This is a genomic window from Mycetocola sp. BIGb0189 (genome assembly GCF_024810155.1).
In the GTDB taxonomy this organism is placed as follows: domain Bacteria; phylum Actinomycetota; class Actinomycetes; order Actinomycetales; family Microbacteriaceae; genus Mycetocola; species Mycetocola lacteus.
The window spans coordinates 339,731-385,467 of sequence record NZ_JANUED010000004.1; the positions used below are offsets into that span (position 1 = coordinate 339,731).

The 45,737-nt window shown below is 67.0% G+C and carries 41 protein-coding genes, 2 rRNA genes and 1 pseudogene (1 of these 44 cut by a window edge); 22 read left to right on the forward strand and 22 right to left on the reverse strand.

Translation table 11 applies throughout. The features are described from left to right. On the forward strand, positions 1-111 hold the final stretch of the coding sequence (locus M2390_RS08640; RefSeq protein WP_259178031.1) for an ImmA/IrrE family metallo-endopeptidase. 1,050 nt of this gene lie to the left of the window's left edge; the window shows 111 of its 1,161 coding nt (coding positions 1,051-1,161); its start codon lies off the left edge, out of view; its stop codon occupies positions 109-111. Then, positions 112-594: a DUF4411 family protein gene (locus M2390_RS08645; RefSeq protein ID WP_259178032.1), complete on the forward strand. Its 483-nt coding sequence runs from the start codon at positions 112-114 to the stop codon at positions 592-594. It begins immediately after the preceding gene. Positions 595-640: 46 nt separating this feature from the next. Here M2390_RS08645 and M2390_RS08650 read toward each other — a convergent pair whose 3' ends face one another. Next, a complete protein-coding gene (locus M2390_RS08650; protein WP_259178033.1) occupies positions 641-2,416 on the reverse strand; it encodes a glycoside hydrolase family 9 protein in 1,776 nt (591 codons plus the stop codon). A 167-nt stretch (positions 2,417-2,583) separates the two neighbouring features. On the opposite strand from M2390_RS08650, the gene M2390_RS08655 reads away from it, so the two are divergent. After that, on the forward strand, positions 2,584-3,345 hold the full coding sequence (locus M2390_RS08655; RefSeq protein ID WP_259178034.1) for a GntR family transcriptional regulator: 762 nt from the start codon (positions 2,584-2,586) through the stop codon (positions 3,343-3,345). Between the two features lie 112 nt (positions 3,346-3,457). On the opposite strand, the gene M2390_RS08660 is transcribed toward M2390_RS08655, so the two are convergent. The 3 genes from M2390_RS08660 to M2390_RS08670 all read right to left on the reverse strand — a co-directional run bounded on the left by M2390_RS08660 (position 3,458) and on the right by M2390_RS08670 (position 6,007). Then, positions 3,458-4,345, reverse strand: a complete 888-nt coding sequence (locus M2390_RS08660; RefSeq protein WP_259178035.1) for an N-acetylglucosamine kinase — start codon at positions 4,343-4,345, stop codon at positions 3,458-3,460. Then, the gene (locus M2390_RS08665) at positions 4,342-5,358 is read right to left on the reverse strand and encodes an SIS domain-containing protein (protein ID WP_259178036.1); all 1,017 of its coding nucleotides are present in this window, start codon (positions 5,356-5,358) and stop codon (positions 4,342-4,344) included. The genes M2390_RS08660 and M2390_RS08665 overlap by 4 nt, the downstream gene beginning before the upstream one ends. 232 nt (positions 5,359-5,590) lie before the next feature. Beyond that, positions 5,591-6,007 carry a RidA family protein gene (locus M2390_RS08670; RefSeq protein ID WP_187977017.1) on the reverse strand — a complete coding sequence of 139 codons (417 nt, stop codon included), beginning with the start codon at positions 6,005-6,007 and terminating at the stop codon, positions 5,591-5,593. A gap of 201 nt (positions 6,008-6,208) precedes the next feature. On the opposite strand from M2390_RS08670, the gene M2390_RS08675 reads away from it, so the two are divergent. The 7 genes from M2390_RS08675 (at position 6,209) to M2390_RS08705 (ending at position 14,440) form a co-directional block, all read left to right on the forward strand. Further along, positions 6,209-7,429, forward strand: coding sequence for an alanine racemase (locus tag M2390_RS08675; protein ID WP_259178037.1), 1,221 nt, complete (start codon positions 6,209-6,211; stop codon positions 7,427-7,429). A gap of 8 nt (positions 7,430-7,437) precedes the next feature. Then, positions 7,438-9,099 carry an amidohydrolase family protein gene (locus M2390_RS08680; protein ID WP_259178038.1) on the forward strand — a complete coding sequence of 554 codons (1,662 nt, stop codon included), beginning with the start codon at positions 7,438-7,440 and terminating at the stop codon, positions 9,097-9,099. Positions 9,100-9,275: 176 nt separating this feature from the next. Further along, complete coding sequence (locus M2390_RS08685) at positions 9,276-10,397, forward strand: ABC transporter substrate-binding protein (protein ID WP_259178039.1); 1,122 nt, start codon at positions 9,276-9,278, stop codon at positions 10,395-10,397. 4 nt (positions 10,398-10,401) lie between these two features. After that, positions 10,402-11,340, forward strand: a complete 939-nt coding sequence (locus M2390_RS08690; RefSeq protein ID WP_259178040.1) for an ABC transporter permease subunit — start codon at positions 10,402-10,404, stop codon at positions 11,338-11,340. Further along, entirely contained in the window at positions 11,337-12,200 is an 864-nt protein-coding gene (locus M2390_RS08695; protein WP_259178041.1) for an ABC transporter permease subunit, read from the forward strand. The genes M2390_RS08690 and M2390_RS08695 overlap by 4 nt, the downstream gene beginning before the upstream one ends. After that, positions 12,197-13,408, forward strand: a complete 1,212-nt coding sequence (locus M2390_RS08700; protein ID WP_259178042.1) for an ABC transporter ATP-binding protein — start codon at positions 12,197-12,199, stop codon at positions 13,406-13,408. The genes M2390_RS08695 and M2390_RS08700 overlap by 4 nt, the downstream gene beginning before the upstream one ends. A gap of 618 nt (positions 13,409-14,026) precedes the next feature. Further along, positions 14,027-14,440: a hypothetical protein gene (locus M2390_RS08705; RefSeq protein WP_259178043.1), complete on the forward strand. Its 414-nt coding sequence runs from the start codon at positions 14,027-14,029 to the stop codon at positions 14,438-14,440. Between the two features lie 153 nt (positions 14,441-14,593). On the opposite strand, the gene M2390_RS08710 is transcribed toward M2390_RS08705, so the two are convergent. The 4 genes and pseudogenes from M2390_RS08710 to M2390_RS08725 all read right to left on the reverse strand — a co-directional run bounded on the left by M2390_RS08710 (position 14,594) and on the right by M2390_RS08725 (position 19,801). After that, positions 14,594-15,745, reverse strand: coding sequence for an acyl-CoA dehydrogenase family protein (locus tag M2390_RS08710; protein WP_259178044.1), 1,152 nt, complete (start codon positions 15,743-15,745; stop codon positions 14,594-14,596). Positions 15,746-15,801: 56 nt separating this feature from the next. Continuing rightward, complete coding sequence (locus tag M2390_RS08715; RefSeq protein WP_030149350.1) at positions 15,802-17,178, reverse strand: LLM class flavin-dependent oxidoreductase; 1,377 nt, start codon at positions 17,176-17,178, stop codon at positions 15,802-15,804. Between the two features lie 743 nt (positions 17,179-17,921). Next, positions 17,922-18,749: pseudogene (locus tag M2390_RS08720) on the reverse strand (DNA-methyltransferase); the annotation flags it as partial. Between the two features lie 2 nt (positions 18,750-18,751). Then, positions 18,752-19,801, reverse strand: coding sequence for a biotin/lipoate A/B protein ligase family protein (locus tag M2390_RS08725; RefSeq protein WP_259178045.1), 1,050 nt, complete (start codon positions 19,799-19,801; stop codon positions 18,752-18,754). Positions 19,802-19,867: 66 nt separating this feature from the next. On the opposite strand from M2390_RS08725, the gene M2390_RS08730 reads away from it, so the two are divergent. Genes M2390_RS08730 through M2390_RS08740 form a run of 3 tightly spaced genes read left to right on the forward strand, consistent with a single transcriptional unit; the run spans position 19,868 to position 21,137 of the window. After that, complete coding sequence (locus M2390_RS08730; protein ID WP_187977030.1) at positions 19,868-20,491, forward strand: histidine phosphatase family protein; 624 nt, start codon at positions 19,868-19,870, stop codon at positions 20,489-20,491. Next, positions 20,488-20,811: a hypothetical protein gene (locus M2390_RS08735; RefSeq protein WP_121689562.1), complete on the forward strand. Its 324-nt coding sequence runs from the start codon at positions 20,488-20,490 to the stop codon at positions 20,809-20,811. Before M2390_RS08730 ends, M2390_RS08735 begins: the two co-directional genes overlap by 4 nt. A 20-nt stretch (positions 20,812-20,831) precedes the next feature. Beyond that, positions 20,832-21,137 carry a DUF427 domain-containing protein gene (locus M2390_RS08740; protein ID WP_259178046.1) on the forward strand — a complete coding sequence of 102 codons (306 nt, stop codon included), beginning with the start codon at positions 20,832-20,834 and terminating at the stop codon, positions 21,135-21,137. 11 nt (positions 21,138-21,148) lie between these two features. Here the strand turns inward: M2390_RS08740 and M2390_RS08745 are convergent, their stop codons facing one another. Both M2390_RS08745 and M2390_RS08750 read right to left on the reverse strand, forming a co-directional pair. After that, positions 21,149-21,703: a GNAT family N-acetyltransferase gene (locus tag M2390_RS08745; RefSeq protein WP_259178047.1), complete on the reverse strand. Its 555-nt coding sequence runs from the start codon at positions 21,701-21,703 to the stop codon at positions 21,149-21,151. A gap of 32 nt (positions 21,704-21,735) precedes the next feature. Continuing rightward, the gene (locus tag M2390_RS08750) at positions 21,736-22,614 is read right to left on the reverse strand and encodes an alpha/beta hydrolase (protein ID WP_259178048.1); all 879 of its coding nucleotides are present in this window, start codon (positions 22,612-22,614) and stop codon (positions 21,736-21,738) included. A 78-nt stretch (positions 22,615-22,692) separates the two neighbouring features. Here M2390_RS08750 and M2390_RS08755 point away from each other — a divergent pair, with 78 nt between their 5' ends. The 4 genes from M2390_RS08755 (at position 22,693) to M2390_RS08770 (ending at position 26,333) form a co-directional block, all read left to right on the forward strand. Beyond that, complete coding sequence (locus M2390_RS08755) at positions 22,693-23,118, forward strand: MarR family winged helix-turn-helix transcriptional regulator (protein ID WP_030149344.1); 426 nt, start codon at positions 22,693-22,695, stop codon at positions 23,116-23,118. A gap of 5 nt (positions 23,119-23,123) precedes the next feature. Beyond that, entirely contained in the window at positions 23,124-24,476 is a 1,353-nt protein-coding gene (locus M2390_RS08760; RefSeq protein ID WP_259178076.1) for an MFS transporter, read from the forward strand. Then, positions 24,469-25,356 carry a sigma-70 family RNA polymerase sigma factor gene (locus M2390_RS08765; protein WP_259178049.1) on the forward strand — a complete coding sequence of 296 codons (888 nt, stop codon included), beginning with the start codon at positions 24,469-24,471 and terminating at the stop codon, positions 25,354-25,356. Before M2390_RS08760 ends, M2390_RS08765 begins: the two co-directional genes overlap by 8 nt. Positions 25,357-25,418: 62 nt before the next feature. Then, on the forward strand, positions 25,419-26,333 hold the full coding sequence (locus M2390_RS08770; RefSeq protein WP_259178050.1) for an NADP-dependent oxidoreductase: 915 nt from the start codon (positions 25,419-25,421) through the stop codon (positions 26,331-26,333). 102 nt (positions 26,334-26,435) lie between these two features. On the opposite strand, the gene M2390_RS08775 is transcribed toward M2390_RS08770, so the two are convergent. Continuing rightward, a complete protein-coding gene (locus M2390_RS08775) occupies positions 26,436-27,386 on the reverse strand; it encodes an aldo/keto reductase (protein WP_259178051.1) in 951 nt (316 codons plus the stop codon). Between the two features lie 116 nt (positions 27,387-27,502). Here M2390_RS08775 and M2390_RS08780 point away from each other — a divergent pair, with 116 nt between their 5' ends. Together M2390_RS08780 and M2390_RS08785 are read left to right on the forward strand one after the other, a co-directional pair. Next, complete coding sequence (locus M2390_RS08780; protein ID WP_259178052.1) at positions 27,503-28,429, forward strand: NAD(P)-dependent oxidoreductase; 927 nt, start codon at positions 27,503-27,505, stop codon at positions 28,427-28,429. 117 nt (positions 28,430-28,546) lie between these two features. Continuing rightward, positions 28,547-29,281, forward strand: coding sequence for a FadR/GntR family transcriptional regulator (locus tag M2390_RS08785; RefSeq protein WP_259178053.1), 735 nt, complete (start codon positions 28,547-28,549; stop codon positions 29,279-29,281). Between the two features lie 100 nt (positions 29,282-29,381). Here the strand turns inward: M2390_RS08785 and M2390_RS08790 are convergent, their stop codons facing one another. Next, the gene (locus M2390_RS08790) at positions 29,382-32,696 is read right to left on the reverse strand and encodes a DUF11 domain-containing protein (protein ID WP_259178054.1); all 3,315 of its coding nucleotides are present in this window, start codon (positions 32,694-32,696) and stop codon (positions 29,382-29,384) included. Between the two features lie 251 nt (positions 32,697-32,947). Here M2390_RS08790 and M2390_RS08795 point away from each other — a divergent pair, with 251 nt between their 5' ends. Continuing rightward, on the forward strand, positions 32,948-34,270 hold the full coding sequence (locus M2390_RS08795) for an RNA polymerase sigma factor (RefSeq protein ID WP_259178077.1): 1,323 nt from the start codon (positions 32,948-32,950) through the stop codon (positions 34,268-34,270). A gap of 63 nt (positions 34,271-34,333) precedes the next feature. On the opposite strand, the gene rrf (M2390_RS08800) is transcribed toward M2390_RS08795, so the two are convergent. The 9 genes from rrf (M2390_RS08800) to M2390_RS08840 all read right to left on the reverse strand — a co-directional run bounded on the left by rrf (M2390_RS08800) (position 34,334) and on the right by M2390_RS08840 (position 43,078). Then, positions 34,334-34,450 (reverse strand): 5S ribosomal RNA (gene rrf, locus M2390_RS08800). A gap of 28 nt (positions 34,451-34,478) precedes the next feature. Continuing rightward, the gene (locus M2390_RS08805) at positions 34,479-35,252 is read right to left on the reverse strand and encodes a glucosamine-6-phosphate deaminase (protein ID WP_259178055.1); all 774 of its coding nucleotides are present in this window, start codon (positions 35,250-35,252) and stop codon (positions 34,479-34,481) included. Then, complete coding sequence (locus tag M2390_RS08810; protein WP_259178056.1) at positions 35,245-36,174, reverse strand: ROK family protein; 930 nt, start codon at positions 36,172-36,174, stop codon at positions 35,245-35,247. The genes M2390_RS08805 and M2390_RS08810 overlap by 8 nt, the downstream gene beginning before the upstream one ends. Beyond that, on the reverse strand, positions 36,171-37,691 hold the full coding sequence (locus tag M2390_RS08815) for a glycoside hydrolase family 3 protein (protein WP_259178057.1): 1,521 nt from the start codon (positions 37,689-37,691) through the stop codon (positions 36,171-36,173). Before M2390_RS08815 ends, M2390_RS08810 begins: the two co-directional genes overlap by 4 nt. A gap of 2 nt (positions 37,692-37,693) precedes the next feature. After that, the gene (locus M2390_RS08820; protein WP_370581458.1) at positions 37,694-38,512 is read right to left on the reverse strand and encodes a carbohydrate ABC transporter permease; all 819 of its coding nucleotides are present in this window, start codon (positions 38,510-38,512) and stop codon (positions 37,694-37,696) included. 95 nt (positions 38,513-38,607) lie between these two features. Next, positions 38,608-39,594, reverse strand: a complete 987-nt coding sequence (locus M2390_RS08825; RefSeq protein ID WP_259178058.1) for a carbohydrate ABC transporter permease — start codon at positions 39,592-39,594, stop codon at positions 38,608-38,610. A gap of 177 nt (positions 39,595-39,771) precedes the next feature. After that, the gene (locus M2390_RS08830) at positions 39,772-41,043 is read right to left on the reverse strand and encodes an extracellular solute-binding protein (protein WP_121689577.1); all 1,272 of its coding nucleotides are present in this window, start codon (positions 41,041-41,043) and stop codon (positions 39,772-39,774) included. A 61-nt stretch (positions 41,044-41,104) separates the two neighbouring features. Then, positions 41,105-42,295: an ROK family transcriptional regulator gene (locus M2390_RS08835; RefSeq protein ID WP_259178059.1), complete on the reverse strand. Its 1,191-nt coding sequence runs from the start codon at positions 42,293-42,295 to the stop codon at positions 41,105-41,107. Positions 42,296-42,415: 120 nt separating this feature from the next. Next, a complete protein-coding gene (locus M2390_RS08840; RefSeq protein ID WP_259178060.1) occupies positions 42,416-43,078 on the reverse strand; it encodes a DUF4352 domain-containing protein in 663 nt (220 codons plus the stop codon). A gap of 214 nt (positions 43,079-43,292) precedes the next feature. Here M2390_RS08840 and M2390_RS08845 point away from each other — a divergent pair, with 214 nt between their 5' ends. Together M2390_RS08845 and M2390_RS08850 are read left to right on the forward strand one after the other, a co-directional pair. Further along, positions 43,293-44,642, forward strand: coding sequence for a sensor histidine kinase (locus M2390_RS08845; protein ID WP_259178061.1), 1,350 nt, complete (start codon positions 43,293-43,295; stop codon positions 44,640-44,642). A gap of 101 nt (positions 44,643-44,743) precedes the next feature. Continuing rightward, entirely contained in the window at positions 44,744-45,436 is a 693-nt protein-coding gene (locus M2390_RS08850) for a response regulator transcription factor (RefSeq protein WP_259178062.1), read from the forward strand. A gap of 212 nt (positions 45,437-45,648) precedes the next feature. Here M2390_RS08850 and rrf (M2390_RS08855) read toward each other — a convergent pair. Then, positions 45,649-45,737: ribosomal RNA gene (gene rrf, locus M2390_RS08855) — 5S ribosomal RNA — on the reverse strand; the annotation flags it as partial.

Consider the following 45,737-nt stretch of genomic DNA (forward strand, 5'->3'; position numbering starts at 1 on the left):
GCGCGGGACACCCTGCAGGGCGGGACCCTCTACGGGGATGCGTATCGGCTACTCGGCACGACAAAGGCCGCGACATTTGACGAATTGGCCACACGGCTCGGGGTCGGTTAGATGTATCTCCTCGACACCAATGTTTTTATCGAAGCGAAGAATCGCTACTACGCGTTCGACCTGGCGCCGGGGTTTTGGGACTGGCTGGCGGTAGCAGAAGAGTCCAACCTGATTCTGAGCACCGAAGGTGTGAAGTCCGAGCTCATTCGAGGCGAGGACGAGTTGGCAACGTGGGCTCGGAACTCCTCGACGCTGTTTCGGCCGATCGATGCGCCCGCCATCACCACGATGCGCGAGCTCTCCACCTGGGCCCACTCGGGGAATTACAGCGAGGCCGCGGTCGCCGAGTTTCTCAGCATCGCCGACTACACGCTGGTTGCCTATGCCGCCGCCCATGAACTGGTCCTCGTTACCCATGAGCAGCCCGCCCCCGCCGCGACCAGGAGGATCCCCATCCCCAGCGCCTGCTCCGCCCTGGGCGTTGAGTACTGCACAACATTCACCATGCTTCGAGCCCACGGCGTCCAGCTCGGGTTGAGCTGAGCGGCACAGCACGGCACCTCGGGAGGTTATTCCTCCGCGCCGTGGCTTAGTCCGCCGCCGTGGTGGGCAGGGTGGACAGGGCTAGCAGGTACCAGGCCGAGTGCGGGATCCACTGTTCGGTCCAGCGCCAGGAGTCGTGGCCCGCGGCGGTGCCGGTGCGGAAGTCGATGCCGTTTTCGTCGTCCAGGCCGCTGGTGATGCCGTTGACGATGCCGCCGGGGAGGTTCGGGAAATCGGGGGTGTACTCGGCGTTGTTGCGGCCGCGGCCCTGCAGCATGCACACGTCGAACGGGTTGCGTCCCACCATCCAGTGCACCTGATCCACCGCGAACCGGCGTAGCCGCTCACGCAGGCTCTCGGGCACTCCGGGGAGCTCCGCGACCCGCGCCGCCGCGTGACTCAGCGACCCCAGCGCCGCGTTCTCCCCCTGCCACCAGTAGCCGGTGTCGTTCTCGTGCGGGAAGAAGAAGGCATCACGCGCCTCCCCACCGCGCGGCTGCACCCGCTGGCGCGGATACCCGAACGGGTTGGGGACCGCGTCGGTGCGCGCGATCAGGTCGGACATCGCGGTCACCGCGAGTGCACGGGCGCGTTCGGCGATTTCGTCCTCCTCGAAGACCTCGGCCGCACGCAGCAGCGCGATCGGGAGGAGGCCGGGCTCAACCGGACTGAAGTGCGGACGCCCGTCCTCCCAGGCCTCAAACCAGCCCGGCGAGCCCGCCCGATAGCGGCCCTCGATGTTCGCGAGCCGCTTCCCCGCGGCCTCCGCATACTCGGGTCGCGGATCCGCCGCGTGCAGTTCGGTCGCCGCCAGCAGCGCACAGTAGTCGTCCACGATCGACTCCGAACTCGGCGTCAGCTCCCCCGAGGCGAGGTCCAGGCCAAACAGATACTCATCGTTGTGGGCCTCCAGGTCCAGGAACGCCGTGCGCGCCGCCGACAGGTACGCCGCCTGGTCAAACTCGCCGTGCTCGGTCTCCCGGGACGCCCGGGCCAACGCCGCAATCGCCAGGCCTCCGCCACCCCGGTACGAGGCGATATACCGGTCGGTGCGCACACACTCGGGCAGCGGGGCGTTAATGATCCGCTCGGGCAGGCTCTTGGTCAGCCCGTCAAAGATGCCCGAGTAGAAGCGGCCCCGGGGATCGCGGAATCGGATCAGGAAATCGGCCCCGAACAGCGCCTCATCGCGCAGCCGCGCCCCAAGTACCCGAGAGAACCGCGGGTGGAACCGGGTCAGACCATCGCGTGCCTCCAGGAACGCCCAGGCACACAGTGGGATCTGCTGCGGGCTCATCGTGGGTGAGTAGGTGAGGTGGGAGAGGAACTTGCTGGTGTCACCCGAGGCGTCGAGCCAGCCGCCGCGGGCGTCCACCGTGGGAGCATCCGGTTCCACCCCCCAGAGGGCAGCGGCCGCGTCCTTGCGCTCGATTTCGCCGCTTGAACGCACGGCCTTGAACGCGAACAGCACGTCGGACATGCCCTGCGCGTGGGCGCGCTCGATCCCAATCTCGAACGGTTCGGAGCGCCGAGTCTGATGCCCGCTAGTGGCCTCGATGCGGTACGTACCGGGGACATCCACCTCGGAGAAATCAACGGCCGCATACGCACCGCCCGCCCAGTGGTCTACCTCGGTCGCCGGGGTCACGCGCGCCTCGATGATCCCGCCCGAAGCGTCGCTGGCGGCAGAGTTATCGGCCACGGCATCGGCGTTGACGCTCACCAGCCGGACATGCGGCCGTTCCCCGACGGCAAGCTCGCCAATCACCGCGCGCTTGAACGCGCCGATGTCATATCCCAGGTGGGAGGTGTGGATGCGCACGGTTAGCCCTTCCGCGCCACGGCCTCGTCACCGTTCACGCATAAGTGGTATTTATTGGTATCTATCTTGTACCATAATGGAAGAACCGCGGTGATATTTTCTTCGAGCCCAGTCGTGTACCGTACGGCGTGGGGGCGAGCCCGCCCCGGCGCGTGAAAGGAACAGCAATGGCGAACCCCGGTGAATTCGAGCCGCCGATCCGCGTGGACTATCCGGATCCGCTGTGGATCCAGGCCGTGCGGTTGATCCGCGATCAGATCAACTCCGGCAGCCTGACCGAGGGCATGCGACTCCCTCCGGAGCGCGAGCTGTGCCAGCAGCTCGGCATCAGCCGCGTGACCCTGCGCAAGGCCCTGACCCAGCTCGTGGATGACGGTGTGCTCGCACCCTCGCACGGACGAGGCTGGTATGTGGGCACCGCGAATCAGGATCGCGACTGGTCCAACGACCTGGAATCCTTCTCGGAAACGGCGAAGCGGATGGGCCTGGAGCCCTCCTCCGAGGTGGTCACCGTCGAGGAGCGTCCGGCCTCACTGGACGAGGCCGAATCCCTCGGCGTCGCCCCCGGCACCCCGCTGTTCCACCTGGACCGGGTGCGACTGCTCGCCGATGTCCCGATCGCGCGCGATGAGACCCTGGTGCCCGCCGCGCTGATGCCGGATATCACCGGCGTGGACTTCGAAACGGCCTCACTGTTCTCCATCCTGGCCGATGCCGGGCTGGCGCCCGAGCGCGCCGAATCCACGATTCAGGCGCGCGCCGCCGACGCCTCACTCGCCGAGAGCCTGCGGATGCAGGAGGGCGAGCCGATCCTGGAAATGCACCAGATCGCCTACGCCGCCGATGACCGAAAGGTCTCCATGTCCCGCATTCGCTACGCGGGCGACCGCTACCGCCTGCGCACCGGCTTCGCCCGCGGCGCACACTAGCCGAACGCGAGCGAGCAGCCGCCAGCCGCTGACCATTGGTCACTGCACTGGTCACACGGGGAGGGGCCCGACGCGGATTGCGTCGGGCCCCTCCCCGTTATGTGAGTACCGCTCAGAGCGCGCGGGCCAGCGCCAACGCCCCGGCCACCGGATCATCCTCCAGCAGATGGAATTCCAGTCCCGGATGCGCGGCCGCCACACGCTCCCGCACTCCCTCGGACAGTCGTGGCTGCCCCAGGATGACGCTGCCCGCGGCCACCACGTGCGCGCCGACGGCGCCGCGGCGCACCAGCTGATCCACCAGACGGGCGAGGTGGGCGGCGGCACCGTCGATCACGCCCGCGGCGAGGCCCGAGCCCGCATCCGCCGCCGCAAAGACGACGGGTGCGTGCGGGGACCAGTTCGCCATCGTGGGCTCGTCGTTGACCGCGCGAGCCAGGCGTTCGGCGTCGGCCACCCCAAAGCTCGCCAGCAGCGCGCCGAGTAGACCGTCGTCGGGAAGGCCGTCATCGTGGGCGAGCAGGGCCGCCCGGGTGGCCTCACGGACGATGCCCGATCCGCCGGCCTCGTCGCCGATCACCCAGCCCCAGCCGCCCGCGCTCACCGCGGTGCCATCGGCGAGCGTGCCCACCCCGATGGCACCGGTTCCGGCGATGAGGCCGATCCCCGCGTCCACCCCGGCGGCGGGAATCAGCAGGGCCGCGTCGTTGACGCAGTGCACGCGGGCGAGGCCGCGGGCGCGCAGGGCATGCTCCAGATCCGCGGCCACCTGCGGATTGTCGAGCCCCTGAGCGCCGACACCGAGCCCCGAAACCTCGGCGGCGGACACCCCGATTCCGCTCAGCACGGCGAGGATCAGCTCGGCCGCGGGCACCGCCGGTTCGGCGTCCCACTCCCCCGAGGACACCACCGTGTTGTGCACCTGGACGCCGTACTCATCCACCGCGCGCAGCGCCGTCTTCGTGCCACCGATGTCCAGGCCGATGCGCAGCGCACTCACGCGCCCACCTGCGAGGGGGCCTTGGTGTCGTCGTTTTCGAACACAAACTCCTCGATCGCGATGCCGCGGTTTTCGGCAACCTCGCGCACCAGCTGCTGCATGACCAGGGCCTCGATCACGCCGCGCTGGGTGTCGCTGAGGGTGGGGATCACGATCGTGGTGACCAGGGGCAGCGGATCGCTGCCCTCATCGGTGATCAGGATGACCGGGTGTCCGGCAGCCGAGAGCATCCGCGCCGCCTTACGCTCACGCGCGGCCCCAAACAGCACATGGACGCCGGCACCCGCGGACTCCATCGCGCCGTGCAGGTACTGCCGCGTACTCATCGCGGTGGAGGGGATGCGCGCAACCTCGCGGAAGAGCAGCGCGCCGGCCTCGGCGGATCCGACCGAGGTTGCCGAGCCCACGAAGTCGGCACTGGGGGCGTTCTCAAAGAGCGCCGCGGCGGCGGTGATGACGGGGGCCAGGTCACGTTCGGCGGCGGCGAAGCGGGCTCCCAGGGTGTCCCAGTCGGCGGCGATGTCGCCTCCGTTCCAGGCTTCGGCGAGCATGCCCAGTGCGCTCACGGTGGCGGTGTAGCCGATCGTGGAGGCGTAGCTATCGTCGATGCTGCCGAGGTCGATGGTGTCGGCGGCCAGCGCACTCAGCGGCGAGGGGATCACGTTGACGATGCCGAATCGGCGCTCGGGCACCACGCTCTCCAGCGCGGCCAGGGTTTCGGTGCTGCGTCCACTCTGCGAGATCGCAAAGACCGGGCTCTCACCCACCACGATTGGTATCGGGCTCTCGCCCGGGTCGAGCCGGGCCGCCTCGATGCCGCGCTTACGCAGGTGCCAGACGGCGGCGGCCGCGGCGGCGTAGCTGGCACCGATGCCCATCAGCACGGGACCGCGTCCCAGCAGGTTTCCGGCCTGGGCGAGACGCTCAAAGTGCGCGCGCAGTCGCGGCACCAGCGCCGTGAGCTCCTGGGCCTGGTCCGCGGTGGCGGCGGCGAACGTAATGTAACCGTCCACGGTGCTCCTTTTCTGTGGCGCTTCGCCGCGGGGGCGAAGACTCAAAACGATGACGGAATCCCGCCCTAAGACAATCTAGTACCTAACCATACCTCCTAATACCTCTTGGGTACAGGGTGTTCCGCTGCGACCACAAACAAAACGGGGCCGGATGTCGCGAGTGCAACATCCGGCCCCGAGGTTTGGGGTGCCGATCCCGGTCGGGCTCGGCGGTTCCGTATTCGGCCCCGTGCTAGACGGCGGGTGCGTCGGTCAGTGCGATGGCGTCGATCTCCACCAGCATCTCCTCACGCGGCAGCCCGGTGAACACGGTGGTGCGCGCGGGCAGGACGCCCGAGGTCACGCGAGCCGAAACGAATTCGCCATAGGCATCGTTCATGATCGAGAAGTCCTCGCGCTTGGTGAGGTAGACCCGCAGCATCATGACGTCATCGAAGGTGGCTCCGGCGGCGGCGAGGATCGCCTCGACGTTCTGCAGGGTGCGGGTGGTCTGCGCGGCGACGTCGCCGGGGAACAGGTACTCATTGGTCTCGGGGTGAACCGGACCCTGGCCAGACACCTGCACAAACGGCCCCTTCCGCACGCCCTGCGAGAAGGTGTGCGCCGGTGCGGGCGCGTTGGTGGTGGAGATGGCGATACGTTGTGACATGGGGTCCTTTCGGGACGGCAACCTGTTGACGGTGTCTGGTCCCCGATGCTAGAACGTACCTAGCGGCGGATGCAACCAGTTGGGCATCCGGCACGATGCGGGCGAGGACGCCCCCACGACTAGTCAGGGGTTTTGATGTTGGGCACGACCGACTCGGCAACGAGTCCGAATTTTTCAGGCCCACTCAAGGCTTTTCCCCCGGTGCCTGGCGGGATCACCCCCGGCGATGTGCGGACTCGACGGCCCGCGCTGAGCGACCTCACCACCCCCCTGGTGACCGTGGACGAGTCGGCGATCGCCCACAACATCGACACCATGCGCACCTGGTGTGAGCGTGCCGGGGTGGGCCTCGCGCCGCACGGCAAGACCACCATGAACCGGGTTCTTTGGCAGCGGCAGCTCGACGCCGGTGCCTGGGGCATCACCGTGGCCACCCCCTGGCAGCTGAGCGTTGCGCTGGGTTGGCGGATCCCCCGGATCATGCTGGCGAACGCACTCGTCCAGCCCGCCTATCTGCGCCTGATATCCGCCGCGCTGCGCGATACCGACACCCGGATTGTGGTGTGGGCCGATTCGCTGCGCGCGGTGGAGATCATGGATGCGACGCTGCGCGAAGCAGCCGGGACCGTGCGCCCGCTTGAGGTCCTGGTGGAGCTCGGCCAGCACGGCGGGCGCACCGGTACCCGCACACACGAGGAGGCGATCGTGATCGCCGCCGCGATCAGTGCCTCTCCGGTCCTCGCCCTGGCCGGTGTTGCCGGCTACGAGGGCGCGCTGGCCCATCATGGCGACGAGGCTTCGCTGGCGATTATCCGGGGCTACCTCAACCGGCTCGCGGATCTCGACGATGCCCTGCGCGACTCCTACGATCCGCGGATCGAATCCGCCATCGTGACCGCCGGCGGCAGCGCCTACTTCGATGTGGTGGCCGAGGTCCTGTCCCCGCGTCACGCCCCGGCTAAGGGCCGCGAGGTACTTATGCGTTCCGGGGCATATATTTCTCACGATGACGGTTTCTACCGCGGAATCACGCCGCTCGGACGGTCCGGTGCGGAGAATTTCCGCTCGGCCATTCACGGCTGGTCCACCGTGGTCTCGCGTCCCGAGCCCGGGATCGCCCTGCTCGACGGCGGCAAGCGCGACCTCCCCTTCGACGAGGGTCTGCCCGAGGTTCAGGGGGTGCGCCGATTCGGCCAGGAAACCCTGGATGAGTTGCCCGGCGCGAGCGTCACCGCGATGAATGATCAGCACACCTTCCTCGCCCTCCCCGAGGACAGCACGCTCCGCGTGGGCGACGTCGTCCGCCTGGGCCTGTCCCACCCCTGCACCACCTTCGATAAGTGGAGGGCGCTGATCGTGATCGATGATGTGCGCGCCGAACGCCCACTGGCGACCGACGTGCTGTACACCGAGTTCGGCTAGGCGCGACGATGCAGACCATCCTGCTGCGCCACGGCCGCATCATCGACGGCACCGGGGCTCCGAGCCGGCCCGGCGACGTGCTGATCATCGAGGGCAGGATCGCCGCGCTGGGCGAGTGGATCACGATCCCGCCCGGACCCCACCTGGAAATCGACGTGGCCGGGCAGGCGATCGCGCCCGGGTTTATCGACATGCACGCGCACTCGGATCTCGCGGTCCTGCACGATCACGATCACCTGGCCAAGGTCTCCCAGGGCATCACCACCGAGGTGCTCGGGCAGGACGGGCTCTCCTACGCGCCCACGACCGACGCGACCATGGCGATCCTGCTCCGACAGATCGGCGGCTGGAACGGCGAGCCCGCGGGCATCAATTTCGACTGGCGCAGCGTCGGCGAATACCTGGACCTCATCGACCGCGGGGCGGCGCTCAACGTGGCGTATCTGGTGCCGCAGGGCAATCTCCGGATGGCGGTCATCGGGACCGAGGACCGGCCCGCGAACCCGTCCGATATCGCCGCGATGCGGGACCTGGTGGAGGCCGGGTTACGTCAGGGGGCATTTGGAATGTCCTCGGGACTGACCTATGTCCCCGGGATGTTCGCCGACACGGATGAGCTGGTTGAGCTCTGTCGGGTGGTCGCCGAGCATGGCGGCATCTATGCGCCGCACCAGCGTTCCTACGGCCTGGGCGCGCTTGAGGCCTATGCGGAGATGGTGGAGGTGGCCCGGCGCTCGGGCGTCGCCCTGCACCTGACCCACGCGACGATGAACTTCGGGGTGAACGCCGGGCGCGCACACGAGCTGGTGGCGCTGATCGACGCGGCCGCCGCCGACGGGGTGCGCATCTCGTTTGACACCTACCCCTACCTACCGGGATCCACGACGCTTTCGGCGCTGCTTCCCGGCTGGGCCGCGGCGGGTGGTCCCGATCAGACCCTGGCCCGGCTGCGTGATCCCGAGACGCGGGAGCAGATCCGACACGAGCTAGAGGTCACCGGATCCGATGGCTGTCACGGCGTGGTGACCGACTGGTCCACGATCGAGATCGCCGGCGTGGCCAACCCCGCGCTCACCGGCATCGTCGGCTCGACCATCCAGCGGCTGGCGGAGAGTGTACGCGGGGGAACCCGCTCGCTGGTGTCGCCGGAGATCGCCGCCGAGTGGCCCACCGATGATCCCACCGGAATCTTCTTCGCGCTCCTGCAGCAGGACGAGTTGGCCACCAGCATTCTGCAGCACGTGGGCGATGAGGCCAACGTACGCACGATGATGAACCACCCGCTACACACCGGCGGGAGCGACGGCATCCTGATCGGCGACAAGCCGCACCCGCGCGGCTGGGGTACCTTCCCCCGCTTCCTCGGCCACTATGTCCGCGACGAGGGTGTGCTGAGCCTCGAGGATGCGGTCGCGCACTTCACCTCGCGTCCGGCCGCGGTCCTCGGCCTGAATGACCGCGGTGTCCTGCGTGAGGGCGCGGTGGCCGACCTGGTGGTCTTCGATCCCGACACCATCGCCGACCGGGCCACCTTTGCCGAGCCCCGGCAGCAGGCCGCCGGAATCTCCTGGGTGTTTGTGGCCGGGGTCCCGGTCATCGCCGAGGGCGAGCGCACCGAGGCACTGCCCGGACGAGCGCTGCGCGGCCCGGCTTGGGACGGCATCCGCTAGCCACGAACCGGTGCCATGATCGGCGTAACACGGGCAAGAAATCGCTCGTGTTACGCACCGTGTCATCGCGCTTTGCGGTGTCCCCCAAACGGGCGGGAAGATGACGATGAGAGATTCCCTTCCCTCATTTCCGGCGATCCCCACGCCCCACTCCTTTTCCCCCGGAGGAAACACCCATGTCTCGTTCGATTCGTTTGGTGAGCGCGATTGCGCTGCTCACCGTTGCCGGCCTCGGTCTCGCCGGTTGCTCGGCCAGCGCATCCTCATCCGATAATGCGGCGAGCGCCAAGGCTTCCAAGGCCGAGAGCCTCAAGGACTTCGGCACCCTCGATGAGCTGGCAGCCGCCGCCAAGGCCGAGGGCAAGCTCAACGTCATCGCGCTGCCTCGTGACTGGGCCAACTACGGCAACATCATCGACGCGTTCAGCAAGAAGTACGGCATCAAGGTCAACGAGCTGCAGCCCAACGGGTCCAGCGCCGATGAGATCGCCGCCGCCAAGAACAATAAGGGCCTCGACACCGCCCCCGACGTGTTCAACATCGGTGACACCATCGCCAACAGCAGCGAGAAGTACCTCGCCGTGTACCGCAACCAGGCGTGGGACGAGGTGGACCCGAGCCTCAAGGATGCCGACGGTCACTTCATCGCCGGCGAGGGTGGATTCCTCTCGATCGGGTATGACTCGGCCAAGGTTCCCGAGCCCAAGACCTTCAACGATCTGCTGGGATCCGACTATAAGGGCCTCGCCATCTCCGGCGACCCGACCAAGAACGCTCCTGGTCTTGCGGCCGTCGGCCTGGCCACCCTGCAGGAGGGTGGCACCCTGGACAACTTCCAGCCCGGGATCGACTTCTTTGGCAAGCTCAACAAGGCGGGCAACCTGATCAGCGTGCAGCCGAGCTCGGCGACCGTGGTGTCCGGCGAGACCAAGCTGATCATCTCCTACGACTACTCCAACGTGGCCTACGGCCGTGACCTGCCCACCTGGAAGGTCACCATCCCCGAGGGCACCGGCTACGGCAGCTTCCTCTACCAGGCCATCAACAAGGACGCCCCGCACCCCGCGGCCGCGCGCCTCTGGCAGGAGTTCCTGTACCAGGCTGATCAGCAGAACCAGTGGATCAAGAGCGGCGCCCGCAGCCCGATCGAGGTCGCCCTGGTCAAGGCCGGCACCGTGGACAAGGCGGCCCTTGCGGGTCTGCCCGCCGCCCCGGCCAAGTATGTGATCCCGACCATCGAGCAGTCCAAGAAGGCTGGCGAGCTGGTTGCGACCAACTGGGCACCCGCGGTCGGCTAAGTCCGTGACCTCACTTGTTACCCCGCCGGGTACCGGATCCTCCGGTACCCGGCGTTCGGGCTCCCGGGCGGCGGCGCGGCCCCGCCCTCGCATCGCCCTGGCGGCCGGCCGCGGTGTGGGCCTGCTGCCCTTTACCGTCTATGTGCTGCTGTTCCTGGCGATCCCCACGGTCATCGCCCTGGTCAGCGGCTTCCAGGATGGCGACGGCAACCTCACCCTCGACAACCTCTCGGCCCTGACCGATCCCACCATCCTGCGCACGATCGGCAGCTCGCTGTGGCTGGCCGCGCTGACCTCCCTGCTCGGCGCGATCATCGGTGCCCTGGTGTGCTTCGCGATGATGGGCCTGGACGAAAACCGGCTGCTCTCGCGCATCGTGACCTCCATTTCCAGCGTCCTCGCCCAGTTCGGCGGTGTGATGCTGGCCTTCGCGTTTATCGCGACGATCGGTATCCAGGGTGCGATCACCGTGTTCCTGCGCGGTGAGCTGGGCATCGACATCTACAAGAACGGCGTCTGGCTGTACGAGCTGCCCGGGCTGATCCTGCCCTACCTCTACTTCCAGGTTCCGCTGATGGTGATCGTGTTCCTCCCCGCGATGAAAACCCTGAAGGTGCAGTGGGCCGAGGCGAACCTGACCCTCGGCGGCACCCGGCTGACCTTCTGGACCCGGATCGGTTTCCCGCTGCTGCTGCCCTCGTTTGTCGGAAGCTTCCTGCTGCTGTTCACCAACGGGCTCTCGGCCTATTCAACCGCGGCCGCGCTGATCAACCAGGCCTCCCCGATCGTGCCGCTCCAGATCCGGCTCGCGCTCAGCAGCGAAACCGTGCTGGGCCGGGAGAACGTCGCCGGGGTACTGGCCCTGGCGATGATGGTCATTATGTCCGTGGCAATGGCGCTGTATGCGCTGGTGCAAAAGCGGGCGGCGAGGTGGCGAGTATGAGTGCGAAGGTCCGTAATCCGCTGGCCCCCGCCCGAGCCACCCGGATCATCATTCTGGCCGTGATCGGGGCACTGTTTGCGGTGCCAATCGCCTCGATGGTGGAGTTCACGCTGCGTGATCCCAAGACCGGCGGTCACACGCTGGACAACTGGGCGGGCCTGTTCGCCCCGGACGCCGCGAGCACCTATGAGGTGGTTTGGACGGGGATCGGGAACTCGCTGCTACTCTCTGCCTTCGCGGTTGCGGTGGTGCTGCTGATCCTGGTGCCCACGATGGTCTATGTCGAGGTCGAATTCCCCCGGCTGTCACGGGTATTGGAGTTTATCTGCCTGATCCCGCTCTCGCTGCCGGCGATCGTGCTGGTGGTGGGCTACGTGCCCGTGTACCAGTTCATCGGCCGAATTGTGGGGACGGATGTGTGGTCCCTGGGCTTTGCCTACGGGATCATCGTGCTGCCGTTTGCGCACCGGGCGATCAAGTCGAACCTCGACGCGATCGGCATCCGGGTGCTCAGCGAGGCCGGACGCACCCTCGGGGATTCCTGGTTCGGATTCCTCCGGCGCGTGGCCGTGCCGAACCTGCGCGGCGGGATTTCGGCGGCGGTGCTGATCACCGTGGCCGTGGTCTTTGGTGAGTTCACCCTCGCCTCGCTGCTGAACCGCACCAACCTGCAGACCGCGCTGAACATCATCAACTGGCAGAACCCGTTTGTGTCGGTGGCGATCTCACTGGTTTCGCTGATCGCGGTGTTCCTCCTGCTCCTGGCCGTCAGCGGCCTGGGCCGCGTGGGTGTGCGCCGGGCACGCCGAACCGCCACCCCGAAATCCGTTTCCCCCACTCCCCTGCGAGGCACCCGATGACCACTTCCTCCCCCGTTCTGCCCGGCATCGTGGGCACCCCGGTGTCCTTCGAGGCGGTGTCGCTGAAGTTTGGCAGCACCCTGGCACTGGATGAGTTTTCGCTGGATATCGCGCCCGGTGAGTTTGTCGCGCTGCTCGGACCCTCGGGCTCGGGCAAGACGACGGCGCTGCGGGCGCTGGCGGGCCTGGAGGCCGCGTCCTCGGGTCGCATCCTGGTCGATGACGGGGATATCACCGGCGTCCCCACCAATAAGCGGGACCTGGGCATGGTGTTCCAGTCGTACTCGCTGTTCCCGCACCTGACCGCGCTGGAGAACACCGAGTATGGGCTGCGGAATCGGCGCCAGCCGAAGGCCGCACGGCGCACGGCGGCACAGGCGGGGCTTGATCTGGTGGGCCTCGGCGACCTGGCCGACCGCTACCCGCATGAGCTCAGCGGTGGACAGCAGCAGCGCGTGGCCCTCGCCCGCGCGCTGGTCACGCGGCCGAAGGTGCTGCTACTGGATGAGTCGCTGTCGGCGCTGGATGCGAAGGTGCGTGTGCAGCTGCGCGAGGAGATCCGCCAGCTCCAGCTGCGCCTGGGCATCACCACGATCTTTGTGACCCACGACCAGGAGGAGGCGCTCTCGATCGCCGACCGGGTCGCGGTCATGAAGGACGGCCGGATCGAGCAGGTCGGCACCCCCGAGGACCTCTACCTCCGCCCCGCCAGCGCCTTCGTGGCCGAGTTCGTGGGCGTCACCAACCGCATCCCCGCCGAGAACCTGGGCGACGGCACCGTGCGCGTCCTGGGCAGCGTGCTGCCGGTGGCTGAGGTGCCGGCGGGACAGGTTGCAGAAGTTTCGGCGGGCCATGTGCCGGCGGCGGATACATCCGCGGGCGGGCACGTCGCATACGTGCGCCCGGAGAATCTGCGGCTGGTGGAGGCAAGCCTGGGTGGTGCTGATGTCGGTGCGGGTACCAGTGGTGCCAATGCTGCGGCCCACGTCTCAGGTCCAGTCGCGGCCTCGGCTGCCGGTGCCGGTGCCGGTTCCGGTGTCACCGCAACCGTGGTCGAATCCTCATTCCTCGGCTCCTTCCGGCACACCCTCGTCACCCTCCCGGACGGCTCACTCCTGCGCATCCAGCACGCCGCCACCGAGGCCCTGGCCATCGGCACCGAAGTGCGCGTGCAGGCGGTGGCGGTCACCCGAGTGGTCGCGGCGTAGGAGTCTTCGCGGGCCCGAAATTACCGCTGTCAGCGCGTCTCACTGCTGCGGAAACTTCTCATCCAGTTCCGCGTAGGCCTCCACCTCGGTGAGTTCACCCGTCAAGATTCTCCGTGCACGTCCCAGCGCATCCGCATCGGGGAAATGTCAGCCGATCTGTTGGATTTTTTTGAGCGCGATCATGTCGTTCTCGATTTGTGAATCCGATCGCACCGTCCGTTGCACGTGAGACATGCTGGCTCCGTCCAATAATGCGATGACTCTACGCTTGCGAATTTGAGAAAGCACGGGAGCGATAAACCATAGGCTCAATCGCGCGGGGCTCGACCCGGACATGCCGGACGTGATCCTTGCGCTGGACGGTAGGCAATTCAACTCGATCTGGCCGAGGTCCGCGTAGCGCAGGCGCACCGGGGCCTGCAAGGTGCAGTTGCCGCATTACGGCATGCGTCTTCAGCAAATTGATTGTGATTCAGGATAACGCCCGCGTCGACGTAGTGTTCAGCACACATTGGTCATGCCGGGCTCTGGGTGGTTCATCAGGTCAGCCGCTCCCTGCGTGCTGCCCCGCGGTTCCGTTTCCCCGTAGTCCAGCCATGCCCCAGAAAAGGAGTAAACATGAGTCAGAAACCGAGCCGACACACGGTCACCACGGGCCTCACCCTGCTCTTACCCGTCCTCGGGATCGTGAGTATCGCCATAATCCTTTACCGGCTGAGTGACAATACGGGCACCACCGTTGTGGCCGTGGGGCCATCTATCGTTATCCCGCTCCTCGCCGTTGTCTCGCTGCTCGCCGTGGTCGGTCCCGTCATCCTGACTATCGTGGACAAGCAAGAACGGCTCCTGCTGATTGCCGCAGGGATATTCGCTATGGCCGGTTTAGCAAACGCAGCACTGACCTCGTCACTGTTGGGCGGGACCACCCATTTCCCCTTCTCCGTTGCGGGAATAGTCGTCGGCCTGCTCCTCTGCTTTAATCGCTTACTCCTCGCAGCCGAGCGAGGGCGCTTCCGGCCCGCAACTAACTGATCTTGATGCGCGTGCTGCTCAGAAACTAAAAACCCACCCGGCTGGCACCGGGTGGGTTCGAATGTTGTTCTCAACGCTAGGCCACTGCGCCGCAGCCCGCAACGAAAAGGCCCCGACCCGGACATGCCGGACGGGGCCCTCGCGCGGGGAGACCTAGCGGTTCAGCTCGATCTGGCCGAGGTCCGCATAGCGCAGGCGCACCGGGTCGTGCAGGGTGTGGGTGCGGGCGTTGCGCCAGAAGCGGTCGGCGCGGAGCGAGCGGTCGGCGGTGCGGGCACCGGTCCAGGAGAACAGCTCCGTAGCGACTCGGTTGGAGACGTCGGCGGAGAGCGCCTTGGTCGCCAGTAGGCCCTCGCGCACCTCGGTGAGCAGGGATTCCGGGGCGTCGGGGGTGGCCTCGGCCCGGTCGATCACCGCGGCGGTTTCGCGCAGCAGCGCGGCCACGGCGCGCACGGCGGCCGACTCCTTCCCCACCTGGAAGCGCAGGATCGGATCCTCCACGAGGCTCGCGTACTGCGCCAGCTCGAAGGGCACGCGGTTGCTCGCGCGCACCGAGGCCACGCCGTAGCGCAGCGCTCCCTCGGCAATGCCCACGTCGATCGCCGCGTGCGCCAGGCGTCCCGCCTCGGCCCAGGCGGTCGGCCGGGTCGCCGGGCTCCAGGCGAACACAAAGTCGGCGGGCACGGCCACCTCGCTCAGGCGCAGGGTGCCGCTGCCGCTGCCGCGCTGGCCCATACCGCTCCAGTCGTCGATTATTTCCAGGCCCGGGGCGTCGGTCGGGATGAAGGACATGATGACGCTGCCCTCGCCGTCCACCGCCATCACGGTGATCCAGGCGGCGCCCAGCGAACCGGTCGCGTAGAACTTCTGGCCCGATGCCAGGTAGGAGCCGTCCTCCTGACGGGTGAACACGGTTGAGAAGTCGGCCGCGTGACGGCCCCCGCGCTCGGCCGCGGCGTTGGCGATCCGCTTGCCCGCGCGAATGTCGGCGTAGAGACGCTCGCGCGCCTCATCCGAGCCGAGCATCACCACGGCGTCGGTGAACCCATAGTGCGGCTGGAGGAGCTGGGCAATGCCCGGATCCGCCTGCGCCAGGATCCGGAACACCTCGGTGATCTCGACCTGGCTGGCACCCGGACCGCCGAGCGCCGCGGGAATACGCAGCGCGAGCAGGCCGGAGTTCTCCAGGATCTCGCGGGCCGCGGCGTACTCGCCCGACTCGTCGCCATCCAGCGCGATGTTCGCGAGCGCATCCCGGGTGGCCTCGGCCAGCGCGATGAACTCGGGGTTGATGGTGTGAGACATGACACATCCTTTACTGCGAGGGGCCGCCGCGGCGAACCCGAAAATGGGTGGGGCGACTAGATCGAAACCTGGTGCGCGGGGTGGGTCGCGGGCAGACGCGGCGATCCGAAAACGCGCTCGCGCAGACCCGAGGTACCGTAGCTCTCACGGGCCAGACCGCGCTCACGCAGGCGGGGCAGAATGTGCTCGATGAAGTCGTCGAAGGTCTCCGGCTGCACGATCGGCTGCACGTTGAACCCGTCGATTCGGCCCTCGGTGGCGCGACGCTCGATCTCGTCCACGACCTCCTCGGGGGTACCCACGATGGGCTGCACGTAGGATCCCAGGGTCCCGAAGTGCTGCTTCAGTTGACCGACGGTGCGGGCATTGCCACCCTCCACCGAGAAGCGCTTGGCCTGGGTCTGAACGTGATCGGTGTCGCCCTTTTCGAAGACGGTGTCCTCGTCATAGTGGTCGAGATCCCGGCCACTCACGCCGCACCAGTGCGCCAGCGCGCCCTCACGGGAGAGATAGTTCTGATATTCCTCCAGGCGCGCCTGCGCCTGCTCATGGGTCTTGCCAACCACGACCTGCAGGCCACCCAGGAGACGCACGTCCTCGGGGTTACGACCCGCAGCCACGGCGGCGGCCTCGATGTTTTCGCGGGCCTTCAGCTGCCCGGCCACCTCGTTCGTTCCGAGGAACACCACCTCGGCGTGCTTGCCGGCGAACTGCACACCCCGGCCCGAGGTGCCCGCCTGGAATAGCAGCGGGGTGCGCTGAGCGCTCGGCTCGACCAGGTGCGGACCGGCCACCGACCAGGTACGCCCCACGTGGTTGATCGCATGGATGCGGTCAGCCTCGGCGTACACGCTGCGCTGGATGTCCGCGACAACCGCGTCCTCATCCCAGCTCTTCTCCCACAGCTTGTAGGAGATCTCCAGGAACTCCTCGGCGCGGTCGTAGCGATCATCGTGGCTCCACTGCTCGGTCAGCCCGAAGTTGCGGGCGGCCGAGGGCAGGTAGGAGGTCACGATGTTCCAGCCGACCCGCCCACCGGTCAGATGATCCAGGCTCGACCAGCGCCGCGCGTTAGCAAACGGGTGTTCGTAACTCGTGGAGGCGGTGACCACAAAGCCGAGGTTTTCGGTGACCGCGGCCATCGCCGGGATCAGGGTCAGCGGATCGTGGGCGGGGAACTCCACCGCGTTCTCGATCGCCGGGGCGGAGGACCCGCGGTAGGTGTCGTAGAGGCCGAGCACGTCGGCGAAGAACACCGCATCAAAGCGGGCGTCCTCGTATCGGCGGGCACGGTCCAGCCAGTGCTTGAGGCTGCCAAATCCCAGGCGATCATCGCGGGGGTGGGCCCACATGCCCTGCTGCACATTACCAACGGTGTTGCCTTCAAAGGCGTTCAGAATCAGGGGACGCCGGGGGGCGGGGGGACGACTCATCGGGGGAATCCTTGGTGCTCAGGAGGTGGCGCACCGAGTCGCGCGCCGGCCTGCGGCGCACCGGAAACGTCACCGTTGGGGATGCGATGGCGGTCCAAAATTGGGGGGATCTGCGGACCACCACACGCATCACATTCTGGCCCAGCATCCGCGCCACACCGCAGTTGTGTGACGAAGCATGACGGCCACCCCCGCGCGGGGGCTTGTCAGGGAGCGAACTAGTCGGCGAGCGCGCTCTCCGGCAGGGGAACCACCCGACGCAGACCCGGCCCAGGAACGGGCCGCGGGCGCGGGGCGACCTGGGTTTCCGGAGCCTCGACGGAGACGGATTGGGTGACGGCGATGACGGCCGTCTCGGCGGCGGCACGGTTGGCGGCGGCCGGCTCGGCAATGATCGGTGCCTCCGATTCGACCGGGGTTTCCGGCGCGGTGACCCGAGTACGAGCAGCGCGCGGCTTCGTGACCGTCGCAGCCTTAGCCGCGGTCTTAGTCGAACCCTTTGCCGGAGCCTTGGCTGCGACCGTCGTCGACGCGTCCGAGCCCTTCGCCTCCGGAGCAGCCTTCGCCGCGGTCTTCGACTTTGCCGCCGCCGAGGATGCCTTGACGGTTGTGCTCTTCGCGGCGGTCTTCGCCCGCGGCTTTGCCGGGGCCTTGGGCGTCTTGGGTTTCGCCGCCGCCCGGGTGGCCGGGGTGTCCTCGAGCGGGGGCACCACGGTGTCCTCGGAGTCCGCATCCGGGTCCATCCCGAATCGGCGCCGCATGACCTCGATCGCCTGCGGGTTCTGATCGATCAGCACAAAGTTCCGGCCGAGCTCGCGCGCCGCGGCCCCGGTGGTCCCGCTGCCGGCGAAGAAGTCGAGAATCCAGTCACCCTCGCGGCTGGAGGCCTGGATGATCCGGCGCAGAATCCCCAGCGGCTTCTGAGTGGGATACCCGGTCTTTTCCTTGCCGGTGGGCGACACGATGGTGTGCCACCAGACGTCGGTGGGCAGCTTGCCGCGCGCGGCCTTCTGCGGGGTCACCAGACCCGGTGCCATATAGGGCTCACGGTCCACCGCGGTCGAATCGAAGTGGTACTGGGCGGGATCCTTCACGTAGACCAGGATCGTATCGTGCTTGGTGGGCCACCGACGGGTCGCCTTCGCCCCGTAGTCATAGGCCCAGATCAGCTCGTTGAGGAAGCTGTCGCGTCCAAAGATCGCATCCAGCATGACCTTCGCATAGTGGGCCTCGCGATAGTCCAGGTGCACATACAGCGTGCCCTCGGGCCCGAGCAGTCGCCAGGCCTCCAGCAGTCGCGGTTCGAGGAAGGTCCAGTAGTCGTCAAAGGTGTCATCGTAGGTGCGCAGTTCCCCGCGGATCCGCTGATAGCTCTTGCCCTTAAACCCCACGCTTCCGCTCACCCCGGGCTCGGAGCGCACCGCGGTGGTCACGTGACGCGCCTGGCTGCGCCCGGTGTTAAAGGGCGGATCGATGTAGATAACGGTAAAGGACTCATCGGGCAGTTCGGCGAGCAACTCGAGGTTGTCGCCGTGCCAGATTTCGCTGGACTGCGGGAAATCACGCGCCACGGTTAGGGAACCCGATTCAGCCAGGCGTCGGTGGAGAACTTCTCGCGCACGAGGGTCTCCGCCTGGGCATACTCGTCCGGCGTGATCTCGCCAGGAACCGCACCGGTGAGGGTCACAAAGGTCGCCTTCATGGCCTCGATGATCTCGCTCCGGCTGCGCCCGGTCTGGCTGCGCAGCGGGTCCACGCGCTTGGCGGCGGAGGTGGTGCCCTTATCCGAGAGCTTCTCCCGGCCGATGCGCAGGACGCGCGCCATCTGGTCGCCGTCCATGTCGTAGCTCATGGTCACGTGGTGCAGCACGCCGCCGCTGCCCAGGCGCTTCTGCGCCGCCCCGCCGATCTTGCCGGCCGGGGAGGTGATGTCGTTCAGCGGCTTGTACACGGCCTCGATGCCGAGCTCACGCAGCGCGGTGAGTACCCAGTCATCGAGGTAGGCGTAGCTCTCTGCAAAGGTCATACCCTGCACCAGCTCGGCCGGCACATACAGCGAATAGGTGATGATCGCACCCTTGGCCATCAGCATCGCGCCACCGCCGGAGATCCGGCGCACCACGTCAAACCCCTCGGCCTTCGCGGCGTCGAGGTCCACCTCGTTCTTGAGTGACTGGAACGATCCAATCACCACGGCCGACTCGTCCCACTCCCAGATACGCAGTGTCGGGCCGCGGTGTCCCAGCCCCACCTCGCTGGTCAGCACCTCGTCCAGGGCCAGGTGGGTGCGCGGGGGCACCGCCTGGGAGTGGATGATCTGCCAGTCAAAATCGCGCCAGTCGGCCGCGGAGGTCACCGAGCGGCGGATCGCCGTGGCCACCGAATCCGGGGTGAACCCCAGCAGCTGCGCACCCTCGGGTAGGGCAGCCTGGATCGCCGCGGCAATGGTGGTGGCGTCGCTGCGCGCATCCAGACCGTTCACCGCGGCGTTGATGTCCTCAATGGCCTCATCGGGTTCGAGGAAGAAGTCTCCGGCGAGCCGGAAGTTCACAAACACCCCGTCCACCACGTCGAGGTCAACCACCACGAGCTTGCCACCGGGCACCTTATATTCACCGTGCATGGTCCCAGCCTACCGATTCCATGGCAATCCCTGCCGTGTCGGGCCAAACCGGGGCACAATGTTCTCATGACGACGTTTATCCTGGTTCGACACGGCGAAACGATCTGGCACACCGGACACCGGTATGCGGGCATGAGCGATATCCCCCTCGACGCCGAGGGCCAGCGTGCCGCCGACGCCCTGGCCGAGTGGGCCGTCGGGGCCCAGCTGGATGCGATCGTGGTTTCTCCGTTGATCCGCGCGGTCAACACCGCGCGTCCCTCGGCCATCGCCCTGGGCATGCCGCTGCACATCGATCCCGACCTGGTCGAGGTCGATTTTGGTGTGGGTGAGGGCAAAACCATCTCCGAGCTGCGCCCCGATTACCCCGACGAGGTGGCCGCATTTGAGGCGGCTCCGGCGGATTCCCCGCTGCCCGGCGGCGAGGTGGGACGCCACGCGATCACCCGCTACCTCGGCGTGCTCGACAAGCTGCGTGAGCGCTACCCGGCCGGCCGTGTGCTGGTTGTGGGCCACGGTACCGCAATCCGACTGGCGGTCAGCGAGCTAATCGGCATCGAGCCCAACCGCTACCGCGATCTGATGCCCGAGATGCTCAACTGCGGACGCACCACCCTGGAGATCACCGACCGCGGCGTCGCACTGCAGGGATTCAACGTGCCCAGCTACACCCCGGGGAGCCAGTCGTGAACATTCAGATTCTCGCGATCGAGGGCTGCCCGAGCCTGACCGCGGCCACCGAAAACACCCGCGCGGCACTGGGCGAACTCGGCCGCGATGAGCTGGCGATCGAGCAGATCACCATTCGTGATGCGGCGGATGCCCGCGCGTTTGCCTTTGCCGGATCCCCCACGATCCTCGCCGACGGCGCCGACCTGTTCCCCTCGGATGGTCGCACCGAAGACCTCGCCTGCCGCGTCTACCCCACCGAGTCGGGCATCGCCCCGGCCCCCTCGCGGGCGCAGCTGGTCACCGCACTCCGGGAGCGTTTCGCGCACCCGGTCCACTAATACACACGAAGGAGAACACCATGCAGGCTCTCGTGAACGGTGCCGTCATTGCCGACGCCGCCCCCGAAGACATCGTCCTGATCGAGGGAAACCGCTACTTCCCGCCCGCCTCGATTGCCGCGGGCACGCTCGAGAAGAGCCCCACCCCCTACACCTGCCCGTGGAAGGGTGTGTGCCAGTACTTCGACGTGGTAACCCCCGACGGAACCCGCATCAGCGACGGTGCCTGGAGCTACCCCAACCCCTATGACGGTGCCGAGGAGCGCGTGGGCCACGCCTTCGCCAACTTCGTGGCCTTCGCCCCGGGCGCAACCTTCACGGAATAGCTCCAGCCCGGCTACCAGGCCCCGCCGCGTAGATTGATACTGCCGGCGGGCCACTCAGCGGGCTGCCGCGAGACGGCGCAGATCATGACGTTGGGATTATCGGCCGAGACGAGCCGGGTGGCGTCGCCCCGGGCCAGGTGTGTTTCGCGCACCCGGAATCGGTGCCATCCCGCCGATTCATAAAACGGCACCACCTCGTCCCGGCACCCCAGATAGCCAAACTCGATTCCGTCGGCCGCGCGCATCGCCGTCTGCGCGTGGAGCATCACCCTCCGCCCGAGCCCGGTCCCGCGTGCATCCGCCGACACCAGGACGCCGCCCACTCCGGCGACCACCACCTCGCGCTCCCCGACCGTAATGACGCGACGTTGAAAACCGATGTGCGCCACTGGCACACCATCCATCAGCGCCATCACGTGGGTATCGGCGGGGGCGTACCCATAGGGGTAGTCGGCATCCCACGGGCCAAAATCCGCCCGGTATTCGCGATCAAACAGCGCCTCAAGCCGGTCCAGGTCCCGCGGGGTGAGGTCCGTGTGAGCGCGGATGATGATCTCCACCGACATATCCGTATCCCCTCCGTCACGCTCGGGGCGGGCTAACCCGCCACCGGCACGTGCGAATCCAGCCAGCGGATCAGGTCGGCGATGATCTCCTCGCGGTTGAGCTCGTTATAGATCTCGTGCCGGGCGTCGGGATAGACGTGCAGGGTCACATCGCTCAGCTTGGCGCGGTTGCGGTAGGCGGCATCCAGCTTGGTGAGACCGCGCTCCCCGCCCAGGGAGTCGGCCGAGCCGCCCTGGATCAGCATCGGAATGTCCCGCGGCATCCGGCGCGGCGGCCGCCCGAGCAGCCCGAACGCCTGGAAGAGGTTCCAGGCGGGCTTCTCGGCAATGTCGAAGTTCAGGGGGTCCGCTCGGAACGCCGCCCCGGCTTCGGGATCGCGATTGAGCCATTCCAGCCCGGTGGATTCCGGTCCACGCCAGGGCTTGTTGAGGTCCCCGGAGTTCAGCACTCCGGGCACCGCGAGGCTCGATCCCGAGAGCACCACGGCGTCGTAGATGGTGGTGGTGTTAACCAGTTTCTGAGCCATCAGCGAGCCCCAACTGTGCCCCAGCAGAACCAGCGGAATCCCCGGATACTCGCGGGCGATGGACTCCCCCACGCTGCGCAGCGAGCGGATCGCCCCACGCACCGCCCCGGGTCCCAGATCTGCGAGTCCACCCGCCTCCAGGCCGGTCCGGCCGTGTCCGCGATGGTCGTCGGCCACCACCGTATAGCCGGCGGACACCAGCTCCTCGGCGAGCGCCGCGTACCGGCGCGCATGTTCGCCGACCCCGTGGGCGAGGTGGATGATGGCGCGCGGATCCTTCGCCGCCCAGGTATAGGTGTAGACGACAATACCGTCGGCATCGGTGAGGGTCCCCACACGCGCACCGGTGGGGTCGATTGGGCTGTCCTGCTCCGCGCTGCTCATTCCCTCAGACTAGTGATTCGCTGTGAATGCCTCCACCCTCATTTCTTTAGCAAGACTAATGAGTTATGCTAACGATCTATGACGATTGACCCGAACCTGGATGCGACTCAGATCCGCCAGGGCGTTCTCCACCTCTCCCGCCGACTGCGCGCGGAGAAGGCCGATAACGAACTCAGCGACGGCCAGTTCTCGGTGCTTGCCTGCCTCTACCGGCATGGTGCACACACCCTGGGCGGCCTCGCCGAACACGAACGGGTCTCCCCGCCGTCGATGAATCGCACCGTCAACTGCCTTGAGGGCAGCGGCTATGTGGAGCGCGCGGCGGATCCGACAGATGGCCGACGCGTGCTGATCAGCCTGACCCCCGAGGGTCATGACATGGTCGCGCGCACGGTGGTCCAGCGCGACGCCTGGATCGACACCCGGCTGCGCGACCTCTCCCCCGAGGAACGCGAAACCCTGACCCGCGCCGCCGAGATCATGAGGAGGCTCGCGACCGCGTGAGTGCAATGTTTCGCTCCCTGTCCGGATACAACTATCGACTGTGGTTTATCGGAGCCCTGGTGTCCAATGTGGGCACCTGGATGCAGTCCACCACCCAGAACTGGGTGGTACTGACCGATCTGACCCATAACGATGCCGTGGCGGTGGGCGTGACAATGTCGCTCCAGTTCGGTCCGCAGCTCCTGCTGGTGCCGGTGAGCGGGTGGATTGCCGACCGGTTCGATCGGCGCAAGATCCTACTGTGCACCCAGAGCGCGCTGGCGCTGCTGGGCCTCTCCCTCGGCCTGCTGCTGATCCTCGGCCATCCCCAGCTGTGGCACCTCTACCTCTTCGCCCTGCTGCTGGGCCTGGTCAACGCGATCGACGCCCCCGCACGCCAGACCTTCGTGTCCGACCTGGTGGACGAACACAACATGTCCAACGCGGTGGCCCTGAACGCGGCCTCGTTCAACGCGGCCCGGATGCTCGGTCCGGCCGTGGCCGGTCTGCTGATCGTCGCGGTCGGCTCGGGCTGGGTATTTGTGATCAACGCCTTCACCTTCCTGGCGATGATCGCGGTCCTGAATAAGCTGCGCCTGAACGAGCTGCGCAAGCGGCCCAAGCGCGCCTCCCGCGGCGGACAGCTCGGGGCCGGTTTCCGCTATGTGAAGGGTCGCCCGGACCTCGTGGTGATCTTTGTGATCGTGCTCCTGGTGGGCGCATTCGGCCTCAACTTCCCGATCTTTGCCTCCACGATGGCGGTGGAGTTTGGTGAGGGTGCGGGTGAGTACGGCCTGCTGTCCTCGATCCTGGCGATCGGCTCGCTCACCGGGGCGCTCCTCGCGGCCCGTCGTCCACGCGCTCGAATGCGGGTTGTGATCCTGGCGGCCGGCGGATTCGGGCTCTCGGCGGCGCTGTGTGCGGTGATGCCCAGCTATCCGACGTTTGCCGCGGCGACGATCCTGATGGGATTCTCCTCGGTGAGCATGCTCACCACCGCCAACGGCTACGTCCAGACCACCACCGACGCGGGTATGCGCGGCCGGGTCATGGCGCTCTATATGGCGATCCTGATGGGAGGAACGCCGGTGGGGGCACCGATCATCGGCGCCATCGCCAACGCCTGGGGTCCGCGGCTGGCACTGCTCGTGGCCGGAAGCGTCTCGGTCCTGGCCTCGCTGATCGGGCTCGCCTGGATGGTGTTTGCCCGCAACCTGCGCATCCATCGCCACCCCGATTACACCTGGCGCCTGCAGGTCACCCACCTCAGCAGCCCCGGGGAGCCGGAATGGGTCGAGTTCTCCGATGAGCTGGCCGCCACCTCGCCGATCACCCTGCCCAAGCTCCCCCGCGAACGCAGCGAACGCCGCGATGGGTAAATCGCACGCGTCCATTCCGGGATTGGATCGCGATCGTCTCGTAGGCATGGCCTTCCGAATGCTGGGCACGGTGAGTGACGCCGAGGATGCCGTGCAGGAGGCGTTTATCCGCTGGTACCGGCTCGACGACCATGTACGCTCAAGCGTGACAAACCCGGTTGGATGGTTCGCTAAGACCACCTCGCGGATCTGCCTCGACGTGCTCAAGAGCTCCACGCGTCGACACGAAACCTATGTGGGGCCGTGGTTGCCCGAGCCGATCCCCGATTCTCGATTCCGGGTTGGCCTCACCGTGAGCGGCGAGGATCCCCTCGACCGCGCAGAGCAGGGCGAAGCGGTGAGCATGGCGCTGCTGACCATCATGGAGACAATGACCCCGGCCGAACGCGTGGCATTTGTACTGATGGACGTCTTTGGGTATTCGGCCACCGACATCACCGAGGTCTTGGAGCGTTCCCCCGGGGCGATTCGGCAGTTAGCCTCCTCCGCCCGCGCCCGCTTGGCGAAATCGGAGCGACCTGACGGGCCGGGGAATACCGCTCTCACCCAGGCGTTTCAACAGGCCACCCTGACCGGCGACGTTGAGGCGCTCCTGCACATCCTCCACCCCGAGGTAACGCTGCGTTCGGACGGCGGCGGCGTGGTCAGGGCCGCGCTGAACCCGGTCTACGGGGCACACAGGGTCGCTCGTTTCCTGCTCGGCGTGCTGGCAAAGCAGGTTCCCACAACCCTGGTTCCGCACGAAACCTCGACCGCTCCCGTGCTGCTTTTTACGCACGAAGGTGAGGTCAGCGGAGTTCTCGAATTGTCTGCTGGCTCGGGTGGCATCCACGAGATCTTGATCCAGTGGAATCCCCAGAAGCTGGATCTGTGGCGCTAACCTGACATCGAGTGCCTCCGTGTCGTCTAGATAGTGAACCCACTATGAGGAGGACACCACCCATGCACGCAATCGTCGTGACCGACCCCGCCGCCGGCACCGAAGGAATGACACTCACCGAGATTCCGCTGCCCCACGCGTCCGAAAATGACGTCATCGTCCGCGTCGAGGCGTCGGGCTTCACCCCGGGGGAACTCGCCTGGCCCGGCACCTGGACCGACCGCGCGGGTAAGGACCGCACCCCGAGCGTTCCCGGCCATGAATTCGCCGGCGTCGTAACCGAACTGGGGTATGGGACCACCGGTCTCAGCATCGGCCAGCGGGTGTTTGGCCTGGCCGATTGGACCCGCAACGGCACCCTCGCCGAGTTCACCGCCGTCGAAGCGCGCAACCTGGCACCGTTGCCCGCAGACGTTGACTCGGTCACCGCAGCCAGCCTTCCGATTTCCGGGTTGACCGCCTGGCAGGGTCTCTTTGTCCACGGCAACCTGGAAGCGGGGCAGCGCATTCTTGTGCACGGAGCCGCGGGCGGGGTCGGATCCCTGGTCACCCAGCTCGCGCGGGAGGCCGGGGCTCATGTGATCGGAACCGGTCGTGGTGCCGACCGTGAGGCGGCCCTGGGTTACGGTGCACACAGCTTTGTGGATCTCGAAACGGAGGATCTCACCGCGGTGGGCCTCGTCAACCTGGTGTTTGATGTCATCGGCGGCGAGATTGGGGATGCCTCGGTTGACCTGATCCAGCCCGGAGGGACGCTGGTCACCATCGCCGGGCCGCCCACCCGACAGCCCCAAAATGGCCGGGCCATCTTTTTTGTGGTGGAGGCCGATCGCGCGCAGCTCACCGAGATTGCGCACCGGGTTCGTGAGGGGCGTCTCCGTACCCGCGTGGGGCTGGTCGCGCCGCTGAGTGCGGCGGTGGACGCGTTCAACCCCGGGGCTCGGCCCCGGGGAAAGACCATCATCACACTGTCCTAGACCGGGCCCGATGCTCGCATAGGCACAAGAATCCCCGAGCAGGATCACGGTCCTGCTCGGGGATTCAGGGCAGGCGCTCGGGCAGAGCGCTCACAGTCCGGCCTAGGCGGCCGGGGTGCTCGCGGTGTCGAGCAGGGAGAGTTCCTCGCCGCTCAGCTCGATCTTCAGCGAGTCGGTGATCGGAGGCAGCTGCTCAAGCGAGCGAGCGCTGGCGATCGGCGCACCCACCGTGGGCTGCTGACGCAGCCAGGCGAGCGAGACGGCGGCAACCGAGGTGTCGTGGGCGGCGGAAATCGCATCCAGCGCATCGAGTACGCGCAGCCCACGCTCGTCGAGGTATTTGACGGCGTCGCCCGCGCGCGGGCTGTCGATCTCCACGCCCGGACGGTACTTACCGCTCAGGAATCCCCGAGCCAGCGCGAAGTAGGGGAACACCGAGAGACCGTACTTCTCGGCGCGCTCGCGCAGCGCGCCCTCGAAATCGCGCTCCACCAGGTTGTAGTGCGGCTGCAGGGCAACCGGCGCGTGCAGGCCGTTCGCGGCCACGATATCCAGCCACTCATCGATGCGATCGGCCGAGTAATTCGAGATACCGATCGAGCGCACCTTGCCCGCGTCTACCAGCTCGGACAGCGCCCCGACGGTGTCGGCCAGCGGCACACTCTCGTCGTCGAAGTGGGCGTAGTAGAGGTCGATGTGATCGGTGCCCAGACGGGCGAGGGACTCATCGGCGGCCAAGCGAATGTTGTCGGGGGCGAGGCCCTTTCGGTCGGGCTTGGTGCTGACCTTGGTCGCGATGACCACGTCGTTACGGCGGCCGCGCGCGGCCAGCCAGCTGCCGATCACGGATTCGGATTCCCCGCCGGTGTGCCCGGGCACCCAGGCCGAATAGCCGTCGGCGGTGTCGATGAAGTTGCCGCCACCGGCCACAAAGGCGTCGAGGATCCGGTGCGAGGTTGGCTCATCCGCGGTCCACCCAAACACGTTGCCGCCGAGGGTAATCGGGGCGATGCTGAGATCCGAATGACCAATGTTTACGTGCTCTGCCGTCATGGTTTTCCTCCCGCGGGATGCTGGTTTTCAGGTATTTCCTTGACCCTAACCCCGCAAAATAACAAACGGGCAAACATGACGTTTCATTCCGCGGCCGACACCCCTAGGGTGGATGCATGACCTCCCCCACACTCACCGTTACCGTGCCCGGAAAGACCCTGCTCAAGGCGATTGGTGAGGTGCCCGACGGCGTGCGAGTACTTGAGTGGGATCTGAAGACCCCGGCTCCGGCCTCGCATATCGACCTGCTGGTTGCCCCGTATATTGCGCCGAACGTGAAGTTTCCCGGGATCGATGATGTGACCACCACGCTGATCCAGAGCCAGTCCATCGGCTACGACGGGGTCGAGGGGACGCTGCCGCCCGGCCGCGTTTACGCCAATGCGGCAACCGTGCACGAGACCGCGACCGCCGAGCTGACCCTGGCCCTGCTGCTGGCCGCCCAGCGCGGGATCCCCGAGTCGGTGCGTAACGCGCAGACCGGACTGTGGCAGGGTTCACTGACCCCGAGCGTCGCGGATCGGAACGTCCTGATTGTCGGCTACGGCGGGGTTGGGGCGGCGATCGAGGCACGCCTGACCGGCTTCGAAACGCACATCACCCGGGTGGCCCGCTCGGCCCGCGAATCCGCGTATGGACCGGTGCACGCCCTCGCCGATCTGCCGGGACTGCTGCCCACCGCCGAGATTGTGATCCTGGCCGTCCCCCTCACCGCGGACACCCGTGACCTCGCCGATGCCGCGTTCCTGGCCGCGCTGCCCGACCAGGCGCTCGTGGTGAACATCGCCCGCGGGCCGGTCCTGAACACCGCGGCGGCCCTCGCCGAGGCGGAGTCCGGTCGGCTGCGCTTTGCCCTGGACGTCACCGATCCCGAACCACTGCCGGCCGATCACCCGCTGTGGACGCTGCCGAACGTGCTGATCACCCCGCACCTGGGCGGTGCCGCCACCTCGATGATGTCGCGGATGGCGGCCCTGGTGCACCGCCAGATCAGGCACCTCCTCGCGGGCGAACCGGTGGAGAACGTGGTCCTTCGCTCCTAGGTAACCGCGAGATAACCTTTTTAATTGAATGCATCACAACCTCGGGGCTCATGTTAGTCTTTGTGGTCTGACCACATACGAGCGCAATGGCGCGCGACAGACGTGAGGGGCACGGAAATGGTTGAAGCGCGGGCATGGCAAATTGTGCTGGAACGGATCGAACAGGATCTGCTCTCCGGCGCACTCCAGCCCGGGGATCACCTCCCCGGCGAGCGCGCCCTGGCCGCCGAGCTCGGCGTCGGACGCTCCAGCGTGCGCGAGGCCCTGCGAGTGCTCGAGGTGCTCGGGCTGATCCGCACCGCGAGTGGATCCGGTCCCCGTTCCGGCGCGATCATCGTGGCGCTTCCCGGGGGTGGAATGTCGGCCCTGATGCGTCTGCAGGTGGCCGCGCAGGGCTTCAGCGTGGACGATATCGTGCAGACGCGTCTGATCCTGGAAACCGAAACGGTTTCCCGACTGGCCGGCAACCCCGACGGCCGCGCGCTCACGATTCCACGCACCCTGCTCAGCGCGATGGATTCGGCCAATCTGACGCCCGAGGAGTTTTTGACCCTCGACGCCCAGTTCCACCTCTCCCTCACCGAGGCGCTGGGGAACCACGTGCTGACGGCGACGATGGCGGGCCTGCGCAGCTCAATCGAGGCGTACGTTCAGTCGGGTCTGCCCGGGCTGGCCTCCTGGCCGGCCACCGCCAATCGGCTGCGGCACGAACACCGCGAGCTGACCGACGCGATCGCCGCCGGCAACGTGAACCTGGCCCGCACTGTCATCCACGACCACATCACCGACTACTACGTCGAGACCGGCCTGGCCGAACGTTCCGGAGAGAGCGTCCCGGCACCGGCCCATTAGGTCTCGGCGAGGTGGCGCCCCACTCGGCGAGCGCGCCGCGGATCGCCGCGGCCACCGATCCCCTCGCAGAGAAACCGGCAACCGCGGCCGATGATCTCGGCTAGCGCACCGAGCGACCCTGGCGAGCGCGCCGGCGCACGAGCATCAGCCCGCCTCCGGCCAGGAGCAGGAGTGCCACCCCGGCGAGGAGCGGGGCCGCATCACTTCCGGTCGAGGCCAGGCCTGCCGCGTCGGCATCCGACCCCGTGTGCCCGGGGCCCGGGGTGCCGGAATCCCCGCCACCCGGGGTGCCCGAGCCGCCGGGCGTGCCCTCGTCACCACCGCCGGGCGTTCCCGGGTCGGTCACGACCGCACCGAGATACCAGGACTCGTCGCTGGCCGGGGCCACCGGCGCGGTGATGACAGTGCCGCTCTCATCCACCGCGGCCGCGCTCACGGTCGCGACGTTGTGATACTGCCCCTCCACGGCTGTGCCGGTCAGCTCGAAGATGCGCGAGGCACCGGGCTCCAACACCTCCCCCGGCGCGGAAGCCACCGACTGGGTTCCCGACGCGCCCTGCCCGTCGGTGTAGGCATCGATCACCTCGATGTTGGCCAGCGGGGTGTTACCGGTATTGGTGACCGTGTAGGTCCAGGTCACCTCGGACCCCGACTCCACGCCGGCCCCCGGCGGTGCCGAATACTCGACCCCGTTGGTTTTCTTCAGCACGCTCAGCGCCGGGGCGGGGGCCATCACGATGTCCGCCTCATTCGAGGAGATGGATCGCGGGCTGCCCCGATAGGACGCGGTCGCGCTCACATCGTTGATCGCCCGCACCCCCGCCCGCGCGCCGGGGTCATCGGCGGTGGTGTCAAAGCGCAGCTCGAACTCCTCGCCGGAGTTCAGCTCACCGGTTGTCAGACGGAAGGCGGTAGCCCCGGCCGCATCCGCGGGGTCGGCGCTCCAGGTTCCCGTGGTGGCGGAGGTTGCGTCGGTCGAGTACTCGATCACGGCACCCGCCGGGGCGCCCGAGAGCGGACCCACCAGCCGTTCGCCAAACGCCGATCCGCGCTCGTCCCCGCGGGTGGGCATCCGGTCAAAGACCACCAGGTTGGTCACCGCATCGCTCAGCACGTTGCGCACATACACCTTCCACTGGGCAGGGTCCGATCCGGACACCGGAGCCGAAAGCTCCCACCCGTCGGTCTCATGGGCGCGCACCTGCTTGCCCATCAGCAGGCCACCCGAGGTCGCAACCTGGGAGTCCTTGGCAAAGCGGGCAATAGTGGGAAGCGCGGGGTTGAAGTCAAAGGTGTCCTCGCCGACATACGCCGGGGAGAATCCCATCGGAACCGTGGCGAACGCCGGGTCATCCACCGAGGCGAAGGCGCGAGTAGCCACGCTGCCCTGATCGGCACGATACGCCTGGGGCAGCACCCGCACCGGGATGGTGTAGCGGAATCCCTGGGTTTCGACCCGCTCCTGCGGGGTACCGGCGAGGCGAATGCTGGCCAGGTTATCGAAGGCGAATACCACCACCTGGTGCTCGCCGTCGGCATCGGTGACCGTCTCGGTCGAGATGGCCAGTCCACTCCCCGGCACGGGAACCGGCACGTTGGAGGTGGGTGTCTGGGCGTAGGCGGGGCTGACCCCGACGGCATCGTCATAGAACACGCCGACCGGCAGCACCACGCGCATCTTGGCATCGGCGTAGGCGCGCACCGGATCCATGTTGGCGATGTTCACCAGATAGCTGGCGTCCTGCCCGACGGTCAGGGTCGAGGGTACGCCGATCACCTGGGTGATGACGGGCACCCGATCGGCCAGGCCGAGTCGGGCGGAGTCCGCGGCGCCGGGCAGCACGACGCCGCCACTCATCACACCGTTGACAACCGCGGTGTTGGTGTAGATTTCGGTCGCGCCCGCGGCACCGGCGAGGATCGGCACGTACGAGGGGGCCACCTGGACCTGCGATCCGCCGGGAATCCCCGGATCTGTGGCCTCCGGGGAGAGGACGATCCGCCAGCCGGTCACCGTCTGTCCCGCGGGCAGCTTCTCCACCTGGGTGTATCCGTCGCTGTCCCAGCCGGTGGATCCGTCCGCGACAAAGCTCATTCGCAGGTCGGTTCCGGTCCGCAGCCCGGACCCGGCGCCATGCCATGCCGGACCGCCGCTCGTGGTGTACTCCAGCCGGTAGGGCACATCCGCGGCGCGCAGCGTCGCGTTGAAGAGAACGGCCAGGCGACGCAGATCGCCCTGTTCAAAAAAGGCGGCGTTGTCCGCGCCGATGCCCGCCGAGTCCTCGATGGTCATGGTGTCCAGTTGCTCGGTGTCCACCGAGTTCAGGAACGAGGCGCGCACCCCGTACTGGGCGAGCCACTGGCCGTTGCCCCACTCAAATGAGTCCTGTCCACCGGAGAAGTTGGCGGTCTTTTCGATCGCCACCGCGTGACCGATGGTGCTGGGAATGAAGGATGGTCCCTGGGTCTTGGCGGTGGGGCGGGCACTCCAGGTGCCGCCGTGGTCACTCACGTCGAGTCCCACCACGTTTTCCGGCGGACGGGTTCCGTCGGGGAACGCGGCTTCGGGATAGGAAACGGTGAATCCGAGCTGAGCCCCGGCACCGGCCATCGGCGCGGTGGAGGGGCCGTAGGCCGTTCCGGTGCGTTCCCAGACGGCCCGTAGGCCGGTTGCCGGAGTGCCCGATACGGTCCAGGTGCCGCCGATACTGGTGAAGGTATTGGTGATCACGGCACCGGCGGGCAGGGTATCGGTGAGGCGCTGACCCCAGGTGGTGAAGGTGCCACCCTCGGGACCGGAGTCCCTGGTGGCCACGTCAAACGTGTACTCGGCGATGCGATTGGAGCCGCCGAGGATCGTCGCGAAGTTCTTGGTCGGAGAATAGTTGAGGTTGCCCACCACGCGGGTGAGCGCCGAGGCCGAGGGTGTCGTTCCCGCATCGCTCGGGGTTCCGGTCACGTGGGCGACGAATGTGGTGGTGGAGTCCATGACCGCGGTGTTGACCTGTGTCACGGTAAGGACCACCTCGTTGACCCCCTCGGTAATGTCGCGCAGATCCAGGTGCACCGTGTTGGTGCCCTCGTCATAGGCGGGTGCGGTCGCCACGATGTTTGCACCGCCAAAGGGCACCGCATCGAATTTCACTCCGGCGGGGAGCGCGATGTCCAGGTCGATGCCGGTGGCCGGGGTGGAGGCGTTGGCGGTGGGAGTCAGGATCGAGACGGTGTATCGAAACGCCTTCCCCACCGGCACCGTCTGCGGGGCCGAGATTTCCAGGGTGTAGTCGGGGGTGGCCGCGCGGGCGGGCGTGGTTCCGGTGATCAGGATGGCCAGCATCATGAGGGTGGTGATCAACGCCGCGAGGGCGGATCGCCTCCTCGGGTGGCCGGTGATGGGGGCTGACGGCAGTGGCATGCTTCGGTCCTCTAGAACGTGTGTGATGGTTAGGATTTTTGTCTTCCACACGGTGAGAGTGACGGATGGTGATTTCGTGACGACAATATGAAATACTTTATGATTAGTTCCGCGGCGCGGGACGCCCCGCATGCGAGCCGGCCAGCGTCGAACCCGGCATCAGACCCAGATGGGAAACGGCGATTCTCGACACGTCCGATCAGCACCTGCTCGAGCAGGCGCGCCTCGGCGACCGCGGGGCCACCGACGAGCTGTATCGTCGCCATTTCCCCGCGCTGCTGCGCGCCACCCGCCAGTGGGAACGCGGCAATGAGGCCGCCGAGGACTATGCCGCCGAGGCGTTCGCCCGCTTCCTTGCCCGGCTCAATCGCGGCGGCGGGCCCACCCACAACGTGCGCGCCTACCTCTATACAACCGCGCGCAATCTGATCTATCAGGATCTTCAGGTCAAGCTCCCCACCTCCCCGCTCGATCCCGAAGGCGTCGACCTGCCGACCCTGCCCGGCTCGGATCACCGGTTCTCCCACGACGCCGAGTTCACCCCACTGCGGGAGGCGTTTGGATCACTCCGCCCCGCCTGGCAGGAGGTGCTCTGGTATGGGGAGGTGGAGCGGGCGAAACCGCGGGAGCTCGCGCTGCTGCTGGGGCTGTCCGCCAACGCCAGCTCGCAGCTGCTGATCCGCGCCCGTCGTGGCCTGGCCGAAGCCTTCGCCCGCGCGCAGGCGCGGGCCGAGCTGCCACCCGAGTGCCATCCGTTTATCCCGCTGATCCTGGGATTGCGGGCCGGCAAGCGCCTCCGCTCGCTGCCCGCGAACTTCCGGCGGCATCGGGAATCCTGCGAGCACTGCCGGGTGGCCTCCTCGCGCCACCCACCGGTGGATGGCGGCGCGCTCGCGCTCCTGCTCGGACCGCTCATCCTCGGTCCGGCCGCGCTGGGCGGCGGCGCGCTCATGGGTGGTATCTCGGAGACGGCGCGGGCAGCAGGCCTCCCCCTGGCCGCGCAGTCGACCGGCGTTCTAGCGGCGGCCGCGGTGGTGGCCACCGCGGTGACCGTCTCGATCATCACCGTCCTCGGCTCCCCCGAGACCACTGCGCCACCGGTCTTGGCCTCCGTCTCAACCTCGGCCTCGACATCCCCCGCCGCCCCGGCCCCCACGGATACCGCCACACCCGCACCAAACGAGCAGACCCCCATCCCCGCGCCCTCCGAGCAGACGGGTCGCGGTGGCGTGCACATCGAGGCCGCCGCGCCCACCACCGCCGCGGGCACCTTCCCTCTGACAATCACCACCGCCAACACCGGCGACCACGCCGGGGCGGTGTCCTTTTCGATCACGCTCACCGGCCCGGGCACCCTCGTCGGCCTTACCCAGGGTGCGGGCATCGGTTGGTACTGCGCAACCAGCGAATCGGAATCCACCTGCGCGCTGCCCGAGATCCCCGCGGATGCGCACGGCGAATTCACGCTGTTGGTGTCCCCCACCGGGGCGTCGGGCGAGATCATCACCGCGGGCCTCAGCCTGCTCGCCGGGGAGGCCACCCATACCGAGGCACTGAGGATCCGTCTGGACTAGAAACGCCGGTTAAACAAACCAGCCCCGTGACTGGAAATCCAGTCACGGGGCTTCGAATTATAAGTCCGGCGGTGTCCTACTCTCCCACAGGGTCCCCCCTGCAGTACCATCGGCGCAAAGAGTCTTAGCTTCCGGGTTCGGAATGTGACCGGGCGTTTCCCTCTTGCTATGTCCACCGAAACAGCTAATTCGTGGTTATGTGTCTAGTCTACACGGCGGAAACGGCACCCTCGACCACGGTGTAATCGGCGGGGGCCAGACCGGCGGCGGCCGCCGCGTCCAGCAGCACCGTCACGTGCGGGTGCGACTGGATGGCGGAGGCGGGAATCTCGGGACTGATCGGCCCGTTAATCGCACGCGCCACGGCATCGGCCTTGTGTGCCCCGAAGGCCAGCAGGAACAGGTGTCCGGCGCGAAGAATCGTGCCCACACCCTGCGTGATGGCGTGTCGCGGCACCTCGTCGATGGTCTCGAAGAAGCGGGCGTTGTCCTCGCGGGTCTGCTCGGTCAGCGGAACCCGACGGGTCAGCGAGTCCAGCGGGGAGCCGGGCTCGTTGAAGCCGATGTGCCCGTTGGCCCCGATTCCCAGGATCTGCCAATCCACCCCGCCGGCGGCGCGAATGGCCTCCTCATAGGCGGTCCCGGCCGACTCCAGCGTCTCCGGGTTGCCCGAGGGCACGTGCACCCGCGATGCGTCCAGGCCGAGGGTCTGGGTCACCTCGGCGTCGATCACGTGGTGGTAGCTCTGCTCATGGGTGGGATCGATACCCACGTACTCATCCAGCGCGAATCCGCTGACCCGGGATACATCGATTCCCTCGGTCCGGACCTTCTCGGCGAGCGCCGCATAGATCGGCAGTGGGGTGGAACCGGTGGCCAGGCCCAGCACGGTTTCCGGATTGGTGGTGATGGCACGGGCCAGAATTTCGGCTACGTACTCCCCGGCCTCGACCGGTCCCGATACAACGAATACTTCAGACACTGTTTGAAACTCCAATGAGGGCGGCGCCAACGGCGGCCACCGGGTGGGTTCTGGGGATCACACGGATGCGTTCACCCAGGCGCAGCGAGGCGATAAACGGGGAGGCCTCGGCCCACTCGTTTAGCACCGCATCCACGCCGGACAACAGGGGTTCGCCGAGGCTGGTGACGCCTCCGCCCAGCACCACCGTGCGCACATCCACGCTGAGCGTGAGGATGCGAACGGCGGTTGCCACCCCCTCAAAAAGCAGGGCACGAATCCGACCGGCAACCGGATCTCCGGCGGCCGCTGCGGCCATCATATCGTGGACCGGTGAGGTACCGGTGGTCGGCCACTGGCGGGCAATCGCCGAGCCCGAGGCCACGGTTTCCAGGCAGCCGCGCTGGCCGCAGGAGCAGATCACCCCACCGGGATCCACGGGGATGTGCCCGATCTCCCCGGCCACCCCCGAGCTGCCCCGACGCAGGTGTCCGTCGAGGACGATTCCGGCGGCCAGGCCCGTCCCCAGGTTGAGGTAGGCGAGCCCGTCGGTGCCCAGGGAGGTGTCGCCCCCGGTGGTAGCCACATAGCGGTAGGCACCCACCGCGGCGGCGTTGACATCGTTCTCCACCGAGACCCGGGTGCCCAGCCGCGCGGCGGCCTCGCTGCCCAGATCGAAGCGGTCCAGGCCCAGATTGACCGCGTGCTCGACCCGGCCAATCTGTGCGTTGACCGCCCCGGGGATCCCAATCCCGATCGAGGCGAAGCGATCGGGGGTGAGGCCCACCCGCTGCGCCAGCTCGGCACTGGTTTCCAGTACCGAGGCGAGCACCTGGTCGCGGCCATAGCCGGTGGGGCGGGTCAGCTCCTCGACCGCCACATCATTGTCATCGAGGACCACCGCGGCGGTTTTGGTGCCGCCGACGTCGATCCCCAGTCTCATCGCGGAACCTCTTCCGCCGCGAAACCACCGCTGAGCCAGCGCTCCAGGAACGCCTCCCCGGCCAGGCGCGAGGCACCCAGGGTGGCGATCTGCGCGTCGGCACGGTCGGGCGCGGGCCAGCCCATGTCCACGGTGGAGGGGGCGTCGCCGCGCTCGCGCAGCAGGGCGAGGACCGCCTGCACCCGCTCCCCACGGTGGTTGTTCTGCCCCAGCACCACGATCGGTACGCCGGTGGGAATCTCGGCCACGGCGCCCGAGAGGTCGGTGCCATCCACCAGGTGGAAGATCAGCCCCGCGTCGCGTGCCTCGGCGGACTGGGCCGAGTGCGGCCCCCAGGGCAGCGGGCCCACGGCGATGTTCGGGACGCCCTCGACGGTGACCACGTGCACCGGCGCCTCGGGGCTCGGAGTGGGCAGGGAAACTCCGGGCAGCACATCAAAGGTAGCGGCCACCGCGGCGGGCGTCGGCCAGGCGGTGTCGGGAACCGGCTGCGAGGCGGCCTCGGCCCGCAGGGTGCGTCCGCGGTCGGCGAGCACACGCAGGCGCTCGGCGGCCTCGAGTACCCGCTCGGCGGGTAGCACACCGGATTCGATCGCCGCGGCCACATGGGCCTCGATCTCCCCCATCTGCGGATCGGTGTTGTTGCTGCCGATGCACAGCAGGTCACAGCCCGCGGCGAGCGCCCGCACCGCGGCCTCGGGGATTCCGGTCTTGCCGCTGGCACCGGTCATATCCAGTGCGTCGGTGACGATCACGCCGGTGAAGCCCAGCTCGCCGCGCAGCAGGTCCTGCAGGATCGTACGCGACAGGGTGGCCGGGTGCTCGGGATCCACCTGCGGCAGCATGATGTGCGAGGTCATGATCGTGTTGGTACCCGCGGCGATGGCGTCCACAAACGGGATCAGTTCGCGCTCACGCAGCTCCTCGAGCGAGCGGTCGATCACCGGCAGCGACAGGTGTGAGTCGTTCTCGGTGTCGCCGTGGCCGGGGAAGTGCTTGGTGCTGGCATCGATGCCGCGGCCCTGCACCCCGCGCACCCAGGCGGCGGTGTGGACACCCACCGCGTGGGCGTCGGTGCCGAAGCTGCGGGTCCCGATCACCGGGTTGTTGGGGTTGGAGTTGATGTCGGCGTCCGGGGCGAAGGTCATCGTGGCCCCGGCATCGGCGAGCTCGTATCCCACCCGGGCGGCGATGCCCTCGGTGCCCACCGGATCGCCCAGCTTGCCGAGGATCGCGTTGCCCGGGAAGGGCGAGCCGGTCTGGTGGTGCAGGCGGGTGACGTCCCCGCCCTCCTCATCGATCGCGATAACCGCGTCGGGGTTGGCGTCGAGGATCGCCGCGGTCAGCTCCCGGAGCTGACTCGGGGATTCGATGTTCATCGAGAACAGGCACACCCCGCCGAGGCCGGCACGCAGGCGCGCGGCCAGCCAGTCGGGCAGCTCGGGGCCGTCAAAGCCCGGGAGCATGGTCGCGGAAATCGCGCGGAGAACCTCGGGGCTGAGGGAGGAGTTGGTCATGGTTATCCCTTCACGGCACCGGAGACCAGGCCACTGGTCATTCGGCCCTGAACGATCAAGAAGAAGACGATCACCGGGATCGCCATGAGGGTGGATCCGGCCATGATGGCGGCCCAGTTGGTGGTTCCAGTAAGCGTCTGGAACGTACGCAGCCACACCGGCAGGGTCATCATGTCGGGCCGGGAGTTGACCACCAGGGCCAGCAGGAACTCGTTCCAGGCCTGGATGAATCCGAACACACCGGTGGCCACCAGGCCCGGGGCCAGCAGCGGGAAGGTGATCTTCCAGAAGGCACCCGAACGCGAGAGCCCGTCGACCATGCCGGCCTCCTCGAGCTCCACCGGAATACCGTTCACAAACCCGCGCAGGGTCCAGATCGTGAACGGCAGCACGGTGGCCACGTAGACCAGGGTCAAACCGGCAATCGTGTTGAGCAGGTGCCAACCATCCAGCACCCGATAGGTCGAGACGATCATGGCCTCGGCGGGGATCATCTGGATGATCAGGATGGTCAGGATGAACGCCTTGCGGCTCTTGAAGCGGAAGCGGGTCACCGCGAGCGAGGCCAGGAAGGCAAACACCAGTGCCACGGTCACCGTGAGCAGGGTCACCATCAGCGAGTTCCCCAGGGCCGGCAGGAACGGGGTCCGGCCGGGCTCAAAGAGCACCGTGTAGTAGTTGCGCAGGGTGAAGTTATCCGGCCAGAAGTGCAGCGTGGTCGAGCGGATCTCGTTGTTGGGCTGGAAGGAGGTGTTGATCATCCAGTACACCGGGAACACCGCGCACAGGAAGATAATCACGGCGATAATGCTCAGCACCACCGTGGTGGTCTTGCGCCGGCGCAGGGCACCGGAGGTCACGCGCTTGGACGGCGGGGTGGTCCCGCGCAGGGTCGGGCCGAGGGCCGTTTGGCTGGTCACAGCTCTTCCTCCTTGATGCTCTGGCGGACGTAGTACAGCGAGATGGCCATCAGGATGATCACCGTGATCACGGCGATGGCACCACCGATGCCGTACTCTCCGCTACCGAGCGAGGTCTGATAAATGTACACACCGAGGGTGCTGGTCTGTTCCTTGATGCCACCGATACCCTGCAGCGCGTAGATCTGGGTGAACACCCGCAGGTCCCAGATGATCTGCAGGATGGTGACCACCACAAAGATCGACTTGAGATACGGGAACACGATCAGCCGGAAGCGGGCCAGGTAACCGGCACCATCGAGCGAGGCGGCTTCAAGCACCTCGTCGGGGACCTGGCTGAGGCCCGCATACACGGTGAAGGTCACAAACGGAACGGCACCCCAGATCACGATGATCGCGGCCACGAAGAAGAAGCTCACCGGGTCGATCAGCCACGAGTGCTGGTGGAAGTCCAGTCCGAACACGTTCACCAAAACGTTGTTGATGACACCGTAGTCGGTGTCAAAGATCCAGCCCCAGACGATAGTTGCGGTCAGCGCGGGCATCGCCCAGGCCAGCAGCAGACCCACCGAGAGCAGGAGGCGGAAGAACTTGGTGAGGCGGGTCATCATCATCGCGATGAGGGTTCCCAGCACCATGGTGATCACCACGCAGACCAGGCAGAACAGCAGCGAACGGCCGAGGACCTCCCAGAAGGTGGGGTCGCCGAGCACCTTGGCGTAGTTGCCAAAGCCGATCCACTCCGGCGGGGCACCAAACACCTGGGCGCGGCCGAACTTCTGGAACGACATGATGATCAGGTTGATCAGCGGCCAACCGATCACCACACCGAGCACCACGATCGACGGCACCAGCAGGGAGTACGGGGTGAACTTGGCACCGAAGCGGCCGCGCGCGTTCGCCTTGCCGCCCGCCGGCGTGGTCGCCGGGGCCTCCTCCGGCGCGTCTGGCACCCGCGGTGGGGCGCTATTCAGGGTAGACATCTGAAACTCTCTTCGTTGAAAAAGTGTGGGGATGGGACCGGAAGGGGATTCGATCGGGTTCGCCGGGGTATTACGGGGTGAAGCGGGTGGGGAGGGGGAAGCCGGCCGGGGTGTGTGGTCCCCGGCCGGCTAGCTGGGAGCGGATCGGCCGCGACTGTGCGGCCGATCCGGGTGGCGTTAGCCGTTGAGGATGCCGTCGATCTTCTTGTCGAGCTCCTTGGCCAGGGAATCAACATCCCCGCCCTGAGCGATCTTCACAAAGAAGTCCTGCAGCACACCGGCAGCCTCAACATCGGCCCACTTGGGCGATGCGGGGGTCAGACGGGCGTGAGCGGCGGCCTCGGCGGTTGCCTTGGCAACCTCATCGGTGCCGAGCTCCTTGGCCAGCGACAGCTTGGCCGGAACCAGTCCGCCCTTGGCGTAGATGGTCTGGAACTCGTCGCTGAGGATGATCTTCAGCGCCTTGACCGCCAGTTCCGGGTGCTTCGACTTGGCCGAAACGGCAATGTTGGATCCACCGGCCATGACCGATGCGGCGCCGCCGTCCTTACCGGGCAATGCGTAGACGCCCAGGTTTTCTTCCTGGTCGGGGCAGCCCGGGGTCTCCGAGTCGGCCTTGGCCAGGATCGACCACTTGACCCAGCTCGGTGCCGAGAGCTGCAGGCTGGTGCCGTCGCAGAAACCAACCTGCGGGTTGTCTTCCTTGCCGTCCTTCGGGGCGCGCGAGGCGTTAACCATGGCGTCCTGAACCTGCTTCAGACCCTCGATGGACTTCTCGCTCGAGAAGGTCGAGGACCACTTGCCATCCTTGAAGGTGGCCACATCGCCACCGTTTTCCCAGATGAAGGGCAGGGCGTTGTACCAGTCCTGTCCGGGCCACCAGATGCCCGACTTACCGGGGTTGTCGGTAGCGAGCTTCTTACCGTTGGTGACGTAGTCGGCGAGGGTGGTGGGAACCTCCAGGCCCGCGGCGGCGAGGGCGTCCTTCTTGTAGAAGACGAGGCGTGCACCGGAGTACAGCGGGGCGGCGTAGAACTTGCCGTCGTAGCTACCGGCCTCCACGAAGCCGGGCAGCAGGTCCTTGCCGCCGAGCTCGTCGAAGTCCTTGGTCAGGTCGAGGAAGGCACCGGCCGAGGTGAAGGCCGCGGCCTGAGTGTTTCCGACCTCAACCACGTCGGGGCTGTCGCTGCCGGAGAGGTTGGTGTTGAGCTTGTCCACCAGGCCGGTCCAGGACTGCTCCTCGATGGTCAACTTTGACCCGGGGTTTTCCTTTTCGAACGTGGAGACGAGGTATTCGCGCGCTTCCTTGGGGGTGTCGGTACCCACCAGCCAGACACGAATGTTGGCATCGGATGCTTCGCTGGATCCGGGGCTGCCGTTACTTGCGCAGCTGGTCAGAGCCAGGGCCGACGCGGCCACGAGGGCCAGTACTCCCAGTTTCTTCTTCATGATGCGTTCCTTAAACAATTGGTGTGACGAGGTGATCATGTGATCGGTTTTGAGTTCTCGGTTATGAAACTCCGAGCTGTCCGGAGAGGACGAGGACGGCCGCGCCACGCAGGACGATGTCCTGGCCTAGCGCGGTCATACGCAGCGTCAATTCAGCATGGATGTCGCTGATTGTGCGCTGACGAATGGTCTCGAGCACCGCGTTCGCAAACGCGCCCTCGAGAAGTGTGGTGGGTCCGCTGAGGACAATTTCGGAGAGGTTGAGCACACCAACCACGGGGGCCAGGGCGATACCCAGGCGCTCACCGGCGGCTGCCAACAGGGTTTCGGCGGCGGCGGGATCGGCGGCCTGCTCAAGCTGCTCGGCCAGGCGACCGGCGGCCACCCAGGCCTCGACGCAGCCATCCTTGCCACACGCACAGCGCGGACCGCCGTCGGTGCCCACCACAACGTGGCCGATCTCACCGGCGGCCGAGCGGCTGCCCGAAACCGGGGCACCGTCCACGATCAGTCCGGCACCCACACCGGCACCGATCTGAATCAGGATCAGGTCGCTTGCGGCGTCCTGGCTCCCAAAGGTGTGCTCGGCGAGCACCGCGGCGTTGGCGTCGTTGGCGACGGTCACGGGGAGGGCGAAGCGTGCGGCCAGGAGATCGCGCAGCGGCAGGTCGTGCCAGCCGAGGTTTGGGGCGGTGCGGATGCGGCCTTCGCCGTCGACCACACCGGGGCTGCCAACGCCAATGCCGAGAATCGGTGAGGTCTCATCGCGCAGGAGACGCTCCACCAGCGCATAGACGATTTCCAGAGCGTCCTCGCCCACCGCTGTGCCACGGGGAGCGGAGATGCGCTCGATGATCGTGCCGCCGAGGTCAAACCGGGCGGCGTGGAAGGCCACCTTGTCGGAGAGGTCCATCCCGATCAGGTGGAACGCGTGGACGTTGAGTGCGAGCAGGGTCGCGGGCTTTCCCGGACGCGCATCCTCGCGCTGTCCGAGTTCGGCGATCAGGCCCTCCCCGATCAGCTCGCCCACCAGGTCCGAGATGGTGACCCGGGTAAGGCCGGTGCTGCGAGCAATGTCGGCCCGGCTGAGTCCCTCGGTGCGGTAGAGCTGCTGAAGAACGAGTGAACGGTTGTGACTCCGGGCATGCTCGGGGAGAACCTTGGCGGTGGGGCGCAGCCCACGCAGGCCCCCGCCGGCGCGGGGCACGCGCCCCGTCGCTGCGTTGCGATCGGTGTCTACTCCATGAGTCATGTTTGTTAGTAAAGCTTACGAACAAATTAACAACAAGTGTTTTTTGCGTCGTTAACACAAACGTTACAGACGCAAAACATTCCGGCCGCCCCGAGGGACGGCCGGAATGAGGGATAAAACCTAGCCCAGGGCGATCTTCTTTGCGCCACCCCAGACCGAGTTGGACACGCTCAGGGTCTTGAGCTCGGCGTCCGCCGGCAGATCAAAAATGACTGATCCGGTCACGGAATTCCCCGGGTTGATCTCGGAGATCCAGGTGTCGGCGGAGCTGGTGTCGTAGATGGTCGCGCTGCTGTCGGCGTTGAAGCTGCGCCCCTGTGCGTCTTCGATCTTGAGGAAGTTGACCAGGAATGTTTCGGGCTTGTCACCAACGTTCTTTACCGACAGGGCAACCCGAACAAAACGGCCCTGCGCGGTGGCCGAGAGGTACTGACCGCCCACGGTGGTTCCCGCCTCCTCGACACCGGTCACGGTGAACTCCATCGATCCGGCGGTAACGGCCTCGCCGATCCCGGGCAGCGTGTCCTTGGGCTTCTCCTCGGCCGGCTTTTCTCCGGCAACCTCTTCACCCGCCGGTGCTCCGGCCGCAGGCTTGCCCTCGGGAGCGGGCTTGGACTTCCCACCGCCACCGGCAGCGATGCTCGAAATGACGATGATGGCCGCGATGATGCCCAGAACGGTCAGGACCTTGTGACGGGCGAACCAGTTCCGGCGCTTGGCCGGAGCCGCGGCGTTCGGTGCCGAGTTATCGGGTGCAGGGAGGGTGTTCTGGGGAATGCTCATGACGGTTGTGTCCTTCGTGTCTGGGGCGGCGATCCGGTTGTCCTGGCGACCCGGGCCGTGTCTTGCTGTGGTTCCCAGCCAACCAGCGACGGGCATGCCCGCACACCCACCAAACGGGCCGGACGCTCCCGCCGTTCGGGGGGAATGGTGTCCCTCCTCACTCCCGCCGCCCGGGGGCCGCGCGCACGGGACTCGCTGCCATACGATGAGGTACATGACCATTCCCCCACCCCCGCTCCCATCGGCTGATTCCTCGCCCCGGCGTCGACACACCGATGCCGCCGTGTCACGCGGCCGAGCGTTTGTGCGTGGGCTGGTCACCACGATCTGGGTCGCCGTGGGGATCTTCTTCGCGGTGCTCCCGTTTGGTCAGCACATCGGCAATGAGGACCGGGGAATCCCGCCCACCAGCCCGGGCATCGCACTGGCGGCCGGCATCGGTGCCCTGCTCATGATCGGTGCCGCGATTCTGCTCGTCTGGCGCACCCGTTACCCCTATCTGGTGACCGCGATTGCCGCCGGCATCGCCCTTTTTCTGCCCTCAACCCCGGTTCCCGCGCTGATTGCCCTGGTCTCTGTCCTCCACCGCCGACGCGGGCCCTGGGTGTGGATCATGACCGGTGCCGTCGCCCTGGCCTGCGGGGTGTCCACCCGCTGGGATGCGCAGTCGACCTCAAACTCGCTCATGTCCACCTTCGCCGGACGGGGTGCCAGCCCGGACGAGGTGCTCGCAACCCTGCCGTGGGCGGTACCGCTGTCGGTGTTTCTACTCATGCTGCCCTTTGTTGCCACCGGTCTTCTGCTCCGTGCACGCTCGGAGCGCGATGTTGCTCTGGTCGAGGTTCAGGACACCCGGCAGAGCGCGGCAACCCTCAGTGACGAGGTGAGCCGGCAGCGAGAGCGTCAGGAGGTGGCCCGGGAGATCCACGACACCCTGGCCTCCCGGCTGTCCACGCTGTCCCTGCACGCGGGCGCCCTGGAGGTTAACGCACGCGAGAGTGACACCGCCCTGGCCGGGGCCGCAAGCGTGGTGCGCGAGTCCGCACAGCGCTCCCTGGACGATCTGCGCTATGTGGTTGATGTGCTGCGTGACCCGGCTCAGGCGCAGGGCTCAAGAATCGCCGCCGGTCGGACCTCGCTGGCGGATCTCCCCGACCTGATCGAGGCCGCCGAAGCCCTCCCCGGCGGAATCATTTCCAATGTCTTCCTCTCCGATGCCGCGGGCTGTGACCCCCGGGTGGCGCATGCCTGCTACCGAATCGTGCAGGAGGCGCTGGCTAATGCCCGACGTCATGCGCCGGGGCAGACGGTCTCCCTGTCGCTGCGTGGCGGTCCGGGCGCGGGTCTGACCCTTACCCTCACCAATCCCGCACCGGAGGGCCTGACGCCCACCTCGGTGGGCGGAGGACACGGGGTGACCGGCATGACCGAGCGGGCCAAGCTTCTGGGTGGGACCCTCACCGCACGCACCGACGACCACGGCGTCTTTGGAATTTACGCCTGGCTCCCGTGGATTCCCCCGGAACCGGCGGTCCCCGATCTGCCGGCCGCCGCCGCCCCCTAGCCCTGCCTACCCACGGTGGCCTGGGCAAATAATGGGTCATGAAACATGCGCCGTGGACCGTCCGCAACCCCGCGGGCAACCCAACACCCTAGAATCATGGAGTGACTTCAGGCAGCGATGTATTCCCGGCGGGTGTTCAGCACATTGACGTGCTTGTGATCGACGATGATCCCTTTGTGCATACCGGAGTCGAAAGCATCCTGGCCGCCACCGCCGACCTGCGCCTGGTGGGCTCCCGAATGGACGGTGCGGAGGTCATGGCCGCGTGCACGCAGCTTCGACCCGACGTCGTTCTGATCGATGTTCGGATGCCCGGAATCGACGGGGTGACCGCGGTCACGCTCGCCCAGGCGCTGCCGTTTCCTCCGCAGTTTGTGATGATGACCTCCTTCGATGACGGCCCACGGGTGGTGGACGCGATCGCCGCAGGTGCCGCGGGTTTCATCCTCAAATCCGACGGTCCCGACGCGATTACCAACGCTATCCGTGGGGTCTCCCGTGGCGAGACGGCGCTGTCTCCGCGCAGTGCCAAGCACCTGGCCGACTGGGTTCGTGCCGGCGGCTCGGGTGCCCCGCAGGAGCGTGCAAAACAGAGCCTGGACCTGCTGTCCCCGCGCGAACGCGACATCGCCTTCGCGCTCCTGGACGGCTCCTCGAACGCCGAGATCGGGCGTCGCCTCTTCATCGCGGACTCCACCGTCAAGTCGACGCTGCAGGACGTCCAGCTCAAGCTCGGTGCCCGCAACCGCACCGAGATCGCGGTACTCGTCGCGCGTTCCGGCCTAGAGCGCTAACCATCCGGGTTAAACAGTAAAAGCCCCACCCGTCCAAGGGTGAGGCCAACACTCACAACACCAACACCAACACCAACACCAACACCAACACCAACACTCACAGCACCAGCACCAGCACCAGCACCACAAATAATGCCGTTAAACAAGGAAAGCCCCGACCGTGAAACGGTCAGGGCTCTCAACCTGCAACACACAACATGTGTTGTAAAGAAGTCCGGCGGTGACTTACTCTCCCACAGGGTCCCCCCTGCAGTACCATCAGCGCAAAGAGCCTTAGCTTCCGGGTTCGGAATGTAACCGG

Coding starts and splice junctions, on each gene's coding strand:
- M2390_RS08835 (WP_259178059.1), bottom strand. CDS start 42,295: ATGACTCATGGAGTAGACACCGATCGCAACGCAGCGACGGGGCGCGTG.
- M2390_RS08680 (WP_259178038.1), top strand. CDS start 7,438: ATGCAGACCATCCTGCTGCGCCACGGCCGCATCATCGACGGCACCGGG.
- M2390_RS08715 (WP_030149350.1), bottom strand. CDS start 17,178: ATGAGTCGTCCCCCCGCCCCCCGGCGTCCCCTGATTCTGAACGCCTTT.
- M2390_RS08750 (WP_259178048.1), bottom strand. CDS start 22,614: ATGAGCAGCGCGGAGCAGGACAGCCCAATCGACCCCACCGGTGCGCGT.
- M2390_RS08710 (WP_259178044.1), bottom strand. CDS start 15,745: ATGTCTCACACCATCAACCCCGAGTTCATCGCGCTGGCCGAGGCCACC.
- M2390_RS08645 (WP_259178032.1), top strand. CDS start 112: ATGTATCTCCTCGACACCAATGTTTTTATCGAAGCGAAGAATCGCTAC.
- M2390_RS08770 (WP_259178050.1), top strand. CDS start 25,419: ATGCACGCAATCGTCGTGACCGACCCCGCCGCCGGCACCGAAGGAATG.
- M2390_RS08695 (WP_259178041.1), top strand. CDS start 11,337: ATGAGTGCGAAGGTCCGTAATCCGCTGGCCCCCGCCCGAGCCACCCGG.
- M2390_RS08685 (WP_259178039.1), top strand. CDS start 9,276: ATGTCTCGTTCGATTCGTTTGGTGAGCGCGATTGCGCTGCTCACCGTT.
- M2390_RS08810 (WP_259178056.1), bottom strand. CDS start 36,174: ATGAGACTGGGGATCGACGTCGGCGGCACCAAAACCGCCGCGGTGGTC.
- M2390_RS08655 (WP_259178034.1), top strand. CDS start 2,584: ATGGCGAACCCCGGTGAATTCGAGCCGCCGATCCGCGTGGACTATCCG.
- M2390_RS08730 (WP_187977030.1), top strand. CDS start 19,868: ATGACGACGTTTATCCTGGTTCGACACGGCGAAACGATCTGGCACACC.
- M2390_RS08780 (WP_259178052.1), top strand. CDS start 27,503: ATGACCTCCCCCACACTCACCGTTACCGTGCCCGGAAAGACCCTGCTC.
- M2390_RS08705 (WP_259178043.1), top strand. CDS start 14,027: ATGAGTCAGAAACCGAGCCGACACACGGTCACCACGGGCCTCACCCTG.
- M2390_RS08775 (WP_259178051.1), bottom strand. CDS start 27,386: ATGACGGCAGAGCACGTAAACATTGGTCATTCGGATCTCAGCATCGCC.
- M2390_RS08755 (WP_030149344.1), top strand. CDS start 22,693: ATGACGATTGACCCGAACCTGGATGCGACTCAGATCCGCCAGGGCGTT.
- M2390_RS08740 (WP_259178046.1), top strand. CDS start 20,832: ATGCAGGCTCTCGTGAACGGTGCCGTCATTGCCGACGCCGCCCCCGAA.
- M2390_RS08670 (WP_187977017.1), bottom strand. CDS start 6,007: ATGTCACAACGTATCGCCATCTCCACCACCAACGCGCCCGCACCGGCG.
- M2390_RS08785 (WP_259178053.1), top strand. CDS start 28,547: ATGGTTGAAGCGCGGGCATGGCAAATTGTGCTGGAACGGATCGAACAG.
- M2390_RS08830 (WP_121689577.1), bottom strand. CDS start 41,043: ATGAAGAAGAAACTGGGAGTACTGGCCCTCGTGGCCGCGTCGGCCCTG.
- M2390_RS08825 (WP_259178058.1), bottom strand. CDS start 39,594: ATGTCTACCCTGAATAGCGCCCCACCGCGGGTGCCAGACGCGCCGGAG.
- M2390_RS08840 (WP_259178060.1), bottom strand. CDS start 43,078: ATGAGCATTCCCCAGAACACCCTCCCTGCACCCGATAACTCGGCACCG.
- M2390_RS08845 (WP_259178061.1), top strand. CDS start 43,293: ATGACCATTCCCCCACCCCCGCTCCCATCGGCTGATTCCTCGCCCCGG.
- M2390_RS08700 (WP_259178042.1), top strand. CDS start 12,197: ATGACCACTTCCTCCCCCGTTCTGCCCGGCATCGTGGGCACCCCGGTG.
- M2390_RS08765 (WP_259178049.1), top strand. CDS start 24,469: ATGGGTAAATCGCACGCGTCCATTCCGGGATTGGATCGCGATCGTCTC.
- M2390_RS08815 (WP_259178057.1), bottom strand. CDS start 37,691: ATGACCAACTCCTCCCTCAGCCCCGAGGTTCTCCGCGCGATTTCCGCG.
- M2390_RS08745 (WP_259178047.1), bottom strand. CDS start 21,703: ATGTCGGTGGAGATCATCATCCGCGCTCACACGGACCTCACCCCGCGG.
- M2390_RS08760 (WP_259178076.1), top strand. CDS start 23,124: ATGTTTCGCTCCCTGTCCGGATACAACTATCGACTGTGGTTTATCGGA.
- M2390_RS08725 (WP_259178045.1), bottom strand. CDS start 19,801: ATGCACGGTGAATATAAGGTGCCCGGTGGCAAGCTCGTGGTGGTTGAC.
- M2390_RS08790 (WP_259178054.1), bottom strand. CDS start 32,696: ATGCCACTGCCGTCAGCCCCCATCACCGGCCACCCGAGGAGGCGATCC.